The following is a 55,693-nucleotide window of genomic DNA, read 5'->3' on the forward strand; positions in this document are numbered from 1 at the left end:
GTGCGGGGGGTGATCGCTGCCTCGACGGCTGCGGGGTCGAGGCCGAAGGTCTCGGGCTCGATGTCGACGAACACGGGGGTCGCACCGGTCAGGGCGACCGAGTTGCCGGTCGCCGCGAACGTGAACGAGGGCACGATGACCTCGTCGCCCGGGCCGACGCCCGCGGCGAGCTGGCCGAGGTGCTGGCCCGCGGTGCCGCTGTTGACGGCGACGCACGCGCGGCCCTGAACGAAGTGCGCGCCGAACTCCTGCTCGAAGGCCGCCACCTCCGGGCCCTGGGCGATCATGCCGGTCTTCATGACGCGCATGACGGCGCGGCGCTCGTCCCGGCCGATGATCGGCTTCGCGGCGGGGATCAGGGGCTTGCTCACGCGGGGGCGTCCTCTCTCAGTGCTCCGTCGGTCTCGCGGTATGTCTCGCCGGTCTGCGGGCAGACCCACGCGCCGTCCTTCTCGATCAGCCGGACGCCCGCGCGCCCCACCCAGCCGAGGCGCCGCGCGGGCACTCCCGCCATGAGGGCGAAGTCGGGGACGTCCTTGGTCACGACGCTGCCGGCGGCGATCGTCGCCCAGCGGCCGATCGTGACGGGCGCGACGCACACCGCGCGAGCGCCGATCGCGGCGCCCTCGCGGATCGTCACGCCCACCGGCTCCCAGTCGTGGGCCGACTTCGGGCTGCCGTCGGGGTTGACCGCGCGCGGGTAGGTGTCGTTGGTCAGCACGACGGCCGGGCCGATGAACACGCCGGCCTCCAGCTGCGCGGGCTCGTAGACCAGGGCGTAGTTCTGCACCTTGCAGTTGTCGCCGAGCTCGACGCCGGTGCCGATGTAGGCGCCGCGGCCGACGACGCAGTTGCGCCCGAGGCGCGCGTCCTCGCGCACCTGGGCGAGATGCCAGATCGACGACCCGGCGCCGATGGTCGCGGACTCGGCGACATCGGCGGAATCGACGATGCGCACGTCGGACGGTTGAGGCACGAGAGGGGCTCCCAGAGGATCGAGGCGAATGCTCGGCGCGGGCTCCCAGGCTATCGCGTTCTGCCAGAATGTCCGGTATGCCCCCCGCTCCCCCCTCCGGCATCGCCGGCGCGCACGGCGCGGAGCGCGACGGTGGAAGCTGGGTGGTGATCCCCCTCTACAACGAGGCGAGCGTCATCGCCGGCGTCATCGCCGAGCTGCAGGAGGTCTTCCCGCACATCGTCTGCGTGGACGACGGGTCGACGGACGGCTCGGCGGAGGTCGCCGAGGCCGCCGGCGCCCGCGTCGTGCGGCACCCGTACAACCTCGGCCAGGGCGCGGCCCTCCAGACCGGGATCTCCTACGCGCGCGAGCAGCCGGGCGTCGAGTTCATCGTGACCTTCGACGCCGACGGCCAGCACCGGGTCGTCGACGCCGTCGCGATGATCGCCCTCGCCCGCGCGGAGGACGCGGCGATCGTCTTCGGCTCCCGCTTCCTCGACGACCGCACCCGCCCCGGCCTGCTCAAGAAGGCGGTGCTGAAGACGGCCGTGCGGGTCACCAACCTGACGACCGGGCTGACGCTGACGGATGCCCACAACGGGCTCCGCGTCATCCGGGTCGACGCCGCCCGCGCCGTCAGCCTCAAGCAGGACCGCATGGCGCACGCGACCGAGATCGTCCTCCAGCTCGGCCGGACGGGGCTGCCGTACCGCGAGTTCCCCGTCGAGGTGCTCTACACCGACTACTCGCGCGCCAAGGGTCAGTCGCTGCTGAACTCGATCAACATCCTCGTCGACCTCGTCATCAACTGAGCGGAAGGAGCGACGCCATGTGGTTCCAGATCCTCCTCGTGCTCGCGCTCGTGGGCACCGCGGTGTACCTGCTGAGGTCCACGCCCAACGCCAAGCACCTCGCCATCCGCCGCCTCGTGGTGTTCCTCGGCCTCGCCGCCGGCGTAGTGGTCGTCGTCGCGCCGGGGGTGCTCACCGGCATGGCCCGAGCGGTCGGGATCGGCCGCGGGGCCGACCTGCTCTTCTACGTGGCGATCGTCGCCGGCCTGGTCTACGTCGTCAACGAGTACAAGAGGTCCGTGCAGCTCGCGCGGGCCAACACGCAGCTGGCGCGCGAGCTCGCGCTCGCGGAGGCCCGGCTGCAGGATCGCATCGCCGAGCTCGAACGAAAGGAACCATCGTGAAGATCGCCGTCATCGCTCTCGGGAAGATCGGCCTGCCCCTCGCCGTGCAGTTCGCGTCGAAGGGTCACGATGTGGTCGGAGTCGACGTCAACCCGGCGACCGTCGAGGCGGTCAACGCCGGCCGCGAGCCCTTCCCCGGCGAGGCGCACCTGCAGGAGCTTCTGAGCGAGCTCGTCCCCGCGGGGCGCCTGCGCGCCACGACCGACTACGCCGACGCCGTGCCCGGCGCCGACGCCGTCGTCCTCGTCGTCCCGCTCTTCGTCGACGAGAACGCGGTGCCCGACTTCGGCTGGATGGACACCGCGACCCGCAGCCTCGCCGCGCACCTCACGCCCGGCACCCTCGTCGCCTACGAGACGACCCTGCCCGTCGGCACGACCCGCACGCGCTGGAAGCCCATGCTCGAGGAGGGCTCGGGCCTGACCGAGGGCACCGACTTCCACCTCGTGTTCTCGCCCGAGCGCGTGCTCACCGGTCGCGTCTTCGCCGACCTGCGCAAGTACCCCAAGCTCGTCGGCGGCCTCTCGACCGCGGGCGCCGCGGCGGCGGTCGAGTTCTACGAGTCCGTCCTCGACTTCGACGACCGCCCCGACCTCGCGCGCGGCAACGGCGTCTGGGATCTCGGCAGCGCCGAGGCGGCCGAGATGGCGAAGCTCGCGGAGACGACCTACCGCGACGTCAACATCGGGCTCGCCAACCAGTTCGCGCAGTACGCCGCGACGGCCGGCATCGACATCTACCAGGTCATCGACGCGAGCAACTCGCAGCCGTACAGCCACATCCACCAGCCCGGCATCGCCGTCGGCGGCCACTGCATCCCCGTCTACCCGCGGCTCTACCTGTGGAACGACCCCGCGGCCACCGTCGTGCGGGCCGCGCGCGAGGCGAACGCGGGGATGCCCGACTACACGGTCGGCCTCCTGGAGGGCGTCCACGGCGATCTCGCCGGGCAGCGCGTCGTCGTGCTCGGCGCCGCCTACCGGGGCGGCGTGAAGGAGACCGCGTTCTCCGGCGTCTTCCCCGCCGTCGAGGCGCTCCGCGCGCGCGGCGCCGAGGTGCTCGTGCACGACCCGCTGTACACCGACGACGAGCTCGCGCGCTTCGGCTGGACGCCGTTCCACCTCGGCGAGAGCGTCGATGCCGCGGTCGTCCAAGCCGACCACGCCGAGTACCGCGAGCTGACGCCGAGCGATCTGCCGGGCATCCGCACCTTCATCGACGGCCGCCGCGTCTCGAGCGCCGACCGCTGGCCCGACGTCGCCTACCGCGTCATCGGCATCGCCCAGGGGTAGGCGCCCCACCGTGCGGATCGCGCTCGCGACGGGCCTGCTGCCCGTCCCGCCGACGTACTTCGCGCTCCAGCACGGGGCGCGTCTCGCCGGTGAGCACGCCGTGCGCATGGTCGCCCTCGCCGCCGACGTCCGCGATCCCGCCGTCGGGGTCGAGGTGGATGCCGTGGTCCCCTCGATCGGTCCGTGGCCGGCCCGCATCGCGGCCGCCCTCACGACCGCGCCGCTGTCGGCGGCGATCCAGGCGCGAAGGATCGCCGCGTTCCGGCCCGACGTCGTGCACCAGCACTTCGCCACGTGGTCGCGGGGGGCGCTCGACGGCGCGGCGCGCGCGTCGTCGCCGCTCGTGGCGACCCTGCACGGCTACGACGTGTTCGCGCTCGAGCGCTCCGGGGGGTCTCCGCTGCAGCGCTTCCACCGCCGTAGCGCCGCCGACGCCGCCGCGCGCGCCGACCGGCTCCTCGCGGTGAGCGAGTACCTCGCCGCCCGCGCCGTGGCGGCGGGCTTCCCGGCCGACCGCCTCGACGTCCACTACCAGGGGGTCGACACCGATCTCTTCACTCCCCGTCCGGGTTCCGCCGAGCGGGGCGCGCCGCGCATCGTCTTCATCGGCGCGCTCGCCGAGCGGAAGGGAGTCGACGACCTCCTCGCCGCCTCCATCGCCATCGCACCGACCGCCGAGCACCGCCTCGTCGTGATCGGCGACGGGCCGCTCGACGCGACGGTCCGCGCGGCGGCGGCACCGCATCCCCACATCGACGTGCTCGGGTCGCTCCCCCGCGATGCCGTGCGGGAGCAGCTGCGCGGCGCGCGGGCGCTCGTGCTGCCGACCCGCCTGCACGAGGGGCGGCGCGAGGCCGCGGGGCTCGTCCTGCTCGAGGCCCAGGCCTGCGGAGTCCCGGTCATCGCCTACCGCAGCGGCGGCGCCCCCGAGATGCTCGAGGACGGACGCACCGGCATCGTGGTCGACGAGGACGACGTGCGAGCCCTCGCGGGAGCGGTGTCCGACATCATCGGCCTGACCGACCGCGACTGGGGCGAGATGAGCGCCCGGGCGCGCTCGTTCGCGGTCGACCGCCGCAGTCTGACGACGAGCGTCGCGCGACTCGCCGAGATCTACCGCGAGCTCTCCGGCTGAGCCCGCGGCGGGAGCGCGGCGCGGGAGCGGCTCCCGCGCGCCCGCCGCCGTACGTCAGCCGCAGGACTTCAGTCGCGCGACGTTGTCCGAGAGCGACGACGGGCCGCCGAGCAGGGTCACCGAGCTGACGCCCTGCTTCCCCAGCTGGTTCACGATCTCCTTCGGAATGCAGTCGGTGAGGGCCACGTACATCGGGGCCGCGCCGCGGCTCGCGATGACCGCTCCTCCGAGCGCGTCGGCGAACACGTAGCCGGTCGCGAAGTACGCGCGATCCGCCGTGGGATAGGCGTCCGCGTTGACCTGCCAGCCGACCAGGAATCGACTGGGCAGGCCGAAGCGGACGACGGCGCTCGAGCCGAGCATCCCGGCAAGATCCGCCTGGATGCCCGAGGAGACGGAGGAGGTGCCGCCGGCGATCTTCACCTGGGTCACGCCCAGATCGCTGAGCAGCGCCCGCGTATCGGGGTCGAGACGGGGCTCCCGGCCGTCGACGAGGATGACCGGAGCCGAGGCAGACGCCGCCGCACCGCTCGAGGTCAGAGCGTCGGGGAAGTTCTGGCCCGTGGCGATGTACGCCGTGGTCGCGCCCGAGCTCCCGAACGTGGCGCGCGCGATGCTCCGCGACACGACGTACCTGTCCGATCCGGAGATGCGGGTCGTCGGGGCGATCTTCGACAGATCGGTCTGGATCGCGGAGGAGACCGAGGAGGGACCGCCCACGATCACGATCCGACCGGGCGACAGGCGCACGATCTCCGCGCGGACGGACGTCGGCATGGTCGCCGAGGTCGTCAGCAGGATCGGGCCGTTGCCGGCCACGGCGGCGGGCGCGGCGCTCAGGGCGTCGGGGAACACCATCCCGGTCGCGACGTAGACGACGTCGGCGCCCGCGGGGAAGGCGCGCTTGGAGATCTCGACGGCGACCTGGAATCGGTCGGAGCCGGTCAGGCGGTCGACGGCGACGGCCTCCCATCGTCCGTTCGACACCATGAACTGCTGCGCGGCCGAGACCGATCGCGCACCCCATCGCGCGCGGATCGAGACGCCCGCCGGCGTGGCGGCGGAGACTCCGAGATTCATCGACCAGGTGCCGTCCGCCGACACGGGGACGCTCTTCGCGACGCCGTTCACGATCGCCTCGATGCGGTGCTGGGGCCCGCCGTTCGCGAGCGTCCCCGTCAGAAGGGTCGTCGCGCCGAGGCTGGCCCCATCGACCGGCGAGACCAGGACGGGCTTGTCGACCGCGACCGTCGGCTCCCACGCGGAGCCGTACGCCTTCTGCACCGTGTAGTCGACCGACCGGGTGCTGCGCATCCCGAACAGGAGGGAGATCCGCTGCTCGGGCGGAGTGTCGGCGCACGCCTGCGCCGCCGTCGTGCCCGCGGGCAGCGGCGACTGGTACAGGCCGAACGCGGTGGCCGACGTGATGCCGACGAGGGAGCTGCCGACGAGCGCGGGGCCGCCGCTGTCTCCCTGCAGGGCGCACATGCTCGTCGCGATGCCCTCCAGGTCGTACGCCGCCGTTCCCCCGCCCACGCGGTAGAACGAGTCGCCGTACCCCTCCAGGATCGTCCCGCAGGTCCATCCCGTCGTGGAACCCGACTTGCAGACGCCGGCGCCGGCGACGGGCACCGTCGTGTCGCGGATGGTCACGGGCGCCGTCGCGAGCGGAGCGCCCTGGCCGCCGCCCCAGGTGAGCGCCTGGGGCTTCGCCACCCACCCGGACGCGGTCATCGCGACGAGCCCGCTGTCGTACCCGCCGCCGAGCCTGAAGGAGTTCGAGACGGGCGCGCCGACGGTGATCCGCTGAGTCGCCTGCGGGGAGAGCGAGGGCGCGGCGATCCTGCCCGACTGGTAGGGGCCCGTGATGCCGGGCGACCAGCAGTGACCGGCGGTGAGCAGCTGACGCTGACCGGAGCTGCTCGTCCCGTTCACGCCGAGCGAGCAGCGGAATCCGCCGGTGGAGGTGAAGTAGTAGATCGGGTCGCCCCCGTAGGCGTCGGCCGCCGGGGCGAAGCTCACGCGGTCGACGGCGAGCGGAGCATCCACCTGGCCCACGACGGCTCGCGCGCCGGTCGACTCGACGAGCGCGGCGTCGGCCGGGTCGTCGATGCCGATGGTGAGCACGTCGCCCTCCAGCAGCTCGTCGACGATGCCCACGCCCGCGGCGTCGAGGGCCTCGAGGACCACGGCGGCGTCCCGTGCCGCAGCGGCCCCGGCGAGGTACTCGGCAGGGGACTGCTCGAGGTCGCGCTCGATCGCGGCCTGAAGGCCCGGGTCGAGAGCGGCGGCCGCTGCGGCGAACTCCGGCGCGGCGTGCGAGCCGACTCGGGGCAGCTCGCTCGCGGGAGGCGTCGGCGGGACGGCGGGCGCAGCGGCGGACGGCGCGGCGGCACCGACTGCGATCAGTGCGACCACCGTGATCGTCGTGGTCATCATCGTCAAACGCGGCATGCGCGGCTCCCCCTGCCCGAGGCGCGACATGCTGCGCCTTCCCCCGCACCCAGTATGGTTCGTGAATTCCTCGCCTGTGCACCCCCGTCGGGGGGTGATGTCCGGTTAACGAACAGGCGACGGCGCGTCGGGAGCCAGAACCGGCATCACCGAGGGCGCGCGATGCCAGGACGAGATGAGCAGCGCGATGAGCGCCGCCCCGGCGATCGACGCGAGGAGCCACAGGAGCATGGGCGACGGGACGCCCGGCCACCACCACTCGAGCCCGGAATCGAGGTTGACCGACTTCACGTCGTCGCCGGTGAGGTAGCGGCGGAGGTTGACGTACAGCGACAGCGACTGCGACCCCGCGAGGGTGAGGCCGACGAGCCAGCGCTGCGCCCGGGAGAGGCGCAGCGTGCGGCCCCGGGACTCCAGGAGCGCGAAGCCCGCGAGCAGCACGATGAGCGGGAGCAGATAGCGCGGCTGCACCTCCGAGCCGACCTGGTCGCCGCCGCGCGTGAGCGTCCACGTCGGGATGAACCACAGGGCGACCGCGGCGCCGGCGAACACGAGCGCCTTGCGCCAGTCGACGTGGGCGAGCCCGGTGAAGGCGACCGCGACGAACACCGCGACCCCGCCGAAGGCGATGACGGCCGGGAGCGGAGTGTCGAACCACCCGAGGCTCCAGAAGCCCAGGACGCCCGCCCAGAGGGAGGGGACGTTCAGCAGATTGGTGATGGCGAGTCCGAGCCCGTTCGAGGCGGCGGGAGGCGCCGCCGGCCCGCCCGGCACCGTGGGCGCGGGGCCCGCGCCCCCCTGGCTGCCCGCCCCGCCGAATCCCTCCGCGGCGCTCGCGAGCTGCCCTGCCGCGAACGTCGCCACGAGGGCCAGGAGGGCGATGCCGACGGGCAGGATGCTCGTCACGAGGAAGGCGCGCGACGGCGCGAACCGCAGGAGCAGCGCGGCCGCGATCGCCAGCACGGCGTAGATGCCGGCATCGGCCCGCGCGCCGGCCGCCATGAGCACCCCGAGAGCGAAGATCCCGGCGAGCAGCCAGCGGCGACGCCCCGTCGTGTCGAGGTGACCGATGAGGCCGAGCCAGGCGACCGCGACGCCCACGATCGCCCACGAGCTCGGATTGAGCGACGGGATCAGGAACATCCCGAGCGGGACGATCGAGATGAGGACGGAGCCGATCGCCATGACCCGGTGCCGCGCGGGCAGGAGGACGGCGAGCGCCGTCATGAGCCCGACGAAGAGAGCCGCGTTGAGCATCCGCATCGCCAGCGCGGAGGTCTGCACGTCGTCGGAGGCCAGGATCGACATCGTCGCGTAGAAGACCGGCGGGTAGGCGCCGAGGAAGTTGCCGCGATCGGACTCGACGAGCCCCGGCTCGTCGTAGGCGCCGACCTGGCACGCGGCCGACTCGGTCGAGAACCGGGCGAAGCACGGGTCGACCGCGAAGGCCTCCGGCACGGCGCGCGTGGCCGGATCGCCCGTCTCCTCGCAGAGGCTCGTGCGATCCCCCGCCGCGCACCAGATGCTCGCGAGGTGGTAGTCCTCGTCGGGCGAGGAGCCGACCGGGGAGGAGTACGACCAGCCCGCCAGGACGAGGAACGCCAGCAGCGGCAGGAGGATCAGGCGGGCCCGCGAAGACAGTCGAGGGCCGCGGAGGCGAGAGGTCGGGATCGGCATGGCGAGCATCAGCGTACCCGGGGCCCTCCCGCCCCCGGCGGCGCACCCGCGCCATGCCGCCTGCCGGGCGCCGTCCCGTAGACTGGCGCCACCCTCCCCCTGAGACGAGAGCACCCCTTCTTTGGCTGATCCCGCCGCGACCCTCCGCTCCGAGCGCATCGCGACCCTCCCGCTCGCTGAGGTCGGCCGACCCGGAGGCCTCATCGAGGGCACGGCGCGCTCGCTCCGCGACATCTGGGGGCGTCGGGAGCTGCTCGGCCTGCTCGTGCGGCGCGAGCTCAAGGCCCGCTACAAGAACAGCTCGCTCGGTCTCGTGTGGAGCCTCATGCGGCCGCTCAGCCAGCTGCTCATCTACTACTTCGCCGTCGGCGAGATCATCGGGCTCGCCCGGGCCATCCCCGACTTCGCGATCTTCGTGTTCGTCGGGCTGACGGCGTGGACCCTCTTCGCGGAGATCCTCTCCAACTCCACGTCCTCGATCATCCACAATCAGGGCCTCGTCAAGAAGGTGTACCTGCCGCGCGAGATCTTCCCGCTCGCGAGCGTCGGCGGAGCGCTGTTCAACTTCGCCGTCCAGTTCCTCATCCTGCTCGTCGCGGTGCTCGCTCTCGGTCGCTTCCCGCTGACCCTCGAGATCCTCTACGCGGCGGCGGCGTTCATCATGCTCGTGACCTTCGCGACCGCGCTCGGCGTGCTGCTCGCCGGCCTGACCGTCTACTTCCGCGACCTCGAGCACCTCATCGAGGTAATCCTCGCCGTCCTCTTCTGGGCGTCGCCCATCGTCTACTCGTACACGTTCGTGCGCGACGCGATCGGCGGCAGCCTGCTGGAGCAGATCTACCTGGCCAACCCCGTGACCGTCGCCGTCCTGGGGTTCCAGCGCGGGCTGTGGATCGCCGGCTCCGAGCCGGGGAGCGGGATCGAGTGGCCGCCGGACCTGGCCCTGCGCATGCTCGGCGTCTTCCTCTTCAGCCTGGTGCTCCTCTGGGTCAGCCAGCGGATCTTCTCGCGCCTTCAGGGCAACTTCGCGCAGGAGCTGTGACGTGACGACCTCCCCCGCCATCGTGGACGTCGCGGACGTCTCCAAGCGCTTCGTGCTGCACCAGGACAAGTCGCTCAAAGAGCGCATCGTGGCGTTCGCGCGCTCGCGCGAGCACCAGCAGGACTTCTGGGCCCTTCGCGACATCGATCTGAGCATCGAGACCGGATCCACCGTGGGCCTCGTCGGCCACAACGGCTCGGGGAAGAGCACGCTGCTGAAGGTCATCGGCGGGATCATCCAGCCCACGTCGGGAACGGTGCGGCGTCGCGGGCGCCTCGCGGCGCTCCTCGAGCTCGGTGCGGGCTTCCACCCCGATCTCACCGGCCGCGAGAACGTCTACCTCAACGCCGCGATCCTCGGGCTCACGCGCGCCGAGACCGACCGGTACTTCGACGCGATCGTCGACTTCTCGGGCATCGAGAGCTTCATCGACACGCAGGTGAAGTTCTACAGCTCGGGGATGTACGTGCGGCTCGCCTTCGCGGTGTCCGTCCACGTCGACCCCGACCTCCTCCTCGTCGACGAGGTTCTCGCCGTCGGCGACGAGCCGTTCCAGCGCAAGTGCCTCGCGAAGATCGCCGACTTCCAGCGCGAGGGGCGCACGATCGTCTTCGTCAGCCACTCGTCCGATCAGGTCGGGCAGCTGTGCGACCGGGTGGTCGTGCTCGACCACGGCCGGATGGTCCACGACGGCAACGCCGCCGACGGCATCAAAGCGCTCCGCTCGACCTTCGAGGCGGCGCACTCCTCACCCGCTCGCACCACGGGCGCGGACGGCGCGCTCACCAGCGGGGCGCGGATCGACGACGTCCGCGTGACGTCGACCTCGACCGACCTCTCGGGCGACTACCTGCCCGGCGGCGACATCGTCATCGACATCGATTACACGATCGGCTCGGTGCCGAGCGGCTGGATCGCCGGCATCGACATCGAGACGCCCGTCGGCCAGGGCGTCTACCGCATCAACACCGACGGCCTCGGGATCGAGCTGCCGACCTCGCCGGGCAGCTACTCGCTCGGCATCACCCTCGGCGGCAACGCGCTCGGCGCCGGCTCGTACCAGGTGCACGCGAGCCTCGTCACCCCGCAGGGGCGCGACATCGATCGGCGCCAGCCGGCCGCGAGCTTCTCCGTCTCCACCGAGCCGGGCGCCGTGGGCGTCGTGCACTTCCGCGCGAGCGCGGACCTCCGCACGACCTGAGCTCAGCGCCTGCTGGCCTCGAGCGAGCCGGCCGCGATCGCGTCGTCGTCCGAGAGGTCGACCGTGGTCGCGGGGCGGTAGCTCGACCACTTGCGGATCTGGAACACCGGGTTCACGAGGAGCCAGTAGAGCGTCCTCCGCACCCCGAAGTCCCGGTCGCGGACGATGCGGAGGGAGTCCCCGAGGATGCCGCGAACGGTGAGGCGCAGCTGAGTCGCGCGCGACATGGGGGGGATGCCGAATCCGATCCGCCGCAGCCCCACGGTCTCGTCGAAGATCCGCTTGCCGTACTCGGCGAGCGTGAGGTCGTTGGAGTGCTCGACCGCGCCGAGGGGGGCGTACGCCTTGATGAGCCCCGCCCGGATGACGTCCTGCCCGAACAGCTGGTCCTCGGCGTAGGGGACCTCCCGGTACGGGATCGTCATGGTCAGCACCTCGCGGCGGGCGGCCGAGTTCACGTCGGAGTAGAACCCCAGGCCGGCGACGGCCCCCTCGTCGAGCTCGCCCGGCGGGCGGCGGTAGAGGGTGACCCCGCCATCGGGGCCGAGACCGGCGAAAACACCGCGGATCTCGTACTTCAGCAGCGGGAAGCAGCGCGGTCGCGGCACCTGCTTGCCCACCACGCCGACGACGTCGGGCGAGAGGGCGAAGGGGGCGAGCATGCCGGCGAGCCAGTGCGCGCCGATCGGCACGGCGTCGTGGGTGAGGTAGACGACGAACTCGCCCCGCGCGAGCCGCGCCGCGAGATTTCTCGTCCGACCGTGCTGGAACTCGGTGTTCGGGATCCGGTGGAGACGGACCTCGGGGAAGTCCTCGATGATCGACAGAGTCCCGTCGGTCGAGCCGGAGTCGATGACGAGGATCTCGACCTCGCCCTCCACCCCGGTCTGGACGCGCAGCGCGTCGAGGATCCGGCGGAGGTGGGCCTCGCCGTTGTAGGTCAGGATCGCGACCGTCGCGGTGATGCTCCCGGTCGGGTCCGCGCTCTCGGTCATGCCCGCGCCCCCGTCATGTCGGCCCACGTCGCCGCGATGCCCTCCTCGAGCGTCGTCGGCACGCGAATCCCGAACTCCTGGTCGAACCGCGAGACGTCCAGGACGACGCGATCGACGAAGGTCGGCGGCACGGGGATCTCGTGCACGCGCACCGGGCCACCCGTGACTCGCGCGATGGCGTCCAGCACTTCCGTGACGGACGAGCCGCGGCCGCTGCCCACGTTGTACACCTCGTGGGTCGGCTCGACATCGACGAGCGGGACGAGCATCCGCACCAGATCGTCGACGTAGACGTAGTCGCGCACCATGGAGCCGTCCCCGTACCGGGCGACGCTCTCGCCGCGGGCGATCTGCCGCAGCGCGATGGGGATGAGCCCCTGCTTCCGGTTCGGGTGCTGGCGGGTGCCGTACGGGTTCGAGATCCGCAGGCTCGTGGACCGCAGGCCGTGCGTGGCGCGGAAGTACCGGAGGTAGTGCTCGATCGTGAGCTTGCCGATGCCGTACGGCGAGATCGGCAGGGTCGGAGCGGCCTCCGAGAAGTCCGATCGCTGCTGCGGGCCGTAGATGGCACCGCCCGTGGAGGCGAAGTAGACGTGGCGCACCCCGGCCTCGGCGCAGGCGCTCAGGAGCTCGATGGTCTGGATCACGTTCGTGCGGATGTCGAGCGTCGGGTCCGCCTCCGCCGTCGCCGGGGAGGTCGTCGCCAGGAAGTGGAACACGACCTCATGCCCTCCAACGGCGGACTCCAGATCGGATCGGCTCAGGAAGTCGCCGGGGAGCATGCGCACCGCCGACGACCGGAACGTGGGCGCGCCGGTGCTGAAGCGGTCGAAAGCGGTGACGCGGTGGCCGCCGTCGCTCAGGGCATCCACCAGGTGCGAGCCGATGAAGCCGTTGCCGCCGACCACGAGGACGTCAGCCACGCATGCCCCGTTCGAACGCCTCGACGAACTGGCGGCCGGAATCGGCCCAGTTCACGTCGACCACCGATGCCGACATCGCGAGCGCGCGCTCGACCTGATCGGGGCGATCGACGATCTCGACCATGCGGCGCGCGATCGCCATCGGCGAGGCCGGCACGTACTCGATGTGCGGGTTGTCGCTCACCATGCGGTTGTTCGGACCGTCGTTGACGACCGGCGCGACGCCGCTCGACATGAGCTCGAGCGGGAGGAGCGACATGTTGGACAGCGACATGACGAGACCGGCCGCGCATCGGTTGTAGAGCGCGTTGAGCTCGGAGACGTCGAGCATCGCCTCATTGCGATAGGCGAAGGGCAGCTCCCAGTTCGAGACGTCCCACCCCGCCATGTTGATCGGCACGTCCGGGCGCATCTTGGCGAAGTCGGCGAGGGCGAGCACTCCGAACTCGAAGGCGCGGCGCTCGGTCACGGGCCGGGCGTAGAAGAAGACCTCGTTCCGACGCTCGCGGTTCGTGACCGAGTAGTGCACCTTGTCGACCGCGAAGTCGAAGGCATCGGTCGTCATGCCGTACTCGTCCCGCAGCTTGTGCGCGAGCCAGCCCCCCGCGGTGATGCCGTGGAAGCCGAACCGGTAGGTGTTCTCGGCGAGGAGCGACTGCGACCCGAGCGCGTAGAAGCTCGGCTCGAAGTCCTGCACGAAGTAGAAGCGGCGGGCGCGGCTCGGGTCGCGGAAGACGGGGTACGCGGTCTCCCATCCCGTTGCGAAGATCGCCTGCGCCTCGGGGTGGATGCCGTCCTCCGGGCGGTAGAGCCGGATGTCCGCGTCGACGTCGGCGTAACCGCTCGAGCTGCGGATCATGGCGCGGACGTCGGGGATGCTGACGGGCGCCCCGAGCGCGGAGTAGAGGTAGATCGTGCAGCGGTGGCCCGCCTCCTCCGCGAAGCGGATGAAGCGGAACAGGTTCTGGTGCCCGCCGCTCCCCTGGCCCGGGGTCGACATGACCCACGCGATATCGATCGACCCCTCGGAGACGCGGATCGGGTCGCGCAGCTGCTCCCCTGGCTCCGTCCAGTCGACCGAGGCGGCGTCCTCGAGATCGACGAGGAGAACGGGGCGATCCTTGCGGAGCACGGTGTGCGCCTTCGCGGCCACGCGGCTCGCGAACTCCCGCGGACCCTCGTCGCGCAGGATGCGGAAGGGGCGCAGCAGTCGGAAGAGCTTCGGTCGTGCCATGCGGTTCCTCTCAGAGGAACGAACCGTTCGCGTCGTCGGGGCGGGATCGTTCGATGTCGTCGGCGCTCCGTCGGAGACCCGACCGGTCCAGTCTATTCGGGCTCGCCGTCGCGGGGCGCGAGGATCCCCTGCAGATACGTGCCGTACCCGCTCTTCGCGAGCGGAGCCGCGAGCTCGGCGAGCTGCGCGTCATCGATCCAGCCGGCGCGCCAGGCGATCTCCTCGATGCAGCCGATCTTGAAGCCCTGGCGGTCCTCGATGACCCGCACGTACTCGGAGGCCTGCATCATCGACTCGAACGTCCCCGTGTCGAGCCAGGCCGTCCCGCGATCGAGCACCTGCACCTGCAGGCGACCGGCATCCAGATAGTGCTCGTTGATGCTCGAGATCTCGAGCTCGCCTCGCGCGCTCGGCGCGATCGTCTTCGCGATGCGGACGACCTCGTTGTCGTAGAAGTAGAGGCCGGGCACCGCGTAGCTGCTCTTGGGCTTCGCGGGCTTCTCCTCGATCGACACGGCGGTCATCGTCTCGTCGAACTCGACGACGCCGTAGGCGCGCGGGTTGGAGACCTGGTAGGCGAAGATGAGCCCGCCGTCGATCGAGCTGTGCGAGCGCAGCGACGAGCCGAGCCCGGAGCCGTGGAAGATGTTGTCGCCGAGGACGAGCGCGACGCTGTCGTCGCCGATGAACTCCTCGCCGATGATGAAGGCCTGCGCGAGCCCGTCGGGCGAGGGCTGCACCGCGTACTCGAGCCGGATCCCGAGGTCGCTCCCGTCGCCGAGGAGCGCCTGGAACTGCTCGTTGTACTCGGGCGTCGTGATGATCAGGATCTCGCGGATGTCGGCCATCATGAGCGTCGACAGCGGGTAGTAGATCATCGGCTTGTCGTAGATCGGCATCAGCTGCTTCGAGATGCCCTTGGTGATGGGCCACAGCCGCGTTCCCGATCCTCCGGCGAGGATGATTCCCTTCACAGCGTTCCCTTCCGACCCCGGCGGCGATGGCCGTCGGCGACCGGCCGAGTCTAGCAACGGGGCTCCCCCGTAGAATCGCCCGGTGAAGATCATCGTCACCGGCGGCGCCGGATTCATCGGCAGCAACTTCGTCCACTACGCGGTCGCGAGCACCGACCACACGATCACCGTGCTCGACAAGCTCACCTACGCCGGCAATCGCGCATCGCTCGCGGGGCTCCCGGAGGACCGCGTCCGGTTCGTCCAGGGCGACATCTGCGACGCCGCTCTCGTCGACGAGCTCGTCCAGGCCCACGACGCCGTCGTCCACTACGCGGCCGAGAGCCACAACGACAACTCCCTCGACGATCCGCGCCCCTTCCTCGACACGAACGTCATCGGCACCTTCACGCTCCTGGAGGCCGTGCGCCGCCACGGCGTGCGCTTCCACCACATCTCGACCGACGAGGTCTACGGCGACCTCGAGCTCGACGACCCCGCGCGCTTCACCGAGTCGACGCCGTACAACCCGTCGAGCCCGTACTCGTCGACGAAGGCCGGCAGCGACCTCCTCGTGCGCGCCTGGGTCCGCTCGTTCGGCGTGCAGGCCACGATCTCCAACTGCTCGAACAACTACGGCCCCTACCAGCACGTCGAGAAGTTCATCCCCCGCCAGATCACGAACGTGCTGCGCGGCGAGCGCCCCAAGCTCTACGGGAAGGGCGAGAACGTCCGCGACTGGATCCACGCGAACGACCACTCGTCCGCCGTCATGACCATCCTCGACCGGGGCGTCATCGGCGAGACGTACCTCATTGGCGCCGACGGCGAGAAGAACAACAAGCAGGTCGTCGAGCTCATCCTCACCCACCTCGGCCAGCCGGCCGACGCGTACGACCACGTCACCGACCGGCCCGGGCACGACCTGCGCTATGCGATCGACTCGAGCAAGCTGCGCACCGAGCTGGGCTGGGCGCCCCAGTACTCCGACTTCGAGGCCGGACTCGAGGCGACGATCGCCTGGTACCGCGACAACGAGGCGTGGTGGGCTCCGCAGAAGGACGCGACCGAGGCGCGCTACCTGGCCCAGGGCCAGTGACGATGACGCGCTACCTCATCACGGGGGCGGGCGGGATGCTCGGCCGCGACCTGCAGACCGCCCTCGGCGGGCGGGCGGTCACCGCCGCCGCGCGGCGCGAGCTCGACATCGCCGACGCCGATGCGGCCCGCGCCGCGGTGCGCGGGCACGACGTCGTCGTCAACGCCGCCGCCTACACGAAGGTCGACGACGCGGAGTCGCACGAGGACGACGCGCTCCGGGTCAATGCGCTCGGCGCGGAGAACCTCGCGCGCGCCGCCGCCGAGGAGGGCGCCGTCCTCGTCCAGCTCTCCACGGACTACGTCTTCGACGGCAGTGCGACCTCGCCGTACGCGGAGGATGCGCCGCTCGCCCCGGTGTCGGCCTACGGGCGCACGAAGGCCGAGGGCGAGCGCCGGGCCCTCGCCGCGCATCCCGACGGCACCATTGTCGTGCGCACCGCGTGGCTGTACGGGCAGCACGGGCCGAACTTCGCCGCGACGATGCTCGCGCTCGCCGCGCAGCGCGAGACCCTGACCGTCGTCGACGACCAGCGCGGCCAGCCGACCTGGACCCAGGACCTCGCCGAGCAGATCGTGCGCCTCCTCGACTCGGGGGCGCGCCGCGGCGTCGTGCACGGCACCTCGACCGGAGAGACGACGTGGTTCGGCTTCGCCCGCGCGATCTTCGAGGAGGCGGGACTCGACCCGGAGCGCGTGCAGCCGACCGACTCGTCGACGTTCGTGCGCCCCGCGCCGCGGCCGGCCTACTCGGTGCTGGGGCACGACGCGTGGGCGCCGCTCGGTCTCGAGCCGATGCGCGACTGGCGCTCGGCTCTCGCCGACGCCTGGCGCTCGGGGGCTATCGCCCGCCCCTCCGCGTAGCGGGCTGCACGAGGTCGCGCGCGATGTCGATCGCGCCGCGGCTGAAGCGGGAGTACCGACCGGCGAGCGCGGCGCCGATGATCGCGGGCAGACGCAGCGGCTGCCAGCCGGGCATCGCGGCCCGGGCGCGTTCGTGCGCGAGCTTCGCGCGGGCGAGCTGGAGCGCGTCCGCCTGCTCGGGCCGCTCCTGGAGCCGCTCGACGAGAGCGGCGGCGCGGGCGACGAGGCGCGGCGCCCGCTCGTCGCGCGGCTCGCGCAGGCGCTCGAAGCGGCGGGCCCACGTGACCTCGCTCGCGCCGATGACGTTCGCGCCGTGCTGGCGGTAGTCCAGCCACGGCTCCGGCACGAGCCGCAGCCCTCCCTCGACGGCGGCCATCATCGCGAGCCACTCGTCGTGCACCCACGACTCGGGGAACGGCATCGACCGCTCGGCGAGGGCCCGCCGCACCAGCACCGTCGCCCCGGTCACGAGGTTGCGCCGGATGAGCACGTCGAGCGCATCGCCGTGCTCGAGCAGCTCGCGCTCGCGCGGGCTCGCCTCGAGGGTCGACAGCAGGCGCGCGCCCGAGTCCTGGCCCCCCGCGTCGACGAGCCGGGCATCCGTGTGCACGAGGAGGACGGCCGCATCGTCGAAGACCGGAAGCAGCCGGGCGAGCCGACCGGCCGGCCAGACGTCGTCCTGGTCGCTGAGGGCGACGACGTCGCCGCGGCAGGCCGCGATCGTCTGCTCGAAGTTGCGGGTGACGCCGAGGGGCCGGTCGCGCTCGATGATCCGCAGGGCGATCGCCGATCCGGGATGCTCGGCGCGATGCTGCTCGACGATGCTGCGCACGACGGCGACGGTTCCGTCGCTCGACGCGTCGTCGCCGACGACGATCTCGGCCGGCGCCGGCACCTGGGAGAGGATGCTGCGGATCTGCTCGCCGACGAACGCGCTGCCGTTGTGCGTGCAGAGGGCGACCGACACCGCGAGCGGGGCGTCGGTCGACGGCGGGTCGGTCGGCATGCCCCCAGCCTAGAAGCGCGCCAGTACGATGACATCACCATGACCACGGATGCGAGCGACACCGCCGAGCGCGTGGGCCTGGTGACGGTGGCCTACCGCTCCGAGGGCGTGCTGCCGGGTCTGCTCGCCTCGCTCCCCGGCGCGATCTCCGAGCCCTACGCGACCGTCATCGCCGACAACCTCCCCTCGGAGGGGGAGGCCCGCGCGCTCGCCGAGAGCCACGGCGCGACCTACATCCCCCTGGCGCACAACCCCGGCTACGGCGGTGCCGTCAACGCCGCGGTGTCGGCCCTGCCCTCGGGCGTCGAGTGGATCGTCGTGACGAACCCCGATGTCGAGTTCCGCGCCGGCTCCATCGACGCGCTCCTCGCCACGGGCGACGCCGACGAGCGCATCGGCGCCGTCGGGCCCGCCGTCGAGAACTCCGACGGCACGGTGTACCCCTCGGCGCGGGCGATCCCCTCGCTCCGCACGGGGATCGGGCACGCGCTGTTCGCCGACGTCTGGAAGTCGAACCCCTGGACGGCCGCCTATCGTGACGGCGCCGCCGTCTCCGGCGGGCGGCGCGACGTCGGGTGGCTCTCCGGATCGTGCCTCATCGTCCGCCGGTCGGCGTTCGAGCGCATCGGCGGGTTCGACGAGGGCTACTTCATGTACTTCGAGGACGTCGATCTCGGCCACCGACTCGGCCGGGCCGGGTTCCGCAGCGTCTACGAGCCGGCGGCGAGAGCCCTGCACACGGGCGCCCACTCGACCGGCGCGGAGTCGGCGCGGATGGTGCGCGCGCACCACGACAGCGCGAAGAGGTTCCTGCGCGGCAAGTACCGTGCCTGGTACCTGTGGCCCGTCCGCGCCGTCCTCACCGCGGGGCTCTCGCTGCGCTCGGCGGTCATGACCCGCACGATCGGCCGCCAGGACTAGCGGGCGGCGCTCCAGCGCTCGTCGAGCGCTCGGCCGTAGGCGGTCGTGGCCCCCCAGGTCGGAAGCAGGCCCGACGCCCGCGCCTCGAGAAGCGTCGGCGCCTCCAGATCCTTCGGCGAGAGCAACGGCTCGCCCGCCTCGGCCGGGAACTCCAGCGCGACCGTCTCGTCGAGCGGGGTGATGCCGTGCTCCGCGGAGGGGTTGAACACCTCGCTCACGAGGTAGGTGACGGTCGAGCCGTCCTCGAGCGAGACGAAGGCGTGCCCGAGCCCCTCTCCGACGTAGACCGCGCGGCGATCCACCGCGTCGAGGCGCACCGCCTCCCAGCGGCCGAAGGTCGGCGAGCCGACCCGGATGTCGATCACGTAGTCGATCACGGCGCCCGCGGTGACGGTGACGTACTTGGCCTGGCTGGGCGGGACGTCCGCGAAGTGGATGCCCCGCACGACGCCGCGACGGGAGACCGAGCCGTTCCCCTGCCGCAGGTCGAGAGGGTGCCCGACCGCCTCCGCGAGAGCGTCGAACCGGTACCACTCCCAGAACGCGCCGCGGTCGTCGGGGAACTGCCTCGGGGTGACCTCGAAAGCGCCGGCGATGGTGAGCTCTCGGATCTGCATGGCACCGAGTCTAGATCGGCGCGACGGAGCGGCTCGGCGGCACGGAGCCGCTCCCGAGCACCCCCGTTCGGGGGTGGACCCCTCGCGCTGGTAGGGTCGGCGCGGGGCGGACCCGGCCCCGGCCCCGACCCCGAGGAGAGGAGGCTCGCGCGTGTCCACCACGACCCTCCGCGTGATCCTCGACCAGGTCGGCGCGGAGACCCCCTCCGGCATCGGTCGGTACGGCCTGGAGCTCACCCGTCAGCTCATCGCGACGGCTCCCCGCGGCTGCGAGGTGAGGGGGATCGTCCCCTCGTCCCCGCAGTCGGAGTACGACCGCATCGAGCGGGAGCTCCCCGGCCTGTCCGGCCTGTTCAAGAGCGCGCTGGACCGGCGGCAGCTGAGGGCGGCCTGGCAGCACGGCTTCACCCGGTTGCCGGGCAGCGGGATGGTCCACGCCCCGAGCCTGTTCGCCCCGCTCTACCGCCACGATCGGTTCGAGTCCCCCGGGGAGCAGATCGTCGTCACCATCCACGACGCCGTGCCGTGGACCCACCCCGAGACCCTTCCCGCCTCGGCGGTGACGTGGAGCCGCGCGATGGCGAGACGCGCGCAGCGTCACGCCGACGCGATCGTGGTGCCCACGCACGCGGTGGCCGAGCAGCTCGGCGCCGCCCTCGACCTCGGCGATCGCATCCGCGTCATCGCCGGCGCGGTGAGCAGCGCGCTCGCGGTGCCGGAGGACGCGCACGAGCGCGCGACCCGCCTGGAGCTCCCGGACCGCTACGTGCTCGCCGTCGGCCCGTTCGAGGCGCGGAAGGGCATCGCGGAGCTGCTGTGGGCTCTCGCCGATCCGCACGCCCCCGACATCGCGCTCGTCCTCGCGGGTCCGACGAGCGGGGCCGACGTCGACCTGGACGGCATCAGGAAGGACGCGCGCCTCTCACCGGAGCGCGTCCTCGCGCTGGGCACCCTCGACGATGCCGACCTCGCGACGGTCTACGACCGGGCCGAGGCCGTGATCGTGCCCAGTCTCGCCGATGGCTTCGCCCTCCCCGTGCTCGAGGCGATGGGCCTCGGGACCCCGGTCATCCACTCCGACGCGCCCGCCCTCGTGGAGCTCGCGGCCGACGCCGGCCTCGTCGTCGCGCGGGAGGACTTCGCCGGCTACCCCCGGCGCCTCGCCGACGCCATCCGCCGGATCCTGGAGGAGCCCATGCTCGCGGAGGATCTCGCCGTCCGCGGCCACGATCGCGCCCGCGCCTTCAGCTGGCGGGACTCGGCCGAGAAGACCTGGCAGCTCCACGCCGATCTCTGAGCCGCGCGCTCAGCCCTCGCCCTCCGGCGCGAGCGCCTCGGCGACGAGGCTGCGGACGAGCTCGTAGTCGGGCTCGACGTTGTCGATCGTCGGAGGCGTGAGCTCGACGTCGGCGATGGGGAGCTCGCGCGCCTTGACGGCGAGATCGCTCAGGACTCCGAGCATGGACTGCGGGATGTCCGTGCGGACGACCTGCGTGCCCGCGTCGGCGATCGATTCGAAGCGCGTGAGCACCGTCGCGGGCTCCACCTGCCGCAGGATCGCCTCCTGGATCTGCCGCTGGTGCGCCATGCGGTCGAAGTCGGTGAGGTTGTAGCGGTTGCGGGCGTACCAGAGGGCCGTCGCGCCGTCCATGCGCTGCTCCCCGGCCTCGATGCGGCCGACGACCGGTCCGCCGTTGATGCCGAGATCCATGCCGACCGCGTCGACGACGACTCCGCCGAGCGCGTCGATGAGCTGCGCGAAGCCCTGCATGTCGATGAGCACGGTGTACTGCACGGGCAGGCCGGTGATGCCCTCGACGGCGTCCTTCATCGCCTCGATGCCGGGCGTGCTGCCGTCGCGCTCGGCCTTCGGGTACAGCTCGGGGTGCTCCTCGGCCCAGGGGTAGAGGTAGCTGACGAGGCAGTCGTCGCCGCAGTCGAAGCCCGTCGGCCACTCCTCCCACAGGGGGGAGTCCTCCGAGAAGGGAGCGTTGTAGAGGTTCCGGGGGATGCCGATCATCGTCACGGCGCCCGTGCCGGCGTCCACGCTCGCGAGGCTGATGCTGTCGGGGCGCAGGCCGATGCGATCGGGCCCGGCGTCGCCGCCCAGGAGCAGGATCGTGTACCGGCCGTCGATCGGCGGCTCGATGAAGCCGCCCGCGAAGACGCTGCCGAGCGTGTCGCGCCCGATGCCGGTCGCCCAGGCCGCCCAGCCGGTGCCGCCGACGGCGAGCACGAGCGTCAGCGCCACGAACCCCGCGAGGGGGGCGCGGGCGCGAGGGCTCGCGCGGACGATGCGCGCCAGGCTGAGCGCGTTGATCGTGGTCGCGAGCCAGAGCGCGGCGTAGAAGATGAGGCCGAGCTGCGCGATCCAGAGCACGACGACGTTCGTCGCGATCGTGAGCGCGACGGGCCGCGCGACGAGCGTGAGCACCACGGCGACGACCATGATTCCCCAGAGGACGAACGTCGCGCCGACCGCGAAGCGCCCCCATTTGCGATCGCCCGCGAGCAGCTGCGCCGAGCCGGGGATCAGCAGGTTGAGGCCGAGGAGCCACCAGGCGCGCTTGGCCATGAGCTCCGGCTGGCGCGTGTCGGGGTGCCGGAGCGGCGAGGCGAGGCTCACCGCGCGCGGGAGGCGACCGCGGTCTTGAGCGCCTCGTTCTTGGCGGCGACGGCCTGCTCGAGGCCCGTCGCGAAGGCGGCCAGCCTCTCGGCGACCACGGCATCCGTCGCCCCGATGATGCGCGCGGCGAGGATGCCCGCATTGCGCCCGCCGCCGATCGACACGGTCGCGACGGGGATGCCCGCGGGCATCTGCACGATGCTGAGCAGCGAGTCGAGCCCGTCGAGCGTCTTCAGGGGAACGGGCACGCCGATCACGGGCAGCGTCGTCACGGAGGCGATCATGCCGGGCAGGTGGGCGGCGCCGCCGGCTCCGGCGATGATGGCGCGGATGCCCCTGCCGGCGGCCGCGCGGCCGTACGCGATCATCGCGTCCGGGGTGCGGTGTGCGCTCAGCACCTCGACCTCGCAGGGGATGTCGAACTCGTCGAGGGCCTCGACCGCCGACTGCATGACGCTCCAGTCGGAGTCGGAGCCCATGACGACGGCGATGAGGGGTTCAGGCACGAGTGCCATGGTAGGGCTCAGTCGTCGAAGTGGGCGGCCGCGGCGCGCGCCCGGTAGGCGACGTCGTCGAGGTCGGCGCCGATCGCCGTGACGTGGCCGGCCTTGCGGCCCGCGCGGGGCCCCTTGCCGTAGGCGTGCACCTTCGCGCTCGGCTGGTGGCCGAGCGCGGCGGCGATGCGCTCCGGCGGGAGGGCGCCGAAGACGTTGATCATGACGCTCCAGTCGGCGAGAGCATCCGTCGCCCCCAGCGGCCAGTCGAGGACGGCGCGGAGGTGCTGCTCGAACTGGCTCGTGACCGAGCCGTCGATCGAGAAGTGACCGGAGTTGTGCGGTCGCATCGCGAGCTCGTTGACGAGCACGCGGCCGTCGGAGGCGTGGAAGAGCTCGACCGCGAGGACGCCCGTGACTCCGAGCCCGTTCGCGACGATCGTGGCGATCTCCGCGGCGGCCCGCTCGGCCGCATCGCCCGCGTGGGGCGCCGGGGCGATGACCTCGGCGCAGACGCCCCCGCGCTGCACCGTCTCGACGAGCGGCCACAGCCGGACCTCGCCGCTCGGGCGGCGGGCCGCGAGCTGCGCGAGCTCCCGCTGGAAGCTCACGAGCTCCTCGACGAGCACAGGGCCGCCGGCGAGCCAGTCGTCGGCGCCGTCGGCGGCGTCGACGACGCGGACGCCCTTGCCGTCGTAGCCGCCGCGCGGGGTCTTTACGACCGCGCGCCCGCCGTGGTCGGCGAGGAAGGCGGCGAGCTCGTCGCGCGACTCCACGCGCGCCCAGTCGGGCATCGGCACGCCGAGGGCGCCGAGGCGCTCGCGCATGAGGAGCTTGTCCTGCGCGTACAGGAGCGCGTCCGGGCCGGGCCGCACCGCGGCGCCGGCGGCGACGAGCGCCCTGAGCACCTCCTGCGGCACGTGCTCGTGATCGAAGGTGATCGCGTCGCAGCCTGATGCGAAGTCGAGGACGGTGCGGGCATCCCGGTAGTCGCCGACGACCGTGGCGGCGAGGCGGGCGGAGGAGTCCTCCGCCTCGGCCAGCACTCGGATCTCGATGCCGAGCGCGACGGCCGCGGGGATCATCATGCGCGCGAGCTGTCCTCCGCCGATGACGCCGATGACGGGCATGGCTGCTCCTCCTCTAGATTGGGGGCTTCCCGTCCATTGTGGTGCACCCCGGAGGCCCCATGCCCCACCTGCTCGCCCAGTTCGCCCGCTTCGGCGCGGTCGGGCTCGTCGGGCTGGTGGTGGACATCGCGCTGTTCAACCTGCTGCGCGTGACGGTGCTCTCGCCCGAGCTGATCGCCGAGGGCCCGATCATCGCGAAGGTCGTCTCGACCACGGTCGCGATCGCCGTCAACTGGGTCGGCAGCCGCTACTGGAGCTTCCGGCTGCGGCGGCGACGGCCGGCCGGCCGCGAGGCCGTCGAGTTCGTGATCGTCAGCATCGGCGGCATGCTCATCGCCGTCGGCTGCCTCGTGATCTCGCGCGAGGTGCTCGGCTTCACGAGCCTGCTCGCCGACAACATCGCCTCGAACGTCGTGGGGCTCGGCCTCGGCAGCCTGTTCCGGTTCGCGCTGTACCGCTGGTGGGTGTTCCATCCGCGACGGGATGCCCGAGCGGAGTCGCTCGTCGGCTGAGAGCCGAACCGCCGCAGTCAGCCCGCGAGCGGTGTCGCGCCGGTCTGCCGGCGGGCCTCGGCGACCGAGCTCCTGCTGTGCTCCATGAGGTCGGAGAGCGCCTCCTGGACGAGCGCGGCGCGCGGCAGATCGCGCAGCACCACGGGGCGGTCGAGGCCGGTGTTGAGGAGGATGTCGCCCGAGCCGAGCAGGCGCTGGATCGCCGACTGGCGCAGCGAGACGTCGTAGCTCCTGCTGTGCAGGACCTCCTGGCGCGTGCGCACCCCGAGACCGCGGCGCACGACGATGCGCCGCGTCGTGATGAGCACGTGGCTGGCGAGCCACCGGATGTACGGCACCACCGCGAGACCGACGATCGCGAGGGCGCCGCCGGCCGCGACCGCGATGCGCTGCCACGGCTCGTCGAGGGCGGTCGCGCCGTAGACGGCCGCGCCGCTGACGAGAACGGCGACGATGACGGGGCCCGTGAGGGCGCGCGCGTGCGCGCGCAGGAGCACGATGACGCGCTCGGGCTCGCGGGGCTCCCCGGTCATGCCCTATTCATAGCGCAGGTGCGTCACGTCGCCGGCCGACACGGCGACGAGCGCCGAGGAGCCCCCGCCGGGGCGGACGAGCAGCCGCCCGTCGTCGTCGAGCGCCTCGGCGACGCCGCGCAGGGGCGCGAGCCCGGGCTGGTCGACCCGCACGGCCGAGCCGAGCGTGTCGAGCACCGGCTCGACGAGCGGGCGCAGCGCCCCCGCCGTCGGAGCCTCGCGCCACCGGGCGACGAGATCGCGGAGCGCGCGCAGGTACGCGGCGAGCGCGCGGTCGGCGAGTGGGGCATCCGCCCCGCCGGCGACGCCCTCGACGGCGCCCTCGGCCACGCCCTCGATCGCGAGCGAGGTCGCGGTCGGCACCGGCAGCTGCTCCACGGTCATGCGGGTGTTGAGGCCCGCGCCGATGACGACCCCGTGCGGCGTGAGCTCGGTCAGCACCCCCGAGAGCTTGCGACCGCCGACGAGCACGTCGTTCGGCCACTTGAGCCCCGCGCCGGCGACGCCGAGCTCGCGCACCGCGTGCGTCATCGCGACGCCGGCGAGCAGCGGCAGCCAGCCCAGGCGCTGCGGGTCGGCGCCGGCCGGGTCGAGGCGCACGAGCACCGAGATCGCGAGGGATGCGCCCGCCGGCGCGCTCCACACGCGATCGAGGCGGCCCCGGCCCGCCGTCTGGTGGTCGGTCGCGAGGACGGCGAGGTCGGGCAGCTCGGCGGCGCGGCGGACGAGCTCGGAGTTCGTCGACGGGCACGACGCCCGCCACTCGAGGTCGGGGGCGACGGCGCGGCTGAGGGGGAGCTCCATGCATCGAGCGTACGGCGCGCCGCCACCGGGCCCCGGGGGCCGATGCCGGGGTCAGCCGCGCGCGAGCGCGAGCGCCTCGGCGAGGGTCGGGGCGGTCGCCGGCCCGGGCCGCGTGACCGCGATCGCCGCCGCGGCGTTCGCGATGCGCGCCGCGCGCGCGGGCGCCTCGCCTCGGGCGAGCGCGGCGGCGAACGCGCCGAGGTGCGCGTCGCCCGCGCCCGTCGCGTCGACCTGCTCCACGGCGAACCCCGCGACGCGCTCGACCGACCCGCAGACCGCGACGAGGCACCCCTCGGCGCCGAGCCGGACGATCGCTCCGCGGTCGCGGCTCGCGAGCGCGCGGGCGGCGCCCTCCGCGGACGCCTCGCCGGTGAGCGTGAGGGCCTCGGCGAGCGAGGCGCTCATCCAGTCGGCGCGCGCGAGCACCGCGTCGAGCGCCGCGGGCCGCTCGACGACCGCGAGCGGGCCGGGGTCGAGCAGCACCGTGGCGCGCTCGGGAAGCCCGGCGATCCACGGGCCCAGCACGGCGCCATTGGTCGCGTCGAGGAGCCCGTAGCCGGAGACGTGCACGAGGTCGTCGTCGCCGATCGCGACGGCGGCGAGGGCGGCGGCGGCGAGCTCCGCCTCGGCGCCGAAGGCGGTCGCGAAGCTGCGCTCGCCATCGGGCTCGGTGAAGGCGACGTCTACCCCGGTGTCGAAGGCCGGATGCGCCGCGAGCAGCACCGCGACCCCCTCGGCGGCGAGAAGCGCCCGAACCCGGTCGCCGAGCGGTCCGGTGCCGTGCGCGCCGGCGTAGGCGGCGGGCAGCCCCTGCCGGCGAGCGGCGAGCAGCACGTTCGCGGCGCCCCCGGCGTGCAGACCGCGGGAGCGGCCGCGCACGTCGCCGCCGCGCGCGGGGAGGTGCGGGACGTCGAGGGCGAGATCGATGAGAGCGTTGCCGACGCTCACGAGGCGCGCGGTCATCCGCCCGCCCCGTCGCGAGTCGGCCGGTGACGCAGGGCGAGGAGCGCCTCGGCGATCGCGGGCAGCTCGAGTGAGTTGACGCCGAGGCGCGCGGCGCTCACGGCGTCGACGGTCGCGGCGGGGCCGCCGGACCACGGTGCGGTGCCGTGCACGGCGCCCGCGACGGCGCCCGCGATCGCGGCGATCGTGTCGGCGTCGCCCCCGAGGGATGCCGCCGCGCGGACCGCGAGCCACGGGTCGTCCGGCGCGAGGGCGAGCACGGCGAACGCGGCGGGGATGGACTCCTGCGAGGCGAGGCTCGTCCCGACGACGAGGGCCACGCGGTCGAGGAGCGCGGCGACGGCCGCCTCCCGCTCGCGCGCGTCGACGACGCCCGGCCCCGGCCCCTCGGCCTCGACGAGGGCGAGGGCTGCGCGGATGCGCTCGGCGACGTCGGCGCCCGCGATCCAGTTCCCGCGACCGCGGCAGCGCTCTGCGGCGACGACGCCCGCGGCGAGCGCCTCGGGCATTCCCGCCCCGTCGACGCCCGCACTCACGGCGGCGGCGACGGCGGATGCCGCGGCGAGCGCGAGCGACGTCGCGTGCGTCACGGCGCTCGCGGCCTCGACCGCGTCCACGAGCACCGCGACGTCCGAGCCGGGGGTCGCGATGCCCACGGGCGCGACGCGCATCGCCGCACCGTTCGTCGTGCCGGTGCGCCCCGCGGTCTCGAGCGGCTCGCCGCGCAGCACCGCCTGCACGGCGCGCGTCGTCGAGGGCCCGAGCAGGTCGCTGGATCCCCGGCGGCGCATGTCGTCCTCCCACGCCACGAGCGCGCGCGCGAGATCGGCGGGCGCGATGCGGCCCTCGCCCGCGATGAGCAGCCGGGCGACGAGCAGGGCCTGCTCGGTGTCGTCGGTGATCGCGCCGGGCGGCATGCCCCCGGCGAGCGGATGATCGGCCGCCGGCGCGGCGAACCCGCCGACGATCGCGCCCCACCCCGCGCGCACCGCGTCGCGCGGCAGCAGCTGGAAGGGCATACCGAGGGCGTCGCCGATCGCGAGCCCCTGGAGCGCGCCGAGCGCTCGGTCGCGCTCCCCCGTCGACGACGCCCCTGCCGCGGGCTCCGCCGCTTCCGCGCTCACGCCCCCGCGACCTCGGCGAGGATCCCGGCGCTCGTCGTGATCTCGATGAGCGGCGCGTAGAGCGCCATCGCGGCGAGCGCCCGCTCGTGGTCGGCCTCCGTCACGCCCGCGCACGCGTCGGCGAGGACCCGCACGCGCACCCCCGCGTCCGCGGCGGCGAGGGCGGTCGAGAGCACGCAGCAGTCGGTCGAGACCCCGGCGAGGACCATGTCGTGGCCGACGATCGACGCGAGCTCCGCATCCCATTTCGAGAACGTCGTGCGCGTCACCACCCGGTGATCGCGTGCGGGGATGCTCGGCAGGAGATCCCAGATCCCCTCGGTCGGCGGCACGAGCGCGAACGGCCACTGCGCGTAGTACGGCACCCACGCGCCGACGGGCTCGGCGGGCGCGACGAAGCGCGTGAGCGCCACGCGGTCGTCGAACGCCTCCACGAGCGAGGCGACGACGGGCTCGATCGCGGGCGTGCCGGGGGCGAACCACGGGCTGCCCTCCTCGCCGAAGACGCGCTGCATGTCGATGACGACGAGCCAGGGACGGCCGTCACCCGCGCCGCTCACGCGACGGGCGCCGTCGCGCCGAGCGCATCCTGCCGGCGCACGGCCGAGCGGCCGAGCAGGAGGTACCCCGCGAAGCCGAGCACGAGCGAGATGAGCACGCCCAGGTTGGCGCCCTCGAGACCGGGGGTGAGGCCGAGGAAGTACCCCTGCCACAGGAAGGCGTCGCCGTAGAAGGCGTTCGACACGAAGCCCCAGCCGATCGCCGTCGCGATGACGAGGAGGGCGATCGACTCCCACCGCACCGAGCCGTAGCGGCCGGCGCGGTCGTAGAGCTCGGCGTCGGCGTAGGGCTGCCTGCGGAGGATGATGTCGGCGATGAACATGCCCGCCCACGCCGCGATCGGCACCCCGAGGGTGATGAGGAAGCCCTGGAACGGGCCGAAGAAGTCCTGCGCGACGAAGACGACGAAGATCGTGCCCAGCACCATGAGCGCGCCGTCGATGCCGACCGCGGCCGCGCGCGGCAGCTTCAGCCCCGCGGCGAGCAGCGACAGCCCCGAGGAGTAGATGTCGAGCACCGCCCCGCCGACGAAGCCGAGCACGGCGACGATCGCGAACGGCACGAGGAACCAGGTGGGCAGGATCGTCGAGAGTGCGCCGACCGGGTCGGTGCCGATCGCGTCGAGGAGCGTCGTCGACGAGCCCGCGAGCAGGAGGCCGACGAGCAGGAGCAGGGCCGGAGCCCACGACGCGCCGAACGTCGTCCAGCCGACGACGCCGCGGCTGGAGGCCGAGCGCGGAAGGTAGCGCGAGTAGTCGGCGGCCGCGTTGACCCAGCCGAGCCCGAAGCCCGTGAGCATGAACACGAGCCCGCCGATGACGGCGCCCGCCTCGCCCGCCGGGAGGGCGAGGACCGCACCGAGGTCGATCTGCGGCAGCACGAGCACGACGTAGACGATCGTCAGCACCCCCGTGGCGATGGTGATCCACTTCTGCAGGCGCATGATGAGGTCGAAGCCCATGATGCCGGCCCCGATGACGAGCGCCGCGACGACGACGAGCGCCACGACCTGCGTGCCGACGCCGGCGTCGAAGCCGAGCGCGCCGAGCACCGTGGAGGTCGCGAGCACGGCGAGCGAGACGAGCACCGTCTCCCAGCCCACCGTGAGAATCCACGACAGGATGCTCGGCACCCTGTTGCCGTCGACGCCGAAGATCGCCCGGCTGAGCACGAGCGTCGGCGCCGAGCCGCGCTTGCCCGCGAGCGCGATCACCCCGACGAAGAAGAAGGAGACGCCGATGCCGACCGCGCCCACCAGCAGCGCCTGCCAGAACGAGATGCCGAAGTAGAGCAGGAACGCCCCGTACGCGATGCCGAACACCGAGATGTTCGCCGCCGCCCAGGGCCAGAACAGGTCGCGCGGCGTGCCCCTGCGCTCCGACTCGTGGATGACGTTGATGCCGTTCTGCTCGACGGCGAGCGCCGCAGCGCTCCCGCCCTCGATCGCCGTCGACATGGGGTGCCTCCGCTGCACATGGGGTGCGGCCCGCCGGGGAGGGAGCCGTCAGCGGCGAGCGTATCCCCGGGCCAGGGGGCGGTCAACGCGCCGCGCACTGGCGCGCACGATCGCGCGCAGCGGAACGCCGACCGCGAGCGCCGCGGCGCCCGAGAGCGAGCGGTCGTGCGCGCCGAGGGCCGACTTGCGATCCCACGCGCGCCGCAGGGGGCCGCCGAGGGTCGAGCGGACCGGTCGGCGCGGCGGCAGCCCTCCGCTCGCGCGCTCGCGCACGAGGGCGTCGACGGCGGTCGCGGCATCGGCGTCGGCCTCGGCGTGCAGGTAGTTGTCGGCGGCCCACGCGGGGGCGGGCATCCGGAAGCGGCCCTCGATCAGGTCGTCGACCGAGCCCAGGAGCCCCGAGTCGCGGAAGACCGTGTTGATGAGCGCGTCATCGACCCCGAAGTCGTCGAGGGCGAGCGCGGGGATGCCCCGGGCGACGGCCTCGAGGATGGCCGTCGAGCTGACCGTGGCGAGCGCGCCCGCGGTGTCGAGGGTCTGCGACATCGAGCCGCCCCGCACGACGAGGTTCGGCGCCCGGGCCGGCAGCTCGGCGAGCAGATCGGCGAGCGGCCAGCGCTCGGCGTGGGTCTGCTGCTCGCCGGTCGCCGCGCGCACCTTCAGCACGACCCGCCGATGCGGGTGGCGGCGAGCCGTCGCGTCGAGCTGCCGGACGAGCCAGCGGCGCTCCTCGAGCGTCGCGGGGACGAGCGCCTGCGCGGCGAGCACGATGTCGTCGCCGGCCGGCGGGCGGCCCTCCAGGAACGGCAGGCTCGACAGCGCGAAGCGGTGCGACCAGCCCAGGGCCTCGGCTCGGTCGGCGAACGCGCGCCGCTCGCGCCGAGAGTGCACGAGCATGACATCGGCCTGCGCCCGGTAGTAGAGGGCCTTGCGGGTGGCCGGGATGCCGACGCCCGGAAGCCCGGTGACGAGAACCGGCCGGTCGCGCAGCTCGACGAGCTCGCGCAGCACGACCGCCGCGGTCGGGCCGCGCATGCCTACGAGGACGGCCTCTGGCCGATGGTGCCGCACCTGCGCGAGGAGGTCGTCGAGCCCGAGCACGGCGAGGTCGCGGCTGCGCCACCGCGTGCGCTCGAGAGCGGCCCGCCGCTGCGGCTCGCTCGGCATGACCGGGTTCGCCAGGAGCTGCAGCGCGACCTCGTCGCTCGACGCCTCGGGCGCGAGCCGCTCGACCGTGCCGGCGGCCCACTTCAGGTACGAGTCGGAGTCGGCGATCGCGATCAGCCTCACGCGGGGACCCGCCGGAGCTTCCGCATCGGCGCGAGCTCGCCCGGCTGCACGCGCTTGACCCCGTCGCCGAGCGCCTGCTCGATGATGCGCACGTCGCGCACGAGGTGCTCGAGCCCCTGCGGCTCGAGCGACGCCGCCTGATCGCTGCCCCACATCGTGCGGTCGAGCGTGATGTGCCGCTCGATGACCGTCGCGCCGAGGGCCGCGGCGGCGAGACTGATCTGCAGCCCCCGCTCGTGGCCGGAGTAGCCGACGGGCACCCCCGGGTAGCGGGCGGCGAGCGCGGGGACCACCCGGAGGTTCGCCTCGTCGGCGGGCATCGGGTACGTCGAGGTCGCGTGGAGCAGGATCAGCCGGCCCCGGGCATCCAGCGCCTCGATCGCTGCGTCGATCTGCTCGAGCGTCGACATGCCCGTCGACAGGATGACCGGCTTGCCGGTCGCCCCGATCGCCCGCAGGAGGGGCAGGTCGGTCACGGAGGCCGACGCGACCTTGTGGGCGACGACGCCGAGATCCTCCAGGAAGGCGACGGAGGGCTCGTCCCACGGCGAGGCGAACCAGTCGAGACCGCGGAGAGTGGCGTGGTCGCCGATCTCGATGTACTGCTCGCGGTCGAGCTCGACGCGGTGGCGGTACTCCAGGTAGGTCATCGTGCCCCACGGCGTGTCGCGCGCGACGTCGCGCATGTGGGCGGGAGTCGCGAGCTCGGGCGTGCGCTTCTGGAACTTCACCGCGTCGGCGCCCGCCGCCGCCGCGACGTCGATGAGCTCCTTGGCGATGCCGACGTCGCCGTTGTGGTTGAGGCCGATCTCGGCGATGACGTAGACGGGGTGACCCGACCCGATGGGCCGACCGGCGATCCTGACGCTCACGCGCCTCCTCCTTCGATGGTGCCCGCGAGGGCGTCGGCGAGCAGCAGCTGCTCCTCGGTGTCGATGTCCAGACCGCAGCGCTCGGCGACGATCGCCGGCTCCACCCGCCCGAAGAAGCGATGGCGCGCGGCGCGGAAGCCGGCCGCGTCGAGCACGTAGAAGGCGCCCGTCTCGGCGACCTGCGGAGGGAGCTCCTGCCGACGCGGGCGGTGCGCGGGGTCGTGGTTGACTCCCGACCATCCGCGCGGTGTCGCGCCGGAGGCCTCGCCGCTCGGAGCCCACAGGAACACCGGGGTCGCGATCGCGGAGAACACGGCGTCGGCCTCCCCGGAGCGCACCCGCGCGACCGCCGCATCCAGATCGGCCGGGTCGATGAAGGGCGAGGTCGCCTGCAGGAAGACCAGCACCTCGGCGCCGTCGCCGGTCACCTCGAGCGCGTGCAGGAGCGCGCTCTCCGAGGCGGCGTCGTCGCGGGCGAGATCCGCGGGCCGCACGACGACGACGGCGCCGGACGCTTCGGCCTCGCGGGCGATCGCGGGGTCGTCGGTGCTCACGACGACGCGGTCGACGGATGCCGCGGCGCGGGCCGCACCCACCGCCCGCGCGACGAGGCTCCGCCCGCCGACCGTGCGCAGGTTCTTCCCCGGCACTCCCCTCGACCCGCCGCGCGCGGGGATGACGGCGATGACGCTCACGGGGCGACCGGCGCCGGGTCCGCGAGCCGCACGCTCGAGCCGGTGCCCTCGAGCACGACGCTGAGCGTCTCGATCGCGCTCGACGGGCGGCTCACGACGTCGAGCGGGCGGAGCGCGCCGGCGAGCGCGAGCTCCACGGGCACGGCGGCCGGGACGACCTCCACGTGGCGCTCGCGCGCGAGGGCCCGCAGGAACCACTCCGGCTCGCGCCGGTGGGGGAGGTAGGCCAGGCGCTGCTCGCGCGCCAGCCGCCGCACGAGGCCGCTCTGCTCGTCGGCCTCGATGAGGCCGTCGGCGACGGCCGCCGTGCCGAGGACGATGCGACGCCCCTCGGGCACGTCGCGCGCGGCGAGCCCGTGCTCGCGGGTCCACGCGAAGCGGTGGTGCCGCACCCGGGCGCCCAGCTCGAGGAGGGACGCGACCGCCGGATCGGCGGGAGGGAGGTAGGTCGTGACGTCGAGGCGGCCCTCCGCGGCGAGCGCGCGGAGCGTGCGCATCGTCGATGACGCGAGAGCGCGCCGCAGGCCGTTCGGGCCGTCGGCGGCGGCCCGCGCGGGGCGCAGCAGCGGCTCGCCCGCCCCGAGCAGCCGGGCCAGGCGGCGCGTGATCGCCCCGTCGTCGACGAGGACGAGACGGTCGGGCACGGCGCGCGCCAGTCGCGCCTGCACGAGGCCCGAGAACGCGTCTCCCACGAGCCACTCGGCGCCGGCGGCGAAGCGATGCCACGGCATCAGCCGCCGCTCGATGCCGATGGCGGCCGCCTGCGGGAGGCCGCGGTCGTGGACGTGGGCGGCAGTGCGCTCGAGCTGTGTGTCGCCCGCGCGCGGGACGATCGCGAGCGGCTGGTCGCGCTCGTCGACGGTCAGCGCCGCGTGCTCGAGCGCCCCGAGCAGCTGCAGCGGCGACTCGACCCACGCGGTCGTGCACGGCACCGGCATCGGCTCCCCCTCGCGCGGCCCGCGCCGACGACGGGGCCTGTGTCGCGAGCGACGCTACGAGCGGCGGGTGACGCGGTGCGGGCCCGGCGGTGAACGCGGGGCGACCGACGGATGACCGACGGCCGTTCCGACGCGCACACCGCCGCATCCCCTTTTTGTGCCATTCCCCCAACGGCACCGGCCGGTGGCTGGTCGATAGGCTGAGCCGGTGACCGACGAGACCCCCGCTCCCGACCTGTCGACGACCGCCGGCAAGATCGCCGACCTGCGCGTCCGCTACCACGAGGCCGTGACGGCCGCGGGCGAGGCGGCGATCGAGAAGCAGCACGCCAAGGGCAAGATGACCGCCCGCGAGCGCATCGACGCCCTGCTCGATCACGGCAGCTTCGTCGAGCTCGACGAGTTCGTGCGCCACCGCACCCACGCGTTCGGCATGGAGGCCAAGCGCCCCTACGGCGACGCCGTCGTCACGGGCACCGGCACGATCCACGGCCGCCAGGTGGCCGTCTACAGCCAGGACTTCACGATCTTCGGCGGCTCGCTCGGCGAGGTCGCCGGCGAGAAGATCATCAAGGTCATGGAGCTCGCCATCAAGACGGGCGTCCCCATCATCGGGATCCTCGACTCCGGTGGCGCGCGCATCCAGGAGGGCGTCGTCGCGCTCGGCAAGTACGGCGAGATCTTCCGCCGGAACACCGCCGCCTCGGGCGTGATCCCGCAGATCTCGATCATCTGCGGCCCCGCCGCAGGCGGTGCGGTGTACTCCCCCGCCCTCACCGACTTCGTGATCATGGTCGACAAGACCAGCCAGATGTTCGTCACCGGACCCGACGTCATCAAGACCGTCACGGGCGAGGACGTCGGCATGGAGGAGCTCGGCGGCGCGCTCACCCACAACCGCACCTCGGGGGTCTCGCACTACCTCGCGCAGGACGAGCCCGACGCCTTCGACTACGCGCGCGCCCTGCTCAGCTACCTGCCCGACAACAACCTCGCCGAGCTGCCCGAGTACGCATCCGAGGCCGAGCTCGAGATCACCGACGACGACCGTCGACTCAACGGGATGATCCCCGACAGCCCGAACCAGCCGTACGACGTGCTCGACATCATCGACCACGTCGTCGACGCCGGGTCGTTCCTGGAGGTGCAGCCGCTCTTCGCGCCGAACATCGTCATCGGATTCGCGCGCGTCGACGGCCGCAGCGTCGGCGTCATCGCCAATCAGCCGAAGGCGATGGCGGGCACGCTCAACATCGACGCCGGCGAGAAGGCCGCGCGCTTCGTGCGCTTCTGCGACGCCTTCTCCATCCCGATCCTGACCCTCGTCGACGTGCCCGGGTACCTGCCCGGCACCGACCAGGAGTGGACGGGCGTCATCCGGCGCGGCGCGAAGCTCCTGTACGCCTACGCCGAGGCGACCGTCCCCCTCGTGACGGTCATCACGCGCAAGGCCTACGGCGGGGCCTACATCGTCATGGGGTCCAAGCAGCTCGGCGCGGACATCAACCTCGCCTGGCCCACGGCTGAGATCGCCGTCATGGGCGGGCAGGGCGCGGTGAACATCCTCTACCGCAACGAGATCAAGGCGGCCGAGGCGGCGGGCGAGGACGTCGCGGCGGTCCGCACGCGCCTGGCGAACGAGTACACCTACAACGTCGCGAGCCCCTTCCTCGCGGCCGAGCGCGGCGAGATCGACGGCATCATCGAGCCGGCGGCCACGCGCGTGGCGGTCATCAAGGCGCTGCGGGCCCTCAAGGGCAAGCGCGCGAGCCTGCCGCCCAAGAAGCACGGGAACATCCCGCTGTGACGGCCGAGGTCGATCCTTCGGGCGCGGATGCTCCGCCGACGCCCGTCGTGCGCATCGCGTCGGGCCGCCCCACGGAGGAGGAGCTCGCCGCCGTCCAGGCCGTGATCGCCGCCGTCCTCGCCGAGCAGGCCTCGCTCGGAGCGCCGCGACGGGCGGCCTCCGCGGATCTGTGGCGGCGAGCCGCGCAGGCTCCGCGCGCGGACGTGCACGCGGGCCCCGGCGCGTGGAGCGCGTCGCGAGGCCAGCGCGGCTGCTGAGCCGAACGGGCGGGATCCGGCGCGGAAGCGCGCGGCCGAGGCGTCCGAAGTGCGGAATCCGTCGTCGACGGTGCGGATTCCGCAACCGGAAGGGTATCGGGACCCTCGATCGCTACCCCCGGACGGGGGATGTACCCCGGTATCGCGCACATCTCCGTCCCACATCCCCGGAAAATCGGGCGAGGCTTCGATCGGGGTACGAAAAATGTACCCCGCCGGTCCCCCAAAATGACGACTGTGCGCGCTCCCTCGGGATTGGCACTATGTCATGTAAGCGGTGCAGCTCCATCGGAGCGCACCACCCTTCACCGGCCGAATAGGGTAAACGGCCGGGTGATTGGGGGGCGAGTTAGATCCATATTCGGGTTGTGGATCTAACTCGATACGTTGCGAAGGGCCGGAGATGGGTACTCCGGCCCTTCGATCGTTAACGCGGCCTCTCTAGGAGCCGGAGGCGAGCGCCGAGGGTCTCGGGATCTCCAGCCACAGATCGACCTCGTCGTCCTCGTCGTCCTCCTCCTCGGCCGAGCCCAGATCGCGGGCCGAACCGTCGCCCACGGGCGTGAGCCCCACCACCGTGACCGCGATGTCGGAGTCGGCGGGCGCAGTCCGCGCGATGATCCGGCGCGCCTCCGTGCCGCGGATCGCCGTGGCCAGCTGGTCGAGGATGCGGTCGCGCTCGTCCGGGTCCATGCCGTCGAGCCCGCCCTCGTCGAACAGCGTCACGGTCGCGCCCCGCCGTCGAGCCGACATCACCTGGGCGCGCACGGCGTCGTTGAGCAGCTCGCGCCCGCGGATCTCGTCGCGGATCGCCGCCTCGAGGTAGATGCACTCGCGCCGCTGCTCATCGGTGAGCTCGCCCCTCGAGCGCTCGATGACGCGCAGCATCGGAGCGGCCATCGTGCTCGTCTGCCCGAGACGGAACTGCCGCTCGTACAGGTGCGCCTCCTGGGCCGCCTGCCAGTCGGTCGCCTCGCGCTCGGCCTGCGCGAAGCGGTTGGCGTCGAGGGACGCCTTGGCGAGCGCTCGGCTGAGGATGTGCGAGATCGCGACCCACGCGGCCGAGCCGATCACGCCGGTGCCCAGCAGGAGCCCGGGGCCGCCCCACCAGATGGTCTGGACGACGAGGAGGGCGATGCCGACCCACGCGAACATGTGCCGCTTGCGGGTGGACGTGATCGTCATGAGGGTGCCGATCGCGGCCACGTACCAGGTCGCGTAGCCGAGACCGCCGTCGCGTCCGGGGTCGAGCTGGGGGGTGATGAGCAGGGTCAGGCTCACGCACACGGCGACATTGAGCGCGGCCATCCAGACGGGCATGCGCTCGGGCTGCCCGGGGAGGAGGCTGATGGTCGAGGCGAGCGCGTAGAGCACCATCGCCGCGAGGACGGGGAGCGGGTTCGAGGGGGTATCGATCGTGTACAGGCCGAGCACGATGTGATAGCCGGAGAAGAGCGCCGCCATCGTGACGATGAGCGCCCGGGGCACGCCGATCCTCATCGAGCCTCCTCGATCGCCTCGAGCGGCTCGGATCCGGCGGAGGGCGGGGCGAGGACGGGCCAGCGGACGACGATGACCGTGCCGTGACCGGGCTCGGAGCGCACCTCGGCGCTCCCGCCGGCATTGGCCACGCGCTCGATGATCGAGCGCCGGACGCCCAGCCGCTCGCCGGGGACCCTCGCGGGGTCGAACCCCGCTCCGGCGTCGCCGACCTCGATCTCGATCGCGCCGCCCTGCACGCCGGAGACGCGCAACCAGCGCCGCACCTCGGAGCCGCCGGCGTGCTGGATCGAGTTCACCATGGCCTGGACGGCGGCCGAGTAGAGCGCCTCGGCCTGCGCCGCCGGCACGATGCGCGTGTCGAGCGAGCGGACGCGGATGGAGAACGGCACGGACATCTCGCGCGCCGCCCGCACGATCCGGTCCGCGACCTGCCGGAAGCGGACCGTGCTGCCGTCGTCGGGAGTCGCGAGCGCGGCCTCCTCGAGGTGGCGCATCGCGTTGCCCGCCATCGTCGCGGCGAGCAGCTTCTCCTCCGGCGACTCGGCGCGCGCCGCGGAGAGGAAGGTGGTCAGGACGCTGTCGTGCACGATCGCGTCGACGTGGACGCGCTCGACCTCCGTCGCGTGCTGGCGGACGGCGTACGAGTAGCGGTCGAGAGCCGTGCCCTGCGCGTCGTCGACCGAGCTCGATGCCGCGCGGGTCATCGTGATGATGACCAGCACGGCGCCGCCCAGGATGACGGCGTACACGGCGTTGAACAGCCCGAGCTCCCACGGCCCGTCGCCGCCCGTGGGCATGGCGCGGATGATGCCGTAGATGAAGGGGACCACGAAGAGGTAGATGAGCGCGCCGCGCACGCTCAGGCCGATCGCGGCGCTCGCGGTCGCGACGGTGGTCAGCAGGTAGAGCCAGTGATCTCCCTCCTGCGGGTTCGCGGGATCCGCGAGGAAGAACGGCCAGGTCAGCAGGGCGAGAACGTACACGACGGCGACGACCCGGTGCGCGCCCACGACGAATCGCTTGAGCCCCGAGCACAGCAGCGAGAGCAGGAGCGAGCCGTACATGGCCCCGGTCGCGATCGCGGCCCACAGCGGCTGGGCGAGCCCGTACTGCGGGATGACCAGCAGCAGCGCCTGGATGCCGAAGACGGCGCCGAACCACGCGACCGATCTCGACAGGACGGTATCGACCCGCTTTCGGCTGATCGGCTGGCGCGGCTGCTTCGCCGCGCTCGGAGCCGGCTCAGGCCGAGTCATCGCCATCGTTGTCGAGCCCCGGGAGGATGCCGTCCTCCACGGCGCGGCGCAGCAGGTCGACCTTCGTCGGCGCGGGCCGCCCGACCTCGACGTACTTCGCGCGGATCCGATCGAGGTACTCGCGAGCCGTGGAGTACCCGATGCCGAGCTGCTGGGCGGCGAGCTTGAGCGGCAGGCCCGAGGCGTAGAGGTGGAGGATCTCGCGCTCGCGGCGTCCGAGCTGCGCCTTCGCGAAGTCGCGGTCGGCGTCGATCGCGCTCGCCCACTCGAGGTTGTTGAGCACCTCGCCGCGCGCGACCGTCTCCGCGGCGGCGATGACGGTCTTCGTCGCGGAGGACTTCGGGATCACGCCGGCGGCGCCCGCGGCGAGCGCCTCTCGCACGCTCGCGACGCGGTCGGCGATCGAGTGGACGAGGACCGCCGAGCCCGTGGCCTGCACGGCCTTGACGTTCTCGGTCACGCTCGAGCCATCGCCGAGCGAGAGGTCGAGCACGACCACGTCGACCTCGCCGGAGCCGAGGCCCTCCACGAACTCGGGCACGGTCGCCGCGGCGAGGACGAACTCGAAGCCCGCGTTCGTGAACGCGGCCTGGAGGCCCAGGCGGACCGACTCGTGGTCATCGACCACGGCGATCCGAACCTTCTTCCCCTGGGGTGCGACCACGACGACGTTCTACTTCCCTGAGCGGCTCGGAGCGCACCGTCGGGCTGCGGTGCTCGCCCCATGTTAGTCGGCCCGCAGCCCTCGGAGCGCGTCGCGCCGCGCCGGTCGAACGCCCCCGGAGCCCGCGGATGAGGCGAGAATCAGTCGCGAACGAGCGACGCGACGGCCTCCACGTGGTGAGTGTGCGGGAAGAGATCGAAGGCCCGCACCCCCGCCAGCCGGTAGCCGTGCGGAGCGGCGAGCGCGACATCCCGCGCGAGCGCCACGGGATCGCAGGCGACGTAGATCACCTGAGCCGGAGCGAGGCGCCCCAGGACGGCCATGACCTCGGTGCCGGCGCCCGAGCGGGGCGGGTCGAGGACGACCGTCGCGGCCCGCAGACGGGCGCGCTCGGCCGCGCTCGCCGACTGCTCGAGCTCGCGCAGGAAGCGGTCGACGCGCGCCGTGATCGCGGCGGCGCCCACCCACTCGGCGAGGTTCTCCGCGGCGTGCTCGGTCGCGCGCTCGTCGGACTCCACGCTCGTGATGCGCGTCGCCGCGCCGAAGCGGTCGCCGACGGCCGCGGCGAGCAGGCCGACCCCGCCGTACAGGTCGAGGTTCGCCGCGCGCGCGTCGAAGATCGCGTCGTCGATCGCGCCCTGCACGGCGGCGGTGAGCGCGGCGGGGGCCTCGCGGTGCACCTGCCAGAAGCCCGTGTCGTCGAGCCGGAAGCTGCGCTCCCCCACGCGCTCGGTGATGACGGTGGGCTTCTGCTCGCCGAGCACCAGGCGCGGGTCGCCGACCGTGGGGGCGAGCACGTCGACCGTGCCGAGGCCCGTGAAGCGCTCGCTGAACGGCGTCGCGGCCTGCACCGCGGGCGAGGCGAGCGGAGCATCCGTCACCGGGATCACCGTGTGCGAGCGGCTCGCCATCGGCCCGATGCGACCCTCGCCGTCGACGTGCAGACGGATGCGGGTGCGCCAGCCGAGGCCGTTCGCGGCGTGATCGCCGGGCAGCTGCTCGACCTTCACGTCGCTCTCGATGCCGGCCATGCGCTGCAGCGACTCGGCGAGCACCTGGCGCTTCAGCTCGCGCTGGTGGCTGAGGGCGATGTGGCCGAACTCGGCGCCGCCCGCGCGCTGGCGCGGGTCCCGGTCGATGCTCGCGACCGGCCAGACGTGCTCGCGACGGTGCTCGCTCGGCTGCAGCGCCTCGATCGCGTCGGCGCGCCAGAAGCTCTTCTTGCGGTCGTCGGAGATGCGCGCGCGCACCGTCTCGCCCGGGATCGCGTCGGCCACGAAGACCACGCGGCCGTCGAGGCGGCCCACCGAGATCCCGCCGTGCGCGATGCGCTCCACCGTCAGCTCGACCTCGCGGCCGATGTTCTCACCCATGCGCCCCAGACTACGGGCCGGTCGGCGCGGGCCCGCCCGGCAGCGGCCCCGCCGATGCGGCGGGTGCCCGGGCACCCGACCGGAGCGCCGCCTACGATCGTGCTCGTGCGCCTCATCCTCGCCTCCACCTCCCCCGCCCGGCTCGCCACCCTCCGCGCCGTCGGCATCGAGCCCGTCGCGATCGCTCCGCTCGTCGACGAGGATGCCGCGGTCGCCGCGGCCGGCCCGCTGACTGCCGCCGAGATGGTCCAGCTGCTCGCCCGCCTCAAGGCCGAGGCCGTGCTCGACCCCGCCGTGTGCGGAGGCGCCGGATTCGCGCCCTCCGACCTCGACGGGTTCATCCTCGGCGGCGACTCGGCGTTCGAGCTCGACGGCACCGTGTTCGGCAAGCCGCACGAGCCCGAGATCGCCCGCGAGCGCTGGCTCGCCCAGCGCGGCCGCAGCGGCGTGCTGCACTCGGGCCACTGGCTCATCGACCACCGCGGCGGGCGCCTGCGCGGCGCCGTCGGCCGCGCCTCGAGCGCGACGGTGCACTTCGCCGACGACATCGAGGAGTCGGAGATCGACGCCTACATCGCCACCGGCGAGCCTCTCAAGGTCGCCGGCGCCTTCACGATCGACTCCAAGGGCGCCGGCTTCATCGACCGCATCGAAGGCGACCCGCACACGGTCGTCGGGCTCTCCGTGCCGCTCGTCCGCAAGCTCGTGCACGAGCTCGGCGGGCGGTGGACGGAGCTCTGGAACCGCTAGACGCGGGCCGCCCGCGAGCGCGCGCCGAGCATCCGTCGCCTGTGGCCCCCTGCAAGGGATCGCCGTCGCTTTTGTGAGGGCGAGCCAAACGGGGGGTGCCGACCGGCCCCTAGGGTAGAGAACCATGGCCCGCATCTCGAAGGTACTCATCGCGAACCGCGGCGAGATCGCCGTCCGCGTCATCCGCGCGGCGCGCGACTCCGGTCTCGGCACCGTCGCCGTCTACGCCGACCAGGACCGCGATGCGCGGCACGTCAAGCTCGCCGACGAGGCCTACGCCCTCGGCGGCACCACGAGCGCCGAGACCTACCTCGTGATCGACAAGCTGCTCTCCGTCGCGCGCCGCTCGGGCGCCGACGCGGTGCACCCCGGCTACGGGTTCCTCGCCGAGAACTCGGAGTTCGCCCGCGCCGTCATCGACGCCGGCCTCATCTGGATCGGCCCCTCCCCCGAGGCGATCGACGCCCTCGGCGACAAGGTCAAGGCGCGCCACATCGCCGAGAAGGTCGGCGCCCCGCTCGCCCCCGGAACCCTCAATCCCGTGTCGGGCGCCGAGGAGGTTCTCGACTTCGTCGACGTCCACGGCCTGCCCGTCGCGATCAAGGCCGCGTTCGGCGGCGGCGGGCGCGGGCTCAAGGTCGCCCGCACGCGCGAGGAGGTGCCCGAGCTCTTCGACTCGGCCACGCGCGAGGCCATCGCCGCGTTCGGCCGCGGCGAGTGCTTCGTCGAGAAGTACCTCGACAAGCCGCGCCACGTCGAGACGCAGTGCCTCGCCGACGCGCACGGCAACGTCGTCGTCATCTCGACCCGCGACTGCTCGCTGCAGCGCCGCCACCAGAAGCTCGTCGAGGAGGCGCCGGCGCCGTTCCTGACGGACGAGCAGACCGAGCTCCTCTACACGTCGTCGAAGGCGATCCTCCGCGAGGTGGGATACGTCGGCGCTGGCACGTGCGAGTTCCTCATCGGCGCCGACGGCACGGTCTCGTTCCTCGAGGTCAACACGCGCCTCCAGGTCGAGCACCCCGTCTCGGAGGAGGTCACCGGCATCGACCTCGTGCGCGAGCAGTTCCGCATCGCCGAGGGCCAGGAGATCGGCTACGACGACCCCGTCGCCCACGGCCACTCGATCGAGTTCCGCATCAACGGGGAGGACCCGGGGCTCAACTTCATGCCCATGCCCGGCCCCGTGCACGCCCTGCGCTTCCCCGGCGGCCCCGGCGTGCGCGTCGACTCGGGCGTCACGACCGGCGACGTCATCTCGGGCGCCTTCGACTCGCTCCTGGCGAAGCTCATCGTCACGGGCAGGACGCGCGAGGATGCCCTCGAGCGCTCGCGACGCGCCCTCGCCGAGTTCGAGGTGGCCGGTCTGCCCACCGTGCTCCCGTTCCACCGCGCCATCGTCGACGACCCCGCGTTCGCGCCCGCCGACGGCGCCCCCTTCACCGTCTTCACGCGCTGGATCGAGACCGAGTTCGACAACCGGCTCGAGCCCTGGAGCGGCACCCTCACCGACGAGGTGTCGGCGCCCGTCGCCCGGCACACCGTCGTCGTGGAGGTCGGGGGCAAGCGCCTGGAGGTGTCGCTCCCGGAGTCGCTCATGCCGAGCGGAGCATCCCGCCCCGCCGCCGCGCTCGCCGTCGCCCCGCGCCGTCGGGGAGGCTCGGCGGTCGCCGTCGGCGCCTCAGGCGACGCCGTCAAGAGCCCCATGCAGGCCACGGTCGTGAAGCTCGCCGTCGCCGAGGGCGACACGGTCGTCGCCGGCGACCTCGTCGCCGTGCTCGAGGCGATGAAGATGGAGCAGCCCATGACCGCGCACAAGGACGGCACGGTCTCCGGCGTCAACGCCGCCGTCGGCGAGACGGTCGCCGCGGGCCACGTGCTGCTCACCATCGCGGACTAGCCCCGCCGCATCTGTCCGAGGCGCCCGGCCCCGCGCCCCTGCCGCCCGCGCGTCTGCGCCTCCGCGCTGCGCGTGTGCCGAAGAGTGGCGAGTGAGTCGAAACATTCCGACCCGATCGCCACTTCTCGGCTCAATCGCGACCCACTGGAACGCCGAGGCGCTGGAGCGCGCTCGCCATCCGCTTCGGCGAGCGCGCGGTCGACCAGTCCCAGCGGCCGAAGGTCCGCACGGATGGACGGATGTCGTCCTCCCGCACCTTCTCGTCGTACACCACGTCCGCCGGTGTACGGCTTCGCAGGAACTGCGGATCGGAGTACTTGGCACGCCCGTCGAACTCGGCCGCAGCACCGAACTCGGGCCAGCCGAAGTCGGTGTGCCAGATCCGCCCTGACGCTCCGATGACTCGGAACTGCAACTCGGGCGGTGGCGCGCCGATCAGGTGCATCGTCACTCGACTGAGCGATTCACCCGGACGATTCGCCCGCTCATCCGCGAAGTCGATCACCCTGCGGGCGCGTGCGCTTCCGGGTGCGCGGCCGAGCTCGTCGAGAGCGCCGGAGAGGGCGGAGCGGAAGGAGAGCAGGCTGAGCCCGTCATGGTCGCCGCGGCCGACGGAGAAGAGCGCAGCATCCGCAACCGCGACGGCCGCCGAGAAGCTCGCTGTGCCAGCAACATCGATGACGGTGCGCGCCAGTGACGTAACCGGCAGGCCAGCGACGTGCAGGGTCTCGGCTTCGGGAGTGCAGGTGCGGTGCCGTCGAAGCGTGCGGTTCGGACAGAGCCCACTGCCTGCCGGGACGGTCGAGTGGATCTCGTCGGGCCAGCCGTCGACAGCCGGAAGACCCCACAAGGCGGCGGCTGACCAGTGGGAGATGGTGTCGTACCTGCTCAGCCGACGAGCGGTCGCGAGAACTCGCAGTCGATAGCGGTCGTCTGTGCCGAGTCGCCCCAGATCGTCGGCGGCGACGTGCACCCCGGGATGCACCGACACCATAGCTGTCGAGCGCAGGGCGCGGTAGAGCCTCGTTCTCTCGCCCGCATCCTGCGTATCTCGGGCGTAGACGAGGGGCAGAGGCGGAGCGTCCGACGATGTGCGCATTGCGACAGCATGCAGGCGCCTGCCCCCGTGGAACGCCGTGCGCCCGAGCCGGTGAGTGAGGGTGCAAGAGAGCGCCGTGGGGAGGAGCCACCCAGCAACCACGGGCCGGCCCGTGTCTGCGGCACCTGCTGAGTCGAGAAGTGGCGTCTGAGTCGGAAGGTTTCGACTCAGACGCCACTTCTCGACTCACTTTGACCCGCTGCGGGGCGACGGGCGCGCGCGGCCCGCCGGGGCAAGCACGCGGGCCGCGCTACTCGCGGATGACGTGCATCGCGCGCGCGGCATCCGTGATGCCGCCCGAGAGCGAGGGGTACACGCTCATCGCCGAGGCGAGCTGGTCGACCGTCAGGCGGTGCTCGACCGCGAGCGCGATCGGCAGGATGAGCTCGGAGGCCCGCGGCGCCACGACGACCCCGCCGATGACGGTGCCCGAGGTGCGCGAGGCGAATAGCTTGATGAACCCCTCCTTGATGCCCTGCATCTTCGCGCGCGGGTTCGCGGCGAGCGGCAGCTTGAAGACGGTGCCGCGGGCGACCCCGTCCTCGACGTCCTTCTGCGAGAACCCGACGGTCGCGATCTCGGGGTGCGTGAAGATGTTGGATGTCACGTTCCGGCGCTCGACCGGATCGACCGCGTCGCCCATCGCGTGGTACACCGCGGTGCGGCCCTGCATCGACGCGACCGACGCGAGCGGCAGGAAGTCGCTGCAGTCGCCGACGGCGTAGATCGACGGGATCGACGTGCGGGCGACCCGGTTCACGCGGATGTGCCCGCTCTCGGCCAGCTGCACCCCCGCCTCCTCGAGTCCGAGCCCGGCGGTGTTCGGCACGGCGCCGACCGCCATGAGGCAGTGCGAGCCCTCGACGACACGGCCGTCGGCGAGGGTGACGCGCACGCCCGCGCCCGTGTTCTCGACCGACTGCGCGCGCGCCTTGGAGAGCAGCTCCATGCCCGAGCGGAGGAACACCTTCTCGATGAGGGCCGCGGCATCGGCATCCTCGCCCGGGAGCACCTGGTCGCGGGAGGAGACGAGCGTGACGCGCGCGCCCAGCGAGCGATACGCGGAGGCGAACTCGGCCCCGGTGACGCCCGAGCCGACGACGATGAGGTGCTCGGGGACGTCCTCGAGCCCGTAGAGCTGCTTCCAGGTGAGGATGCGCTCGCCGTCGGGCTTCGCGGTGGGCAGCTCGCGCGGCGAGGCGCCCACGGCGACGATGATCGTGTCGGCCTCGCACTCGTCGAAGTCGACGCGCTTGCGCCCGCTGCCGGTCGAGACGACGACCCGGCCCGGCCCGTCGAGGCGGCCGTCGCCGGTGAGGATGCGGACGCCGGCGCGCTCGAGCTGCTCGTGCATGTCCTGCGACTGCTGGGCAGCGAGCCGCAGGAGCCGGTGGTTGACGGCGGTGAGGTTGACGGCGATCTCGGGCTTGACGGCGCGACCGCGTTCGCCGCGGGCGAAGAACTGCACCCCGACCTCGCCGGCCTCCATGATGGCCTCGGCCGCCTCGGCGGTCGCGATGAGGGTCTTCGAGGGCACGACATCCGTGAGCACCGCCGACCCGCCGACGCCGGACCGCTCGATGAGGGTCACCTCCGCGCCGAGCTGGCGCCCGGCGAGGGCCGCCTCGTAGCCGCCGGGTCCGCCGCCGATGATGACGATGCGCTGGGTCCGTTCGAATGTTGTCGACACGCCCTCCAGTCTTCCACTCCGCCCGCTAACCCCCCAACGGATGCCCGTCCCGCCCGGGCGCGGATGCGCACCTCTCTGCGCGGTCGCGCACCAGGCCCCCTCACTACGATGTTCGTCATGTCCGATGACGCACCGCACCCGCTCGACGACCCGAACGCCGACCCCTTCGCGATCGCCGCCGAGGCCGCCGCGCAGATCGCCGAGAGGACGGGCGTCGCGAGCCACGACATCGCCCTCACGCTCGGCTCGGGCTGGGCGAAGGCCGCCGACCTCATCGGCGAGACGACGGCCGAGATCCCCGCGACCGACATCGTCGGCTTCTCGAAGCCGGCGCTGACCGGGCACGTCGGCACGCTGCGCAGCATCCTCACCCCGAGCGGGAAGCGCGCCCTCGTGATCGGCGCGCGCACCCACTACTACGAGGGCCACGGCGTGCGCCGGGTCGTGCACTCGGTGCGCACGGCCGCCGCGGCCGGCGCGCAGACCATGATCCTGACCAACGGCGCCGGCGGCATCAAGGAGCACTGGAGCCCGGGCACACCGGTCCTCATCAGCGACCACCTCAACCTCACCGCGGACTCGCCGCTCGAGGGCGCGACCTTCATCGACCTGACGGACCTCTACAGCGCGCGCCTGCGCGGCCTCGCCCGCGAGATCGAGCCGGGGCTCGACGAAGGCGTGTACGTGCAGTTCCGCGGCCCGCACTACGAGACGCCCGCCGAGGTGCAGATGGCGAGGACGATGGGCGGCCACATCGTCGGCATGTCGACCGCGCTCGAGGCGATCGCCGCCCGCCAGGCGGGCATGGAGATCCTCGGCATGTCGCTCATCACGAACCTCGCCGCCGGCATCAGCCCCGAGCCGCTCAGCCACGCCGAGGTGATCCAGGCCGGCAAGGACGCCGAGTCGGTCATCAGCGGCCTCCTCGCCCGCATCGTCGCGGCGCTCTAGGCGGCACGACGGCGCGCCGGGCATCCGCCCGAACCGTACGCTCTCATCGCACCCGTTCGCAGATCGGAGACCCCATGACGACGCTCGACGCCGCGAAGGCCTGGCGCGACCAGGACCCGGACCCGGTCACGCGGGCCGAGCTCGACGCGATCATCGCGGATGCCGAGGCCGGCATCGCGACGGCCGTCGCGGCCCTGCACGAGCGCTTCGACGCGCGGCTCGCGTTCGGCACCGCCGGGCTGCGCGGCGAGCTCGGCGCGGGCTCGAACCGCATGAACCGCGTGCTCGTGACGCAGGCCGCCGCGGGGCTCGCCCGTTTCCTGGTCGGACGCGAGAGCCACCCGAGCATCGTCATCGGCTACGACGGCCGCGTGAACTCCGACGTCTTCGCGCGCGACACCGCCGAGATCATGGCGGGCGCGGGCGTGCGGGCGATCCTCCTGCCGCGGCTGCTGCCGACGCCCGTGCTCGCGTTCGCGGTGCGGCACCTCGGCGTGAGCGCCGGCGTCATGGTGACGGCGAGCCACAACCCGCCGCGCGACAACGGCTACAAGGTGTACCTCGGCGGCCGCGACCACGGCTCGCAGATCGTCGCCCCGGTCGACGCCGAGATCCACGAGGCCATCATCGAGGTCGCGTCGACGACGTCGATCGATCAGCTGCCGCGCTCGACCGATTTCGAGGTCGCAGGCGAGGACGTGATCGACGCCTACGTCGCCGCGACCGCCGCGCTCGCCCCGCACGGCGAGGGCGCCGCTGCGCGCGTGCCCGTGCCATTCGTCTACACGGCGATGCACGGCGTCGGGTGGGAGGTCGCGCAGCGCGTCTTCCGCGAGGCCGGCTTCGCCGAGCCGACCGTCGTCGCCGAGCAGATCGCGCCCGACGGCGCCTTCCCCACGGTCGCCTTCCCGAACCCGGAGGAGCCGGGCGCGATGGACCTGTCGTACGCGACGGCCACCCGCGCCGGAGCGCGGCTCATCATCGCCAACGACCCCGACGCCGACCGGCTCGCCGTCGCGGTGCCCGATGCGGACGCCGCGGAGGGCTGGCGCCGCCTGAGCGGCAACGAGGTGGGGGCGCTCCTCGGCTGGCGGGCCGCCGAGCGGATCACCCGCGAGGGCCGCATGGCGAAGCTCGCCGCCTCGATCGTGTCCTCCCCCGCCCTGTCGGAGGTCGCGAAGGCGTACGGCCTGAGCTACAGCGACACCCTCACGGGCTTCAAGTGGGTCTCCCGCGTGGGCGGGCTCGCGTACGGCTACGAGGAGGCCCTCGGGTACCTCGTCGACCCCGAGAAGGTCCGCGACAAGGACGGCATCTCGGCCGCCGTCGACCTCCTCGCCCTCGTGGGCGAGCTCGCGGCGGAGGGGCGCACGCTCGCCGACCACCAGCGCGCGTTCGACGAGCGCTTCGGCGCGTTCGCGAGCGCGCAGGTCTCGCTGCGCGTCACCGAGCTCGCGCGCATCCCCGCGATCATGAGCGCGCTGCGGGATGCCCCGCCCGCCTCGATCAACGGAGTGCGGGTCTCGCAGGTCGACGACTTCATCCGCGGATTCGGCGTCTTCCCGCCCTCGGACATCCTGCGCTTCTGGATGGAGGGCGGCGCGCGCGTCATCGTGCGTCCGAGCGGCACCGAGCCGAAGGTGAAGGTGTACATCGACGCCTCGAGCACCGCAGGCGACGTCGACGAGCGGCGCGCGGCCGCCGAGGCCGAGGTGGCGGCGCTCGAGGAGGGCATGCGCGCGCTCATCGTCTAGCGGGCGCGTGCTTGACTGACGAGGTGAGCTCACCGACTCCCGCGCCGTTCGCGCCCGCCCGACCGCTCGCGCACGAGCCGCTTCTCGGCCGCGGAGTCGCGCGGGCGCTCGTGCTCGCGCTCGTCGTCGCGGCCCTGGGCCTCGGGGCCGGGGCCCTGGGCCGCCCCGAGCTCGCGGGCGTCCTGCGCACGGGCGGCATCCTGGTGGCGGCCGGCGCCCTCGTCCTCCTCCTGGCCCGCCGCGGGGATGATCGCCTCGAGCGCACCCCGGCGGTCAGCGCGATCGTGATGGCGGTCGCCGCCGGGCTCTCGGCCGTCGGCGTCATCTGGCTGCTGAACTCCGGCCCCGATCGGCCGATCGGCATCGTCGGGACGGTCGCGTCCGTCGGCATCGTGACGGCCGCCGCGTCGGCCGCGGCGTCGACCGCGGTGCTGATCCGGCCCCACGTCGAGGCGATGGCCGCCCACGTCTGGTCGGGCATCGCCGGCGCGGGCTTCGCGATCCCGTTCATGGCCGCGGGCGCGGCCCCCGAGCTCATCATGGCCGGCGCGGTGCTCATCGGCATCGCCGACCGCGCCGGGCACCGCCGCCGGGCCCGCGCCCTCGAGGCCCGTGAGCGCGCGATCGCCCTGGGCGCCGTCGACGGCGTCGACCCCCGCGACGCGCTCCGCTCGCGCGAGCGCGGTCCCGAGCTCGACCGCGACGCCCTCCGGCTCGCCCTCGCGCTCGGCTGCACCGCGATCGGAACGGTCGTCGTCGCGTGGGCGATCGGCATCGCCGTGGGCAGCGCGAGCGGCGCGGGCTCCGAGGGGGCCGGTGGCGGCCAGGGCTTCGCCGCCGCCTCGCTCGCCGCGATCCCCCTCGCCGTCCAGGCGGCCCTCCTGCGCGGCGCCGTCGCCCCCCTGCGCCGGTGGCTCGCGATCGGGGGCGGGATGCTCGGCGTCGCGTCCCTCGCCCTCCTGGTCGCCCCGCTCGAGCCGGTATTCCTCGCCGCCGTGGCCGCGCAGTCGGTCGCGATCGCCCTGCTCGCCGGCGCCCTCGCCCGCCACGGCTTCGGCGCCTCGACGGAGGGCGCCTGCCACGTGGCGATCGCGGGCGCGACCGCCTGGTGGCTCCTCATCGTCAGCACGGGCGGGCTGCTGCTCGCGTTCGCCGCGGTCGTGACCACCCTTCTGGCGCTCCGTCGCCGCGAGCGGCGCCGCGGTCGGCTCGCCGGGCAGGTCGGGCCGGGGCGTCCGGAGGTCGCTCGATGACCGGGCGGTCGACGCTCGGGCGCGGTCTCGTCCTCGCGGTGGTCGCCCTGGCGATGACCGCGATCGGCGGCTGGGGGCCGACGCTCCTCATCACCCTCGGCGCGCTCGATCCGGCCGACCAGGTCGCGACGCTGCGCGTGCTCCTCACCGGCAGCGCGGTCGCGCTGCTCGGGTTCGTCCCGCTCCTGCTCGCGGCGCTCGCGCTCGTCGGCCGGGCTCCGCAGCCCGGATGGCTGCTTCGCCTGGCGATCGCGATCCTGCTCGTCCGACCCGCGGTGGTCGTGCTCGAGGTCATCTCCTCGCCGGTCGCAGTCGTTCCTCAGCCGCTGACGCTGCCTCTGTTCCTCACCACCGCGGTCGCGGCGGGCCTGGCCGCGATCAGCGTCCTGCCCACCGCAGGGCCCGCTCGACGGCCGGAGCGCATCGCCGTCGTCGGCGTCGCGGTCGCCGCCCTCGTCGGCCTCGCGCTCTTCGGCTACACCGGCGCGATCGTGCCGATCGCCGCGGTCGGGCTCGTCATCGCGCTCGCGCTGCGCATCCGGCGCGAGCGCGAGCAGGCCGACCTCGACGCTCTCGACGACGACTGAGCGGCGAGCGGAGGGCCCTGCGCGACCTCAGCCGATCGCGACCTCGAGCTTGCGGGTCAGCTCCTCGGTGTCGAAGTAGTTCTCGATCACGACGACATCGGCGCGGGTCGGGCCGATCGCCTCGACGAACTCGGCGCTCGTGAGGATCACCTGCGCGTCGGCGGCCACGCGCGCCACCGACGCGATGTCGGCCGCCACGACGGTCGCCTCCAGGCCCAGGCGCTGCAGCACGCGCTCGGCGTTGACCTTGAGGATCCCGCTCGAGCCGATGCCGGCGCCGCAGATCGTCACGATCTTCACGCGCGCTCCGACCGCTGGAGGATGGCCCGCACGGCGTCGCGGGTGGGGGCATCCGCGACCGCGGCGATCGCGGCGGAGTCGTTGAAGGCGTTCGCGAGGGCCGCGACCGCCGCGAGGTGGGCATCCGGCGCCACACCGGCGAGGCCGATGACGACCCGCACCGGGTCGTTGTGGGCGTGGCCGAACTCGACCGGCTCGGCGAGCGTGACGACCGACAGCCCGTCGCACCGCACGGCGGCGCCGGGGCGCGCGTGGGCCAGCGCGAGGCCGGGCGCGATGACGATGTAGGGACCGTGGTCCTCGACCATGCGGATCATCGCGTCGGTGTACTCGCTCGTCGCGCAGCCGCTGTCGACGAGGGCGTCACCGGCGATGCGCACGGCCTCGCGCCAGTCGGCGGCGCGGGCGCGCAGCACGATGGCGCGGTCGGCGAGCGGAGGAAGCGTCATCCTGCGTGCTCACCCGCCAGTGCGGCCTCGAAGCCCTCGACGATCATCTCCGCGAGCTCGACCCTGTCCTCCACCGGCAGGAACGCGGCCTCGGCGGCGTTGAGCTGGAAGGCGAGGACGTCGTCGAGGCCGTAGCCGAACGCCTCGGTGACGAGCGCGAGCTCGCGGCTGAGGGTCGTGCCGCTCATGAGGCGGTTGTCGGTGTTGACGGTGACGCGGAAGCCCAGCTGGTAGAAGAGGTCGAGCGGGTGGTCGACGAGCTCGTCGCCCCACTGCGCGATCGCGCCGGTCTGCAGGTTCGAGCTCGGGCTCGTCTCGAGGGCGATCCCGCGGTCCTTCACCCACTCGGCGAGCGTGCCGAGACGGGCGAAGGTCGACTCGCCCTCGGTGGTGATCTCGATGTCCTCCGCGAGGCGCACGCCGTGGCCGAGGCGCAGCGCGCGGCCGTCGAGGAGGGCGCCGCGGATCGACTCGAGCCCGTCGGCCTCGCCGGCGTGCACCGTCGCCGGGAAGAAGCTCGCCGCGAGGTGGTCGAACGCCTCGCGCATCCGGCTGGGCGGGAAGCCCGCCTCGGCGCCGGCGATGTCGAATCCGACGACCCCGCGGTCGCGGTGGCGCACGGCGAGCTCGGCGATCTCGAGGCCGCGGTCGGCGTGACGCATGGCGCTCACGAGCTGTCCGACGCGGATGCGGCGGCCGAGCGAGCGCGCCTCCGCGACGCCCGCATCGAGGCCCGCCTGAACCGCCTCCACCGTCTCGTCGAGGCTCAGCCCGCGCGTCAGGTGCTGCTCGGGGGCCCAGCGGATCTCGCCCCACACGACGCCGTCCGCCGCGAGGTCGAGCACGGCCTCGCGAGCGACGCGCTCGAGGCCCTCGCGCGACTGCATGACGGCCGTGGTGATGTCGAAGGTCCTCAGGTACTCCACGAGCGAGCCGGAGTTGCTCTTCTCGGCGAACCACGCGGCGAGCTCTGCGGCGTCGGTCGTGGGCAGCTCGACGCCCGCCTCGACGGCCAGCTCGATGATCGTCTGCGGGCGCAGACCGCCGTCGAGGTGATCGTGCAGCGACACCTTCGGCAGGGCCTCGAGCACCGTGTCGGTGCCGGGCATGAGGGTCGTGGTCGTCGCCGTCGTCATGCCTCAAACCTACCGGTTCGTTACCGTGTCGTGACCCGCTCGACGGGCCATAGGCTCGGCTCATGCCCGAGAAGATCATCCTCGACTGCGACCCCGGCCACGACGATGCTGTGGCGATGCTGCTCGCCCACGGCTCGCCCGAGATCGAGCTGCTCGCGGTCACGACCGTCATGGGCAATCAGACGATCGAGAAGGTCACGCGCAACGCGCTCGCCGTGGCGCGCGTCGCCGGCATCACCGAGGTGCCGTTCGCGAAGGGCGCGCACCGCCCGCTCGTGCGCGCCATCGAGACGGCCCCGAGCATCCACGGCGAATCGGGGCTCGACGGCCCCGTGCTGCCGGAGCCGGCGATCGAGCTGGATGCCCGGCACGCCGTCGACCTCATCATCGACACCGTCATGGCTCACGAGCCCGGGACGGTGACGCTCGTGCCGACCGGCGCCCTCACGAACATCGCCCTCGCGGTGCGCACGGAGCCTCGGATCGCGGAGCGCGTCAAGCAGGTCGTGCTCATGGGCGGGGGCGTCCACGTCGGGAACTGGAGCGCGGTGAGCGAGTTCAACATCGTCATCGACCCCGAGGCCGCGCACATCGTGTTCAACGAGCCGTGGCCGCTCGTCATGGTCGGGCTCGACGCCACCCACCAGGCGCTCGCGACGCCCGAGGTCGCCGCGCGCATCGCCGCCGTCGGCACCGGGCCCGCGCGGTTCGTCGGGGAGCTGCTGGAGTTCTTCGGGCACACCTACAAGGACGCCCAGGGGTTCGACCACCCGCCGGTGCACGACCCCTGCGCCGTCGCGTACGTCATCGACCCGACGATCATGGAGACGGTTCGGGCGCCGCTCGACGTCGAGCTCACCGGCGCGCTCACGGTCGGCATGACCGTGGCCGACCTGCGCGCGCCCGCCCCCGCCGACTGCAGCACGTCCGTCGCGATGAACCTCGACAACGAGCGGTTCTGGGGGCTCGTGGTGGACGCGCTCGAGCGCATCGGCGCGGTCGACCTCTAGTCGACGACCCCCGCGACGAGCGGCCCGCCCGTGACGACCTCGTCGCCCGCGTCGCCGATGCGGTAGCCGCCCTCGAGCGCCTCGAGCGCGCGGTCGAAGCGCGCGGCGTCGTTGGTGTGCATCGTGAACAGCGGCTGGCCCTTCGTGACGGCGTCGCCGGGCTTCGCGTGCAGGTCGATGCCCGCGGCGTGGTCGACCGGGTCCTCCTTGCGCGCGCGGCCCGCGCCGAGTCGCCAGGCAGCGATGCCGAAGGGCAGCGCATGCTGCTCGACGAGCACGCCGTCGCGGTCGGCGGTGACGACGTGGTGCTCGGCCGCCTCGGCCATGGGCGCCTCGGGGTCGCCGCCCTGCGCGCGGATCATCGCGTTCCAGGTGTCCATCGCCTGACCCGTCTGCAGGGCGCCCTCGACGTCGGCGTCGGTGATGCCGGCGAGCTCGAGCATGTGGCGGGCGAGCGTGACGGTGAGCTCGACGACGTCGGCAGGACCGCCTCCCGCGAGCACCTCGACCGACTCGCGCACCTCGTTGGCGTTGCCGATCGCGAGGCCCAGCGGCACGTTCATGTTGGTGAGCACCGCACGGGTGGCGACCCCGGCATCCTCGCCCAGTCGCACCATGACCTTCGCCAGCTCGCGCGACTGCTCGATGTCCTTCAGGAAGGCGCCGGAGCCGAACTTCACATCGAGCACGAGCGCGGCCGTGCCCTCCGCGATCTTCTTCGACATGATCGACGAGGCGATGAGCGGGATGCACTCGACGGTGCCCGTGATGTCGCGCAGGGCGTAGAGCTTGCCGTCGGCGGGCGCGAGGCCCGAGCCGGCAGCGCACACGACGGCGCCCGCGCTCTCGAGCTGCGCCATCATCTCGTCGACGGTGACGTTCGCGCGCCAGCCCGGGATGCTCTCGAGCTTGTCGAGCGTTCCCCCCGTGTGACCCAGCCCGCGACCGCTGAGCTGCGGTACCGCGACGCCGAACGAGGCGACGAGCGGCGCGAGCGGCAGCGTGATCTTGTCGCCGACCCCACCGGTCGAGTGCTTGTCGGTGGTCTTCTTCGAGAGCCCGGAGAAGTCGAGGCGCGTGCCCGTGGCGACCATCGCGAGGGTCATGTCGCGCACCTCCTCGCGCGTCATGCCGTTGAGGAAGATGGCCATGGTCATGGCCGACATCTGCTCGTCGGCGACGTAGCCGCGCGTGTAGGCGTCGATCATCCACCGGATCTGCTCGGTGGTGAGGGCGCCCTTGTCCCGCTTGGTGCGGATCAGGTCGACGACGTCGAACGGCTCGATGCTCATGAGCGGAACTCCTCCAGGGTGCGCGGGCCGAACGCGTCGGGCAGCACCTCATCGATGGTCTTGATGCCCGACACGGTCTCGAGCAGCATGCCCTCGGCCGAGTGCTCGAACAGCAGCTGGCGGCAGCGGCCGCAGGGCATGAGGGCTCCGCCGTTCCCGTCGACGCACGTGAACGCGACGAGCTTGCCGCCGCCGGTCATGTGGAGCGTGGAGACGAGCGTGCACTCGGCGCACAGCGTGAGGCCGTAGGACGCGTTCTCGACGTTGCAGCCGGAGATGACGCGACCGTCATCGACGATCGCGGCGACGCCGACGGGGAACTTCGAGTACGGCACGTAGGCCTTGGCCATCGCCTCGAGCGCGACGGCGCGGAGCGCGTCCCAGTCGAAGGCGTCGGCCGCGGGCGCGGGCGATGCGGTCATGTTCTGGCTCTCTCCTGCTCAGGCCTTCATGTACGGCTTGCCGGACGCGGCGGGGGGCCGCGAGACGCCGACGAAGCCGGCGACCGCGACGATCGTCACGACGTACGGGAGCATGAGCATGAACTCGCTCGGCACGGGCGAGCCCACGATCGACAGGGTCGACTGCAGGTTCGTGGCGAAGCCGAAGAGCAGGGCGGCGAGGGTCGCGCGGATCGGGTCCCAGCGGCCGAAGATCACCGCGGCGAGCGCGATGAAGCCGGCGCCGTTGGTCATGTCCTTGCCGAACGAGCCGACCGCGGCGAGCGTGAAGAACGCGCCGCCGCCGCCGACGATGGCGCCGGCGAGCAGGACGTTCCAGAATCGCGTCGCCCGCACGTTGATGCCGACCGTGTCGGCCGCGGTCGGGTGCTCGCCGACGGAGCGGAGGCGCAGGCCCCAGCGCGTCTTGAAGAGTCCGAACCAGACGAGGAAGATCGCGAGGTACATCAGGTAGACGATGACCGTCTGGCGGAACAGGATCGGCCCGAGGACGGGGATCTCGCTCAGCAGTGGGATGGCGATGCGCTCGAACTTCTCGGGCGAGTTGAACGTCTCGGCGTTCGGCACCATGACGGTCGAGTACAGGAAGCTCGTGAGGCCCAGCACGAGGACGTTGAGCACGACGCCGACGATGACCT

Annotated in this window: 55 protein-coding genes (2 of these 55 only partly in view); 20 read left to right on the plus strand and 35 right to left on the minus strand. The window is 72.9% G+C overall.

Annotated features, from left to right (window positions below; genetic code table 11):
- Positions 1–371, minus strand: partial view of a DegT/DnrJ/EryC1/StrS aminotransferase family protein gene (locus ASC54_RS00245; protein WP_055895951.1) — the start only. 730 nt of this gene lie to the left of the window's left edge; 371 of the gene's 1,101 nt are visible here — the first part of the coding sequence; it begins with the start codon at positions 369–371; the stop codon falls past the left edge of the window.
- Positions 368–976, minus strand: coding sequence for an acyltransferase (locus tag ASC54_RS00250; RefSeq protein WP_235451344.1), 609 nt, complete (start codon positions 974–976; stop codon positions 368–370). Before ASC54_RS00250 ends, ASC54_RS00245 begins: the two co-directional genes overlap by 4 nt.
- Positions 977–1,053: 77 nt before the next feature.
- On the opposite strand from ASC54_RS00250, the gene ASC54_RS00255 reads away from it, so the two are divergent.
- The 4 genes from ASC54_RS00255 to ASC54_RS00270 are packed head-to-tail and all read left to right on the plus strand — an operon-like array spanning position 1,054 to position 4,580.
- A complete protein-coding gene (locus ASC54_RS00255; protein WP_055858770.1) occupies positions 1,054–1,770 on the plus strand; it encodes a glycosyltransferase family 2 protein in 717 nt (238 codons plus the stop codon).
- A 17-nt stretch (positions 1,771–1,787) separates the two neighbouring features.
- Positions 1,788–2,153 carry a DUF2304 domain-containing protein gene (locus ASC54_RS00260; protein ID WP_055858767.1) on the plus strand — a complete coding sequence of 122 codons (366 nt, stop codon included), beginning with the start codon at positions 1,788–1,790 and terminating at the stop codon, positions 2,151–2,153.
- The gene (locus tag ASC54_RS00265; RefSeq protein WP_055858763.1) at positions 2,150–3,445 is read left to right on the plus strand and encodes a nucleotide sugar dehydrogenase; all 1,296 of its coding nucleotides are present in this window, start codon (positions 2,150–2,152) and stop codon (positions 3,443–3,445) included. The genes ASC54_RS00260 and ASC54_RS00265 overlap by 4 nt, the downstream gene beginning before the upstream one ends.
- Positions 3,446–3,455: 10 nt before the next feature.
- A complete protein-coding gene (locus ASC54_RS00270; RefSeq protein ID WP_055895954.1) occupies positions 3,456–4,580 on the plus strand; it encodes a glycosyltransferase in 1,125 nt (374 codons plus the stop codon).
- Between the two features lie 54 nt (positions 4,581–4,634).
- On the opposite strand, the gene ASC54_RS00275 is transcribed toward ASC54_RS00270, so the two are convergent.
- Both ASC54_RS00275 and ASC54_RS00280 read right to left on the minus strand, forming a co-directional pair.
- Positions 4,635–7,034 carry a cell wall-binding repeat-containing protein gene (locus ASC54_RS00275; protein WP_162242477.1) on the minus strand — a complete coding sequence of 800 codons (2,400 nt, stop codon included), beginning with the start codon at positions 7,032–7,034 and terminating at the stop codon, positions 4,635–4,637.
- A gap of 105 nt (positions 7,035–7,139) precedes the next feature.
- Positions 7,140–8,711, minus strand: a complete 1,572-nt coding sequence (locus ASC54_RS00280; protein ID WP_162242478.1) for a DUF2142 domain-containing protein — start codon at positions 8,709–8,711, stop codon at positions 7,140–7,142.
- A 121-nt stretch (positions 8,712–8,832) separates the two neighbouring features.
- Here ASC54_RS00280 and ASC54_RS00285 point away from each other — a divergent pair, with 121 nt between their 5' ends.
- Together ASC54_RS00285 and ASC54_RS00290 are read left to right on the plus strand one after the other, a co-directional pair.
- Positions 8,833–9,753 (plus strand): ABC transporter permease, encoded by a 921-nt coding sequence (locus ASC54_RS00285; RefSeq protein ID WP_055858752.1) that lies wholly within the window; start codon positions 8,833–8,835, stop codon positions 9,751–9,753.
- Position 9,754: 1 nt separating this feature from the next.
- A complete protein-coding gene (locus ASC54_RS00290; RefSeq protein WP_055858749.1) occupies positions 9,755–10,954 on the plus strand; it encodes an ABC transporter ATP-binding protein in 1,200 nt (399 codons plus the stop codon).
- Between the two features lie 2 nt (positions 10,955–10,956).
- On the opposite strand, the gene ASC54_RS00295 is transcribed toward ASC54_RS00290, so the two are convergent.
- The 4 genes from ASC54_RS00295 to rfbA form a co-directional block, all read right to left on the minus strand.
- A complete protein-coding gene (locus tag ASC54_RS00295) occupies positions 10,957–11,949 on the minus strand; it encodes a glycosyltransferase family A protein (protein WP_055897826.1) in 993 nt (330 codons plus the stop codon).
- Positions 11,946–12,872: an NAD-dependent epimerase/dehydratase family protein gene (locus ASC54_RS00300; RefSeq protein WP_055858744.1), complete on the minus strand. Its 927-nt coding sequence runs from the start codon at positions 12,870–12,872 to the stop codon at positions 11,946–11,948. Before ASC54_RS00300 ends, ASC54_RS00295 begins: the two co-directional genes overlap by 4 nt.
- Complete coding sequence (locus ASC54_RS00305) at positions 12,865–14,106, minus strand: hypothetical protein (RefSeq protein WP_055858741.1); 1,242 nt, start codon at positions 14,104–14,106, stop codon at positions 12,865–12,867. The genes ASC54_RS00300 and ASC54_RS00305 overlap by 8 nt, the downstream gene beginning before the upstream one ends.
- A gap of 92 nt (positions 14,107–14,198) precedes the next feature.
- Positions 14,199–15,080 carry a glucose-1-phosphate thymidylyltransferase RfbA gene (rfbA, locus tag ASC54_RS00310; protein ID WP_055895964.1) on the minus strand — a complete coding sequence of 294 codons (882 nt, stop codon included), beginning with the start codon at positions 15,078–15,080 and terminating at the stop codon, positions 14,199–14,201.
- Between the two features lie 82 nt (positions 15,081–15,162).
- Between rfbA and rfbB the strand changes: the two genes are divergently transcribed.
- A complete protein-coding gene (gene rfbB, locus ASC54_RS00315) occupies positions 15,163–16,158 on the plus strand; it encodes a dTDP-glucose 4,6-dehydratase (RefSeq protein ID WP_055858736.1) in 996 nt (331 codons plus the stop codon).
- Between the two features lie 2 nt (positions 16,159–16,160).
- Positions 16,161–17,021, plus strand: coding sequence for a dTDP-4-dehydrorhamnose reductase (gene rfbD / locus ASC54_RS00320; protein ID WP_055895967.1), 861 nt, complete (start codon positions 16,161–16,163; stop codon positions 17,019–17,021).
- Here the strand turns inward: rfbD and ASC54_RS00325 are convergent.
- A complete protein-coding gene (locus ASC54_RS00325) occupies positions 16,999–18,027 on the minus strand; it encodes a glycosyltransferase family 2 protein (RefSeq protein WP_055895969.1) in 1,029 nt (342 codons plus the stop codon). The two genes, rfbD and ASC54_RS00325, sit on opposite strands and share 23 nt — an antisense overlap.
- Positions 18,028–18,066: 39 nt before the next feature.
- On the opposite strand from ASC54_RS00325, the gene ASC54_RS00330 reads away from it, so the two are divergent.
- Positions 18,067–18,948, plus strand: a complete 882-nt coding sequence (locus ASC54_RS00330) for a glycosyltransferase family 2 protein (RefSeq protein WP_055895971.1) — start codon at positions 18,067–18,069, stop codon at positions 18,946–18,948.
- Here ASC54_RS00330 and ASC54_RS00335 read toward each other — a convergent pair.
- Complete coding sequence (locus ASC54_RS00335; protein WP_055895974.1) at positions 18,945–19,565, minus strand: dTDP-4-dehydrorhamnose 3,5-epimerase family protein; 621 nt, start codon at positions 19,563–19,565, stop codon at positions 18,945–18,947. The genes ASC54_RS00330 and ASC54_RS00335 overlap by 4 nt on opposite strands.
- A 151-nt stretch (positions 19,566–19,716) precedes the next feature.
- Here ASC54_RS00335 and ASC54_RS00340 point away from each other — a divergent pair, with 151 nt between their 5' ends.
- Positions 19,717–20,862, plus strand: a complete 1,146-nt coding sequence (locus tag ASC54_RS00340) for a glycosyltransferase family 1 protein (RefSeq protein WP_055895976.1) — start codon at positions 19,717–19,719, stop codon at positions 20,860–20,862.
- A 9-nt stretch (positions 20,863–20,871) separates the two neighbouring features.
- On the opposite strand, the gene ASC54_RS00345 is transcribed toward ASC54_RS00340, so the two are convergent.
- Genes ASC54_RS00345 through ASC54_RS00355 form a run of 3 tightly spaced genes read right to left on the minus strand, consistent with a single transcriptional unit; the run spans position 20,872 to position 23,815 of the window.
- Positions 20,872–22,191 (minus strand): LCP family protein, encoded by a 1,320-nt coding sequence (locus tag ASC54_RS00345; RefSeq protein WP_055895979.1) that lies wholly within the window; start codon positions 22,189–22,191, stop codon positions 20,872–20,874.
- Positions 22,188–22,706 carry a 5-(carboxyamino)imidazole ribonucleotide mutase gene (gene purE, locus ASC54_RS00350; protein ID WP_055895982.1) on the minus strand — a complete coding sequence of 173 codons (519 nt, stop codon included), beginning with the start codon at positions 22,704–22,706 and terminating at the stop codon, positions 22,188–22,190. Before purE ends, ASC54_RS00345 begins: the two co-directional genes overlap by 4 nt.
- A gap of 8 nt (positions 22,707–22,714) precedes the next feature.
- Positions 22,715–23,815 (minus strand): 5-(carboxyamino)imidazole ribonucleotide synthase, encoded by a 1,101-nt coding sequence (locus ASC54_RS00355; protein WP_055895985.1) that lies wholly within the window; start codon positions 23,813–23,815, stop codon positions 22,715–22,717.
- Between the two features lie 59 nt (positions 23,816–23,874).
- Between ASC54_RS00355 and ASC54_RS00360 the strand changes: the two genes are divergently transcribed.
- Positions 23,875–24,327 carry a GtrA family protein gene (locus ASC54_RS00360; RefSeq protein ID WP_055858716.1) on the plus strand — a complete coding sequence of 151 codons (453 nt, stop codon included), beginning with the start codon at positions 23,875–23,877 and terminating at the stop codon, positions 24,325–24,327.
- 17 nt (positions 24,328–24,344) lie between these two features.
- On the opposite strand, the gene ASC54_RS00365 is transcribed toward ASC54_RS00360, so the two are convergent.
- Genes ASC54_RS00365 through ASC54_RS13115 form a run of 10 tightly spaced genes read right to left on the minus strand, consistent with a single transcriptional unit; the run spans position 24,345 to position 33,563 of the window.
- Positions 24,345–24,860, minus strand: coding sequence for a PH domain-containing protein (locus ASC54_RS00365; protein ID WP_055895986.1), 516 nt, complete (start codon positions 24,858–24,860; stop codon positions 24,345–24,347).
- 3 nt (positions 24,861–24,863) lie between these two features.
- Positions 24,864–25,664, minus strand: a complete 801-nt coding sequence (locus ASC54_RS00370; protein WP_055858709.1) for a biotin--[acetyl-CoA-carboxylase] ligase — start codon at positions 25,662–25,664, stop codon at positions 24,864–24,866.
- Positions 25,665–25,715: 51 nt separating this feature from the next.
- Positions 25,716–26,627 (minus strand): PfkB family carbohydrate kinase, encoded by a 912-nt coding sequence (locus ASC54_RS00375; protein WP_055895989.1) that lies wholly within the window; start codon positions 26,625–26,627, stop codon positions 25,716–25,718.
- A complete protein-coding gene (locus ASC54_RS00380; RefSeq protein WP_055895991.1) occupies positions 26,624–27,751 on the minus strand; it encodes an ADP-ribosylglycohydrolase family protein in 1,128 nt (375 codons plus the stop codon). Before ASC54_RS00380 ends, ASC54_RS00375 begins: the two co-directional genes overlap by 4 nt.
- Positions 27,748–28,311 carry a cysteine hydrolase family protein gene (locus tag ASC54_RS00385; protein ID WP_082514753.1) on the minus strand — a complete coding sequence of 188 codons (564 nt, stop codon included), beginning with the start codon at positions 28,309–28,311 and terminating at the stop codon, positions 27,748–27,750. The genes ASC54_RS00380 and ASC54_RS00385 overlap by 4 nt, the downstream gene beginning before the upstream one ends.
- Positions 28,308–29,768 carry a cytosine permease gene (locus tag ASC54_RS00390; RefSeq protein ID WP_055858699.1) on the minus strand — a complete coding sequence of 487 codons (1,461 nt, stop codon included), beginning with the start codon at positions 29,766–29,768 and terminating at the stop codon, positions 28,308–28,310. Before ASC54_RS00390 ends, ASC54_RS00385 begins: the two co-directional genes overlap by 4 nt.
- A 48-nt stretch (positions 29,769–29,816) precedes the next feature.
- Positions 29,817–31,058, minus strand: a complete 1,242-nt coding sequence (locus tag ASC54_RS00395; RefSeq protein ID WP_055895994.1) for a DUF6716 putative glycosyltransferase — start codon at positions 31,056–31,058, stop codon at positions 29,817–29,819.
- Positions 31,055–31,930, minus strand: a complete 876-nt coding sequence (locus tag ASC54_RS00400; RefSeq protein WP_055895996.1) for an N-acetylneuraminate synthase family protein — start codon at positions 31,928–31,930, stop codon at positions 31,055–31,057. Before ASC54_RS00400 ends, ASC54_RS00395 begins: the two co-directional genes overlap by 4 nt.
- The gene (locus ASC54_RS13110; RefSeq protein WP_055858692.1) at positions 31,927–32,625 is read right to left on the minus strand and encodes a cytidylyltransferase domain-containing protein; all 699 of its coding nucleotides are present in this window, start codon (positions 32,623–32,625) and stop codon (positions 31,927–31,929) included. The genes ASC54_RS00400 and ASC54_RS13110 overlap by 4 nt, the downstream gene beginning before the upstream one ends.
- Entirely contained in the window at positions 32,622–33,563 is a 942-nt protein-coding gene (locus tag ASC54_RS13115) for a hypothetical protein (protein WP_055895999.1), read from the minus strand. The genes ASC54_RS13110 and ASC54_RS13115 overlap by 4 nt, the downstream gene beginning before the upstream one ends.
- Positions 33,564–33,771: 208 nt before the next feature.
- Here ASC54_RS13115 and ASC54_RS00415 point away from each other — a divergent pair, with 208 nt between their 5' ends.
- Positions 33,772–35,370, plus strand: a complete 1,599-nt coding sequence (locus ASC54_RS00415; protein WP_055858686.1) for an acyl-CoA carboxylase subunit beta — start codon at positions 33,772–33,774, stop codon at positions 35,368–35,370.
- On the plus strand, positions 35,367–35,627 hold the full coding sequence (locus ASC54_RS00420; RefSeq protein ID WP_055858683.1) for an acyl-CoA carboxylase epsilon subunit: 261 nt from the start codon (positions 35,367–35,369) through the stop codon (positions 35,625–35,627). The genes ASC54_RS00415 and ASC54_RS00420 overlap by 4 nt, the downstream gene beginning before the upstream one ends.
- Before the next feature lie 441 nt (positions 35,628–36,068).
- Here the strand turns inward: ASC54_RS00420 and ASC54_RS00425 are convergent, their stop codons facing one another.
- The 4 genes from ASC54_RS00425 to ASC54_RS00440 form a co-directional block, all read right to left on the minus strand.
- Entirely contained in the window at positions 36,069–37,127 is a 1,059-nt protein-coding gene (locus ASC54_RS00425) for a hypothetical protein (protein ID WP_055858678.1), read from the minus strand.
- A complete protein-coding gene (locus ASC54_RS00430; RefSeq protein WP_235451345.1) occupies positions 37,124–38,386 on the minus strand; it encodes a sensor histidine kinase in 1,263 nt (420 codons plus the stop codon). Before ASC54_RS00430 ends, ASC54_RS00425 begins: the two co-directional genes overlap by 4 nt.
- Positions 38,373–39,050, minus strand: a complete 678-nt coding sequence (locus ASC54_RS00435; RefSeq protein WP_055859464.1) for a response regulator transcription factor — start codon at positions 39,048–39,050, stop codon at positions 38,373–38,375. The genes ASC54_RS00430 and ASC54_RS00435 overlap by 14 nt, the downstream gene beginning before the upstream one ends.
- Before the next feature lie 140 nt (positions 39,051–39,190).
- Entirely contained in the window at positions 39,191–40,423 is a 1,233-nt protein-coding gene (locus ASC54_RS00440) for a class I SAM-dependent RNA methyltransferase (protein ID WP_055896002.1), read from the minus strand.
- Between the two features lie 105 nt (positions 40,424–40,528).
- Here ASC54_RS00440 and ASC54_RS00445 point away from each other — a divergent pair, with 105 nt between their 5' ends.
- Both ASC54_RS00445 and ASC54_RS00450 read left to right on the plus strand, forming a co-directional pair.
- Positions 40,529–41,173: a nucleoside triphosphate pyrophosphatase gene (locus ASC54_RS00445; protein WP_235451346.1), complete on the plus strand. Its 645-nt coding sequence runs from the start codon at positions 40,529–40,531 to the stop codon at positions 41,171–41,173.
- A 124-nt stretch (positions 41,174–41,297) separates the two neighbouring features.
- Positions 41,298–43,073, plus strand: coding sequence for a biotin carboxylase N-terminal domain-containing protein (locus ASC54_RS00450; protein ID WP_055858665.1), 1,776 nt, complete (start codon positions 41,298–41,300; stop codon positions 43,071–43,073).
- A gap of 130 nt (positions 43,074–43,203) precedes the next feature.
- On the opposite strand, the gene ASC54_RS00455 is transcribed toward ASC54_RS00450, so the two are convergent.
- Positions 43,204–44,046, minus strand: a complete 843-nt coding sequence (locus tag ASC54_RS00455) for a hypothetical protein (RefSeq protein WP_156376684.1) — start codon at positions 44,044–44,046, stop codon at positions 43,204–43,206.
- 376 nt (positions 44,047–44,422) lie between these two features.
- The gene (locus ASC54_RS00460; RefSeq protein ID WP_055858660.1) at positions 44,423–45,862 is read right to left on the minus strand and encodes an NAD(P)H-quinone dehydrogenase; all 1,440 of its coding nucleotides are present in this window, start codon (positions 45,860–45,862) and stop codon (positions 44,423–44,425) included.
- Between the two features lie 117 nt (positions 45,863–45,979).
- Here ASC54_RS00460 and ASC54_RS00465 point away from each other — a divergent pair, with 117 nt between their 5' ends.
- The 4 genes from ASC54_RS00465 to ASC54_RS00480 all read left to right on the plus strand — a co-directional run bounded on the left by ASC54_RS00465 (position 45,980) and on the right by ASC54_RS00480 (position 50,407).
- A complete protein-coding gene (locus tag ASC54_RS00465; protein ID WP_055858657.1) occupies positions 45,980–46,813 on the plus strand; it encodes a purine-nucleoside phosphorylase in 834 nt (277 codons plus the stop codon).
- A gap of 74 nt (positions 46,814–46,887) precedes the next feature.
- Positions 46,888–48,567 carry a phospho-sugar mutase gene (locus ASC54_RS00470; RefSeq protein WP_055858654.1) on the plus strand — a complete coding sequence of 560 codons (1,680 nt, stop codon included), beginning with the start codon at positions 46,888–46,890 and terminating at the stop codon, positions 48,565–48,567.
- 23 nt (positions 48,568–48,590) lie between these two features.
- Positions 48,591–49,820, plus strand: a complete 1,230-nt coding sequence (locus ASC54_RS00475) for a hypothetical protein (RefSeq protein ID WP_055858651.1) — start codon at positions 48,591–48,593, stop codon at positions 49,818–49,820.
- Positions 49,817–50,407: a hypothetical protein gene (locus ASC54_RS00480; protein WP_055858648.1), complete on the plus strand. Its 591-nt coding sequence runs from the start codon at positions 49,817–49,819 to the stop codon at positions 50,405–50,407. The genes ASC54_RS00475 and ASC54_RS00480 overlap by 4 nt, the downstream gene beginning before the upstream one ends.
- Before the next feature lie 27 nt (positions 50,408–50,434).
- Here the strand turns inward: ASC54_RS00480 and ASC54_RS00485 are convergent, their stop codons facing one another.
- The 3 genes from ASC54_RS00485 to ASC54_RS00495 are packed head-to-tail and all read right to left on the minus strand — an operon-like array spanning position 50,435 to position 52,292.
- Positions 50,435–50,707: a PTS sugar transporter subunit IIB gene (locus tag ASC54_RS00485; RefSeq protein ID WP_055896008.1), complete on the minus strand. Its 273-nt coding sequence runs from the start codon at positions 50,705–50,707 to the stop codon at positions 50,435–50,437.
- Positions 50,704–51,156, minus strand: a complete 453-nt coding sequence (locus tag ASC54_RS00490) for a PTS sugar transporter subunit IIA (RefSeq protein WP_055858642.1) — start codon at positions 51,154–51,156, stop codon at positions 50,704–50,706. Before ASC54_RS00490 ends, ASC54_RS00485 begins: the two co-directional genes overlap by 4 nt.
- Positions 51,153–52,292 (minus strand): adenosine deaminase, encoded by a 1,140-nt coding sequence (locus ASC54_RS00495; RefSeq protein WP_055858638.1) that lies wholly within the window; start codon positions 52,290–52,292, stop codon positions 51,153–51,155. Before ASC54_RS00495 ends, ASC54_RS00490 begins: the two co-directional genes overlap by 4 nt.
- Before the next feature lie 62 nt (positions 52,293–52,354).
- Here ASC54_RS00495 and ASC54_RS00500 point away from each other — a divergent pair, with 62 nt between their 5' ends.
- On the plus strand, positions 52,355–53,302 hold the full coding sequence (locus ASC54_RS00500) for a nucleoside hydrolase (RefSeq protein ID WP_055858635.1): 948 nt from the start codon (positions 52,355–52,357) through the stop codon (positions 53,300–53,302).
- Here the strand turns inward: ASC54_RS00500 and ASC54_RS00505 are convergent.
- The 3 genes in view from ASC54_RS00505 to ASC54_RS00515 are tightly spaced (at most 18 nt apart) and all read right to left on the minus strand, a layout consistent with a single transcriptional unit that may run on beyond the window.
- Positions 53,299–54,594 (minus strand): thymidine phosphorylase, encoded by a 1,296-nt coding sequence (locus tag ASC54_RS00505; RefSeq protein WP_055858632.1) that lies wholly within the window; start codon positions 54,592–54,594, stop codon positions 53,299–53,301. The genes ASC54_RS00500 and ASC54_RS00505 overlap by 4 nt on opposite strands.
- Positions 54,591–55,016 (minus strand): cytidine deaminase, encoded by a 426-nt coding sequence (locus ASC54_RS00510; RefSeq protein ID WP_055858628.1) that lies wholly within the window; start codon positions 55,014–55,016, stop codon positions 54,591–54,593. The genes ASC54_RS00505 and ASC54_RS00510 overlap by 4 nt, the downstream gene beginning before the upstream one ends.
- An 18-nt stretch (positions 55,017–55,034) precedes the next feature.
- Positions 55,035–55,693, minus strand: the 3' portion of a protein-coding gene (locus ASC54_RS00515) for an ABC transporter permease (RefSeq protein ID WP_055858626.1). The gene runs 652 nt beyond the window's last position; the window shows 659 of its 1,311 coding nt (coding positions 653–1,311); its start codon lies off the right edge, out of view; its stop codon occupies positions 55,035–55,037.

This window comes from Yonghaparkia sp. Root332 (genome assembly GCF_001425665.1).
GTDB lineage: Bacteria > Actinomycetota > Actinomycetes > Actinomycetales > Microbacteriaceae > Microcella.

What these genes read in the sequence shown, in the direction of transcription:
- ASC54_RS00255 (WP_055858770.1), top strand. Translation starts at nt 1,054, where the DNA reads ATGCCCCCCGCTCCCCCCTCCGGCATCGCCGGCGCGCACGGCGCGGAG.
- ASC54_RS00260 (WP_055858767.1), top strand. Translation starts at nt 1,788, where the DNA reads ATGTGGTTCCAGATCCTCCTCGTGCTCGCGCTCGTGGGCACCGCGGTG.
- ASC54_RS00275 (WP_162242477.1), bottom strand. Translation starts at nt 7,034, where the DNA reads ATGCCGCGTTTGACGATGATGACCACGACGATCACGGTGGTCGCACTG.
- ASC54_RS00280 (WP_162242478.1), bottom strand. Translation starts at nt 8,711, where the DNA reads ATGCCGATCCCGACCTCTCGCCTCCGCGGCCCTCGACTGTCTTCGCGG.
- ASC54_RS00295 (WP_055897826.1), bottom strand. Translation starts at nt 11,949, where the DNA reads ATGACCGAGAGCGCGGACCCGACCGGGAGCATCACCGCGACGGTCGCG.
- ASC54_RS00305 (WP_055858741.1), bottom strand. Translation starts at nt 14,106, where the DNA reads ATGGCACGACCGAAGCTCTTCCGACTGCTGCGCCCCTTCCGCATCCTG.
- rfbD (WP_055895967.1), top strand. Translation starts at nt 16,161, where the DNA reads ATGACGCGCTACCTCATCACGGGGGCGGGCGGGATGCTCGGCCGCGAC.
- ASC54_RS00325 (WP_055895969.1), bottom strand. Translation starts at nt 18,027, where the DNA reads ATGCCGACCGACCCGCCGTCGACCGACGCCCCGCTCGCGGTGTCGGTC.
- ASC54_RS00330 (WP_055895971.1), top strand. Translation starts at nt 18,067, where the DNA reads ATGACCACGGATGCGAGCGACACCGCCGAGCGCGTGGGCCTGGTGACG.
- ASC54_RS00335 (WP_055895974.1), bottom strand. Translation starts at nt 19,565, where the DNA reads ATGCAGATCCGAGAGCTCACCATCGCCGGCGCTTTCGAGGTCACCCCG.
- purE (WP_055895982.1), bottom strand. Translation starts at nt 22,706, where the DNA reads ATGGCACTCGTGCCTGAACCCCTCATCGCCGTCGTCATGGGCTCCGAC.
- ASC54_RS00355 (WP_055895985.1), bottom strand. Translation starts at nt 23,815, where the DNA reads ATGCCCGTCATCGGCGTCATCGGCGGAGGACAGCTCGCGCGCATGATG.
- ASC54_RS00360 (WP_055858716.1), top strand. Translation starts at nt 23,875, where the DNA reads ATGCCCCACCTGCTCGCCCAGTTCGCCCGCTTCGGCGCGGTCGGGCTC.
- ASC54_RS00365 (WP_055895986.1), bottom strand. Translation starts at nt 24,860, where the DNA reads ATGACCGGGGAGCCCCGCGAGCCCGAGCGCGTCATCGTGCTCCTGCGC.
- ASC54_RS00370 (WP_055858709.1), bottom strand. Translation starts at nt 25,664, where the DNA reads ATGGAGCTCCCCCTCAGCCGCGCCGTCGCCCCCGACCTCGAGTGGCGG.
- ASC54_RS00375 (WP_055895989.1), bottom strand. Translation starts at nt 26,627, where the DNA reads ATGACCGCGCGCCTCGTGAGCGTCGGCAACGCTCTCATCGATCTCGCC.
- ASC54_RS00390 (WP_055858699.1), bottom strand. Translation starts at nt 29,768, where the DNA reads ATGTCGACGGCGATCGAGGGCGGGAGCGCTGCGGCGCTCGCCGTCGAG.
- ASC54_RS13115 (WP_055895999.1), bottom strand. Translation starts at nt 33,563, where the DNA reads ATGCCGGTGCCGTGCACGACCGCGTGGGTCGAGTCGCCGCTGCAGCTG.
- ASC54_RS00425 (WP_055858678.1), bottom strand. Translation starts at nt 37,127, where the DNA reads ATGAGGATCGGCGTGCCCCGGGCGCTCATCGTCACGATGGCGGCGCTC.
- ASC54_RS00430 (WP_235451345.1), bottom strand. Translation starts at nt 38,386, where the DNA reads ATGACTCGGCCTGAGCCGGCTCCGAGCGCGGCGAAGCAGCCGCGCCAG.
- ASC54_RS00440 (WP_055896002.1), bottom strand. Translation starts at nt 40,423, where the DNA reads ATGGGTGAGAACATCGGCCGCGAGGTCGAGCTGACGGTGGAGCGCATC.
- ASC54_RS00450 (WP_055858665.1), top strand. Translation starts at nt 41,298, where the DNA reads ATGGCCCGCATCTCGAAGGTACTCATCGCGAACCGCGGCGAGATCGCC.
- ASC54_RS00465 (WP_055858657.1), top strand. Translation starts at nt 45,980, where the DNA reads ATGTCCGATGACGCACCGCACCCGCTCGACGACCCGAACGCCGACCCC.
- ASC54_RS00470 (WP_055858654.1), top strand. Translation starts at nt 46,888, where the DNA reads ATGACGACGCTCGACGCCGCGAAGGCCTGGCGCGACCAGGACCCGGAC.
- ASC54_RS00480 (WP_055858648.1), top strand. Translation starts at nt 49,817, where the DNA reads ATGACCGGGCGGTCGACGCTCGGGCGCGGTCTCGTCCTCGCGGTGGTC.
- ASC54_RS00490 (WP_055858642.1), bottom strand. Translation starts at nt 51,156, where the DNA reads ATGACGCTTCCTCCGCTCGCCGACCGCGCCATCGTGCTGCGCGCCCGC.
- ASC54_RS00495 (WP_055858638.1), bottom strand. Translation starts at nt 52,292, where the DNA reads ATGACGACGGCGACGACCACGACCCTCATGCCCGGCACCGACACGGTG.
- ASC54_RS00500 (WP_055858635.1), top strand. Translation starts at nt 52,355, where the DNA reads ATGCCCGAGAAGATCATCCTCGACTGCGACCCCGGCCACGACGATGCT.
- ASC54_RS00505 (WP_055858632.1), bottom strand. Translation starts at nt 54,594, where the DNA reads ATGAGCATCGAGCCGTTCGACGTCGTCGACCTGATCCGCACCAAGCGG.
- ASC54_RS00510 (WP_055858628.1), bottom strand. Translation starts at nt 55,016, where the DNA reads ATGACCGCATCGCCCGCGCCCGCGGCCGACGCCTTCGACTGGGACGCG.